General features: G+C 67.1%; 40 protein-coding genes. 27 read left to right on the top strand and 13 right to left on the bottom strand.

The genetic code is table 11. From position 1 onward, the window contains the following. On the top strand, window positions 1–399 hold a 399-nt coding region (locus NK1_RS30105), incomplete at its 5' end, for a transglycosylase SLT domain-containing protein (RefSeq protein WP_157104508.1). 104 nt (window positions 400–503) lie between these two features. After that, a complete protein-coding gene (locus tag NK1_RS30100; protein ID WP_063014190.1) occupies window positions 504–1,652 on the top strand; it encodes a cystathionine gamma-synthase in 1,149 nt (382 codons plus the stop codon). A gap of 197 nt (window positions 1,653–1,849) precedes the next feature. Here NK1_RS30100 and greA read toward each other — a convergent pair whose 3' ends face one another. Together greA and NK1_RS30090 are read right to left on the bottom strand one after the other, a co-directional pair. After that, the gene (gene greA / locus NK1_RS30095) at window positions 1,850–2,344 is read right to left on the bottom strand and encodes a transcription elongation factor GreA (RefSeq protein WP_039780623.1); all 495 of its coding nucleotides are present in this window, start codon (window positions 2,342–2,344) and stop codon (window positions 1,850–1,852) included. Between the two features lie 276 nt (window positions 2,345–2,620). After that, the gene (locus NK1_RS30090) at window positions 2,621–3,118 is read right to left on the bottom strand and encodes a DUF4307 domain-containing protein (protein WP_063014188.1); all 498 of its coding nucleotides are present in this window, start codon (window positions 3,116–3,118) and stop codon (window positions 2,621–2,623) included. A 184-nt stretch (window positions 3,119–3,302) separates the two neighbouring features. Between NK1_RS30090 and mca the strand changes: the two genes are divergently transcribed. The 4 genes from mca (at window position 3,303) to NK1_RS30070 (ending at window position 11,362) form a co-directional block, all read left to right on the top strand. Next, entirely contained in the window at window positions 3,303–4,250 is a 948-nt protein-coding gene (mca, locus tag NK1_RS30085; protein WP_063014201.1) for a mycothiol conjugate amidase Mca, read from the top strand. Then, complete coding sequence (locus NK1_RS30080; protein WP_157104507.1) at window positions 4,247–4,564, top strand: hypothetical protein; 318 nt, start codon at window positions 4,247–4,249, stop codon at window positions 4,562–4,564. The genes mca and NK1_RS30080 overlap by 4 nt, the downstream gene beginning before the upstream one ends. A gap of 324 nt (window positions 4,565–4,888) precedes the next feature. After that, the gene (locus tag NK1_RS30075) at window positions 4,889–10,342 is read left to right on the top strand and encodes an ATP-binding protein (protein ID WP_063014184.1); all 5,454 of its coding nucleotides are present in this window, start codon (window positions 4,889–4,891) and stop codon (window positions 10,340–10,342) included. Window positions 10,343–10,450: 108 nt separating this feature from the next. Continuing rightward, on the top strand, window positions 10,451–11,362 hold the full coding sequence (locus NK1_RS30070) for an alpha/beta hydrolase (RefSeq protein WP_063014183.1): 912 nt from the start codon (window positions 10,451–10,453) through the stop codon (window positions 11,360–11,362). A 71-nt stretch (window positions 11,363–11,433) separates the two neighbouring features. Here NK1_RS30070 and NK1_RS34815 read toward each other — a convergent pair whose 3' ends face one another. Beyond that, window positions 11,434–11,598: a hypothetical protein gene (locus tag NK1_RS34815; RefSeq protein ID WP_157104506.1), complete on the bottom strand. Its 165-nt coding sequence runs from the start codon at window positions 11,596–11,598 to the stop codon at window positions 11,434–11,436. A 75-nt stretch (window positions 11,599–11,673) separates the two neighbouring features. On the opposite strand from NK1_RS34815, the gene NK1_RS30065 reads away from it, so the two are divergent. The 11 genes from NK1_RS30065 to NK1_RS30015 all read left to right on the top strand — a co-directional run bounded on the left by NK1_RS30065 (window position 11,674) and on the right by NK1_RS30015 (window position 17,365). Further along, window positions 11,674–11,985, top strand: coding sequence for a hypothetical protein (locus tag NK1_RS30065; protein WP_218023194.1), 312 nt, complete (start codon window positions 11,674–11,676; stop codon window positions 11,983–11,985). Between the two features lie 171 nt (window positions 11,986–12,156). Next, complete coding sequence (locus NK1_RS30060) at window positions 12,157–12,783, top strand: hypothetical protein (protein ID WP_063906147.1); 627 nt, start codon at window positions 12,157–12,159, stop codon at window positions 12,781–12,783. 5 nt (window positions 12,784–12,788) lie between these two features. Beyond that, window positions 12,789–13,901, top strand: coding sequence for an SRPBCC family protein (locus tag NK1_RS30055; RefSeq protein WP_063014199.1), 1,113 nt, complete (start codon window positions 12,789–12,791; stop codon window positions 13,899–13,901). Continuing rightward, on the top strand, window positions 13,898–14,311 hold the full coding sequence (gene gvpJ / locus NK1_RS30050) for a gas vesicle protein GvpJ (protein ID WP_063014169.1): 414 nt from the start codon (window positions 13,898–13,900) through the stop codon (window positions 14,309–14,311). The genes NK1_RS30055 and gvpJ overlap by 4 nt, the downstream gene beginning before the upstream one ends. Next, window positions 14,311–15,072 carry a GvpL/GvpF family gas vesicle protein gene (locus tag NK1_RS30045; protein ID WP_063014168.1) on the top strand — a complete coding sequence of 254 codons (762 nt, stop codon included), beginning with the start codon at window positions 14,311–14,313 and terminating at the stop codon, window positions 15,070–15,072. Before gvpJ ends, NK1_RS30045 begins: the two co-directional genes overlap by 1 nt. 3 nt (window positions 15,073–15,075) lie before the next feature. Beyond that, a complete protein-coding gene (locus NK1_RS30040; RefSeq protein ID WP_063014166.1) occupies window positions 15,076–15,303 on the top strand; it encodes a gas vesicle protein GvpG in 228 nt (75 codons plus the stop codon). A 24-nt stretch (window positions 15,304–15,327) separates the two neighbouring features. Continuing rightward, the gene (locus NK1_RS30035; RefSeq protein WP_174552766.1) at window positions 15,328–15,651 is read left to right on the top strand and encodes a gas vesicle protein GvpO; all 324 of its coding nucleotides are present in this window, start codon (window positions 15,328–15,330) and stop codon (window positions 15,649–15,651) included. Beyond that, complete coding sequence (locus NK1_RS30030) at window positions 15,648–16,043, top strand: gas vesicle protein (protein WP_063014164.1); 396 nt, start codon at window positions 15,648–15,650, stop codon at window positions 16,041–16,043. Before NK1_RS30035 ends, NK1_RS30030 begins: the two co-directional genes overlap by 4 nt. Continuing rightward, a complete protein-coding gene (locus NK1_RS30025; protein WP_063014162.1) occupies window positions 16,040–16,828 on the top strand; it encodes a GvpL/GvpF family gas vesicle protein in 789 nt (262 codons plus the stop codon). Before NK1_RS30030 ends, NK1_RS30025 begins: the two co-directional genes overlap by 4 nt. Beyond that, window positions 16,825–17,076 (top strand): gas vesicle protein, encoded by a 252-nt coding sequence (locus tag NK1_RS30020; RefSeq protein WP_439955966.1) that lies wholly within the window; start codon window positions 16,825–16,827, stop codon window positions 17,074–17,076. The genes NK1_RS30025 and NK1_RS30020 overlap by 4 nt, the downstream gene beginning before the upstream one ends. After that, a complete protein-coding gene (locus NK1_RS30015) occupies window positions 17,069–17,365 on the top strand; it encodes a gas vesicle protein K (RefSeq protein WP_063014158.1) in 297 nt (98 codons plus the stop codon). Before NK1_RS30020 ends, NK1_RS30015 begins: the two co-directional genes overlap by 8 nt. Window positions 17,366–17,386: 21 nt before the next feature. On the opposite strand, the gene NK1_RS30010 is transcribed toward NK1_RS30015, so the two are convergent. Further along, complete coding sequence (locus tag NK1_RS30010) at window positions 17,387–17,917, bottom strand: class IV adenylate cyclase (protein ID WP_063014156.1); 531 nt, start codon at window positions 17,915–17,917, stop codon at window positions 17,387–17,389. Between the two features lie 753 nt (window positions 17,918–18,670). After that, complete coding sequence (locus tag NK1_RS30005) at window positions 18,671–19,879, bottom strand: helix-turn-helix domain-containing protein (RefSeq protein ID WP_157104505.1); 1,209 nt, start codon at window positions 19,877–19,879, stop codon at window positions 18,671–18,673. Between the two features lie 150 nt (window positions 19,880–20,029). On the opposite strand from NK1_RS30005, the gene NK1_RS35210 reads away from it, so the two are divergent. Then, on the top strand, window positions 20,030–20,200 hold the full coding sequence (locus tag NK1_RS35210; protein ID WP_167354323.1) for a hypothetical protein: 171 nt from the start codon (window positions 20,030–20,032) through the stop codon (window positions 20,198–20,200). 1,273 nt (window positions 20,201–21,473) lie between these two features. Further along, window positions 21,474–23,552: a thioredoxin domain-containing protein gene (locus NK1_RS29995; RefSeq protein WP_063014151.1), complete on the top strand. Its 2,079-nt coding sequence runs from the start codon at window positions 21,474–21,476 to the stop codon at window positions 23,550–23,552. A 30-nt stretch (window positions 23,553–23,582) separates the two neighbouring features. Here the strand turns inward: NK1_RS29995 and NK1_RS29990 are convergent, their stop codons facing one another. Further along, window positions 23,583–25,094, bottom strand: coding sequence for an adenylate/guanylate cyclase domain-containing protein (locus NK1_RS29990; RefSeq protein ID WP_063014149.1), 1,512 nt, complete (start codon window positions 25,092–25,094; stop codon window positions 23,583–23,585). A 105-nt stretch (window positions 25,095–25,199) separates the two neighbouring features. Further along, complete coding sequence (gene trhA / locus NK1_RS29985; protein ID WP_063014196.1) at window positions 25,200–25,823, bottom strand: PAQR family membrane homeostasis protein TrhA; 624 nt, start codon at window positions 25,821–25,823, stop codon at window positions 25,200–25,202. A 304-nt stretch (window positions 25,824–26,127) separates the two neighbouring features. Here trhA and NK1_RS29980 point away from each other — a divergent pair, with 304 nt between their 5' ends. Continuing rightward, window positions 26,128–26,922, top strand: coding sequence for an isoprenyl transferase (locus NK1_RS29980; protein WP_051024970.1), 795 nt, complete (start codon window positions 26,128–26,130; stop codon window positions 26,920–26,922). Window positions 26,923–27,015: 93 nt separating this feature from the next. Continuing rightward, the gene (locus tag NK1_RS29975; RefSeq protein ID WP_063014147.1) at window positions 27,016–27,621 is read left to right on the top strand and encodes a hypothetical protein; all 606 of its coding nucleotides are present in this window, start codon (window positions 27,016–27,018) and stop codon (window positions 27,619–27,621) included. A gap of 28 nt (window positions 27,622–27,649) precedes the next feature. On the opposite strand, the gene coaA is transcribed toward NK1_RS29975, so the two are convergent. Next, on the bottom strand, window positions 27,650–28,582 hold the full coding sequence (gene coaA / locus NK1_RS29970; protein ID WP_036505031.1) for a type I pantothenate kinase: 933 nt from the start codon (window positions 28,580–28,582) through the stop codon (window positions 27,650–27,652). Window positions 28,583–28,846: 264 nt separating this feature from the next. On the opposite strand from coaA, the gene NK1_RS29965 reads away from it, so the two are divergent. Together NK1_RS29965 and glyA are read left to right on the top strand one after the other, a co-directional pair. Then, window positions 28,847–30,043 carry a hypothetical protein gene (locus NK1_RS29965; RefSeq protein WP_063014145.1) on the top strand — a complete coding sequence of 399 codons (1,197 nt, stop codon included), beginning with the start codon at window positions 28,847–28,849 and terminating at the stop codon, window positions 30,041–30,043. Window positions 30,044–30,507: 464 nt separating this feature from the next. Further along, window positions 30,508–31,806 carry a serine hydroxymethyltransferase gene (gene glyA / locus NK1_RS29960; protein WP_039780609.1) on the top strand — a complete coding sequence of 433 codons (1,299 nt, stop codon included), beginning with the start codon at window positions 30,508–30,510 and terminating at the stop codon, window positions 31,804–31,806. Between the two features lie 141 nt (window positions 31,807–31,947). Here glyA and NK1_RS29955 read toward each other — a convergent pair whose 3' ends face one another. Next, entirely contained in the window at window positions 31,948–32,220 is a 273-nt protein-coding gene (locus NK1_RS29955) for a hypothetical protein (protein ID WP_063014143.1), read from the bottom strand. Between the two features lie 302 nt (window positions 32,221–32,522). Between NK1_RS29955 and phoH2 the strand changes: the two genes are divergently transcribed. The 3 genes from phoH2 (at window position 32,523) to NK1_RS29940 (ending at window position 35,735) form a co-directional block, all read left to right on the top strand. Continuing rightward, complete coding sequence (phoH2, locus tag NK1_RS29950; protein ID WP_083904171.1) at window positions 32,523–33,902, top strand: RNA 5'-3' helicase PhoH2; 1,380 nt, start codon at window positions 32,523–32,525, stop codon at window positions 33,900–33,902. 255 nt (window positions 33,903–34,157) lie between these two features. After that, window positions 34,158–34,757 carry an LGFP repeat-containing protein gene (locus NK1_RS29945; protein WP_063014194.1) on the top strand — a complete coding sequence of 200 codons (600 nt, stop codon included), beginning with the start codon at window positions 34,158–34,160 and terminating at the stop codon, window positions 34,755–34,757. 120 nt (window positions 34,758–34,877) lie between these two features. After that, the gene (locus NK1_RS29940) at window positions 34,878–35,735 is read left to right on the top strand and encodes an acyl-ACP desaturase (protein WP_063014192.1); all 858 of its coding nucleotides are present in this window, start codon (window positions 34,878–34,880) and stop codon (window positions 35,733–35,735) included. Between the two features lie 73 nt (window positions 35,736–35,808). Here the strand turns inward: NK1_RS29940 and NK1_RS29935 are convergent, their stop codons facing one another. Then, window positions 35,809–36,252 carry a limonene-1,2-epoxide hydrolase family protein gene (locus NK1_RS29935; RefSeq protein WP_036505026.1) on the bottom strand — a complete coding sequence of 148 codons (444 nt, stop codon included), beginning with the start codon at window positions 36,250–36,252 and terminating at the stop codon, window positions 35,809–35,811. Window positions 36,253–36,332: 80 nt separating this feature from the next. Further along, window positions 36,333–37,046, bottom strand: coding sequence for a TetR/AcrR family transcriptional regulator (locus NK1_RS29930; protein ID WP_063014141.1), 714 nt, complete (start codon window positions 37,044–37,046; stop codon window positions 36,333–36,335). Window positions 37,047–37,142: 96 nt separating this feature from the next. On the opposite strand from NK1_RS29930, the gene NK1_RS29925 reads away from it, so the two are divergent. Then, entirely contained in the window at window positions 37,143–38,327 is a 1,185-nt protein-coding gene (locus tag NK1_RS29925) for an FAD-dependent monooxygenase (RefSeq protein ID WP_063014139.1), read from the top strand. A 61-nt stretch (window positions 38,328–38,388) separates the two neighbouring features. Here NK1_RS29925 and NK1_RS29920 read toward each other — a convergent pair whose 3' ends face one another. After that, window positions 38,389–39,795: a class II fumarate hydratase gene (locus NK1_RS29920; protein ID WP_063014137.1), complete on the bottom strand. Its 1,407-nt coding sequence runs from the start codon at window positions 39,793–39,795 to the stop codon at window positions 38,389–38,391. 153 nt (window positions 39,796–39,948) lie between these two features. Further along, a partial coding sequence (locus NK1_RS29915; RefSeq protein WP_063014135.1) for an IPT/TIG domain-containing protein occupies window positions 39,949–40,826 on the bottom strand: 878 nt, incomplete at its 5' end.

Here is a 40,826-nt window from a genome sequence, read left to right as displayed (position 1 = left end):
ATCCCGGCCCCGATGCCGGCTCCCGCTCCGGCACCCGCGCCGGTGCTGCCCCCGCCGCCCCCGCCGGCGCCGGTCTACCCGGACAACTTGGACGGGTGGATCCACAACGCTCTCGACATCATGGCCGCGCACGGTATCCCGGGCAGCTACGACGGCATCTACCGCAACATCATGCGGGAGTCCTCCGGTAACACCCAGGCCATCAACCTGTACGACTCCAATGCCGCCATGGGCATCCCGTCCAAGGGTCTGCTGCAGGTCATCGACCCGACCTTCGCGGCGTACCACGTCGACGGCACCTCCTGGGACATCTGGGACCCGGTCGCCAACATCGTGGCCGCCTGCAACTACGCAGCGCACCGCTACGGCTCCATGGACAACGTCGACTCCGCGTACTGAGCCGGAGATGTTCGTGCCGGGCGGGCATGACCCCGCTCACATCGATCCACGGCCGGGGGTTCCCGGCTCGAGCGCCGCGACGGCGCGGATCTAGGCTGGTCCGCATGACCGACGATCAGCTGGGGTTCTCCACACGAGCCGTGCACGCCGGATTCGATCCCGACCCGCAGACCGGTGCGGTGAACGTGCCGATCTACGCGAGTTCGACCTTCGCCCAGGACGGCGTGGGCGGGATGCGTGGCGGCTACGAGTACGCCCGCACCGGTAACCCGACCCGCGCTGCGCTGGAAGCGAATCTGGCCGCGCTGGAATCCGGGAGTTACGGGCGGGCATTCTCCTCGGGGATGGCGGCCACCGACTGTGTGCTGCGGGCGACGCTGCGCCCGGGTGATCACCTGGTGATTCCGAACGACGCCTACGGCGGGACGTTCCGGCTCATCGACAAGGTGTTCACGCAGTGGGGTATCGAATACTCGGTGGCACCGGTGTCGGATCCGGACGCGGTCGCAGAGGCCCTGCGTCCCAACACCAAACTGGTGTGGCTGGAGACGCCGACCAATCCGCTGCTCAACGTCGGCGATATCGCGGCGCTGGCCGATGTCGCGCACGGCGGTGGCGCGAAACTGGTGGTGGACAACACCTTCGCCTCGCCGTACCTGCAGCAGCCGCTGCTGCTCGGCGCCGATATCGTGCTGCATTCGACCACCAAATATCTGGGCGGGCACTCGGATGTGGTCGGCGGCGCGCTGATCACCGACGACGCCGAACTCGACGCGGCCTTCGCCTTCCTGCAGAACGGCGCCGGCGCGGTCCCCGGACCCACCGACGCCTTCCTCACTCTGCGCGGCATCAAAACCCTCGCGCTGCGGATGGATCGGCATTGCGACAACGCCGAGACCCTCGCCGCATTCCTCGCCGACCACTCGGCCATTTCCCAGGTGATCTATCCCGGTCTGCCGGAACACCCCGGAAATCCGGTGGCGCAGAAGCAGATGCGTCGTTTCGGCGGCATGATCTCGGTCCGGCTGCACGGCGGTAAGCAGGCCGCGCTCGACTTCTGCGCGCGGACGAAGATCTTCACGCTCGCCGAATCGCTCGGTGGAGTGGAATCGCTGATCGAACATCCCGGTGCGATGACCCATGCCTCGACCGAGGGCTCGGAACTGGAGGTGCCCGCGGACCTCGTGCGGCTGTCGGTCGGTATCGAGGACATCGGCGATCTGCTCGCCGACGTGGAGCGGGCGCTGGGCTGACCCGGCGGAACCGGCTCGAGCACACTGAAACACGAACGGCCGCACCGAATTCGGTGCGGCCGTTCGCGTCGGTGGAGCTATGTCAGGTGTTCGGCCGGGCTGCTGCCCACCCGGCCGGATCTGCCGAGGAACGCGCGCAGCGCAACCACGGCGGGCTCACCGATGCTGCTCGCGTCCATCGACGACACCTTCCCGCGTCAGCTGTGGTACGGCTCCGCGCTCACCAGGGTCACCTTCATCATGTTGCCGTTGGGCAGGCGGTATTCGCGCGTCTCGCCGACCTTCGCGTCGATCAGCGCGCCACCGAGCGGGGAACTCGGCGAGTAGGTCTCCAGGTCCGATTGGCCCAGGCCCTCTTCGCGGGTCGCGATCAGGAAGGTTTCGGTATCGGTCTCGTCGCCGTCGTAGTAGACCTTGACCACCGAGCCGGGCAGCGCCACACCGGATTTGGTCGGCGCGACGCCGACCTTGGCGTTGTTCAGCAGCTCTTGCAGCTGACGGATGCGGGCCTCCTGCTGACCCTGCTCCTCGCGCGCGGCGTGGTAGCCGCCGTTCTCCTTGAGGTCGCCTTCTTCGCGGCGTTCGTTGATCTCGGCCGCGATGACCGGACGGTTGGCAATGAGCGCGTCGAGTTCGCTCTTGAGCCTCTCATGCGACTCCGGTGTCAGCCAGGTCACTTGCGTCTCAGTCATCTCGATCACTCCCTAGTAGTTGTTCCCGGCGTGCCGGGGTCCGTGATACCCGTCGCACATGCGCGAGCAGGTGTCCGCGCACAGCAACAGTCGACGGCTAGAGCGATCCGGGGGGATGTTCCTCGAACCCCGACGGTGCCGCGGGCATTGTGTGCCCGGGACCCGGCAGCGCTGGCCGTCAATGCAGCAAACACGGCTCCGAGCGTTCGGAACCGTGTTCGCGCCATTCTAGCACGTATTGGATATGTGCAGGTAGAAGGCTTGAATGTGGGGGTGTCAGCCGGCCTTCAGATAGGCCGGAACCTGATCGCTGCACCCGTAGATATTGCCGTTGGCGGGCCGCGCGGTGGTCCGCACCGTGGTGGTGAGTTCGACGGTTCCGCTGTCCGAGCCCGGGATCAGCACCTCGCGGCGGCCGATCTCGCTCCCCTCGGAGTCCATGCCCCGTACCAGGCATACCACCGGTTGTTCCGGGTTCTTGCGGGTCAGCTTGAAGTGCACGGTCAGCGTGGAATCGTCGACGACGTCGTAGCCGAGTTGATCGGGCTCGATATCCTTGGGGCCGTACTGCCGATAACCCACATAGGCGACGATCAGCCCGAGTATCACCACCACGATGCCGAGTGCGATCGGAACCCAGCGGCGGTTGCGCGCGGGACCGGTTCCGTAACGATTCGACACCCGATCGCTGCCAGCTCCCGTCGCCCCGGTGGCGGCGTCGGCGGTGCGCCCGTCCGGATCGGTCCGGTCGGACTGCGGTGCCGCCTCGCTCATGATGTGGTTGCTCCCGTGGTCGATCAGGGGGTAGGTCGGAACAAAAGACCGTCGGATGGAACTATAGGGAATGCAGTTCGGACACCCGCGTGCCGCTCGGGCACGGCGGACGGCTATGAGGTGAAACGGTGAGCAACGAGGTGAACGAGAAGTGAGCGGCAGCTTCGATCGGCCGCTGCGCCTCATGGCGGTGCACGCCCACCCCGACGACGAGTCGAGCAAGGGCGCCGCCACCACCGCGAAATACGCCGCGGAGGGTACGGACGTGCTGGTCGTGAGCTTGACCGGCGGTGAGCGCGGCTCCATCCTCAACCCGGCGATGGACGTGCCGGGCATTCTCGACCGCATCGACGACGTCCGCCGCGAGGAGATGGCGGCCGCGGCGAAGGCGCTGGGTGTGCGGCACCGCTGGCTCGGATTCGTGGATTCCGGTCTGCCCGAAGGGGATCCGCTGCCGCCGGTGCCCGAGGGCAGCTTCGCGCTGGTGCCGCTCGAGGAGGCCACCGAGGCCCTGGTGCGGGTGGTGCGCGAATTCAGGCCGCACGTGATGACCACCTACGACGAGAACGGTGGCTATCCGCATCCGGATCACATCATGTGCCACAAGGTGTCGATGGCGGCCTTCGAGGCGGCCGGCGACCCCGAGCGCTTCCCCGACGCGGGCGAACCGTGGACGCCGCTGAAGCTCTACTACAACCACGGCTTCAGCCTGCAGCGCCTCGAGACCTTCGCCGACGAGTACGACCGGATCGATGAGCCGTTCCCGATGCGCGACTGGATGGAACGCATCCGCAAGGCCGCTCAGGAGCACGGCGATGTGATGTCGCGGGTCACCACCCAGATCGACTGCGGCAAATACTTCCCGCAGCGTGACGAGGCCCTGCGCGCCCATGCCACGCAGATCGACCCCAACGGCATGTTCTTCGCCATCCCGCTGGAGATGCAGCAGCGGTTGTGGCCGACGGAGGAATTCGAACTGGCCAGAACCCGGGTCCGCACCGCGATCCCGGAGACCGACCTGTTCGCCGGAATCCGGGACGCCGACGATCCGGCCTCGGTAGATCTGGCCGCGGAAGATCCGGCCGCCGACGATACGGTCGCCGACCGGGCTGTCGAGGGCACGGTTCGATGATGTCGACGTTCTTCGCGCAGACCGCGCTGCTGGCTCAGAACACCACCACGAACCCGACCGGTCCGGAATTCGGCAAGGCCTCGCCGCTGGGTCTGGTGATCATCCTCGTGCTGCTGGCCGGCACCGTGCTGTTGATCCGCTCGATGAACAAGCACATCAAGAGGCTGCCCGCCGATTTCTCCCGCGAACATCCGGAACCGGACCAGGCGGCCGACGAGGGCACCGAACCCGGTGTCGCCGGAGAAGGTGGCGATGCGGCCGACGGCGATTCGGGACCGTCCACCCCGCCGCCGGCCTCCGGTAAGGCTTCCTGAATCCGCTGATTCGCCGCGTCGTCGCCGATTCGCCGCCCAATCGCAATCCGGGTGCGGCGACGGTTTCGGGCAGCGCCCTCGATTGATGCTCTGATCTGCTTCGATGTTGTCCGGGTCATACGATCCGGCCATCTGTCGCGCATGTCTCGTTACCGCGCTTCGGCGGGAATCGGCCGGACCGCTCCTATGGGATCCCACACGATACGTGCGGGTAACCCTGCACGGCGTACACATTCGTGGAATAAAAGGTGCACACTACGCGGAGCCGCGATACCTCGAATTCTGCCCATGCACCGGGCCTACGCTGTGGAAAGGAGTCGGCGAGTGTTCAGCCGCATCGCCATCGTGAACCGGGGTGAGGCCGCAATGCGCCTCATCCACGCCGTCCGAGATTTGGCCGCGGCGACCGCGCGACAGATCGAAACCGTCGCTCTGTACACCGATGTCGACCGGAACGCGACGTTCGTGCGCGAGGCCGATATCGCCTACGACCTCGGACCGGCCTCCGCCCGCCCCTACCTGGATCTGAAGGCACTGGAAAAGGCGCTGGTGACGACCAAGGCCGACGCCGCCTGGGTCGGCTGGGGTTTCGTCGCCGAGGATCCCGCCTTCGCGGAACTGTGCGAGCAGATCGGCATCACCTTCATCGGTCCGAGCCCGGACGCCATGCGCAAACTCGGCGACAAGATCGGCGCGAAGCTGATCGCCGAGGAGGTCGGGGTGCCGGTGGCGCCCTGGAGCCGCGGCGCGGTCGAGACGCTGGACGCCGCGATCGCGGCCGCCGGTGACATCGGCTATCCGCTGATGCTGAAGGCGACCGCCGGTGGTGGTGGTCGCGGTATCCGCGTCATCACCAACGAAGCCGAACTCGTCGACGCCTACGAGCGCACCAGCCAGGAAGCGGCCCGCGCCTTCGGTAGCGGTGTCGTCTTCCTGGAGCGGCTGGTCACCGGTGCTCGCCACGTCGAGGTTCAGGTGATCGCCGACGGGCAGGGCACCGCGTGGGCGCTGGGCGTGCGCGACTGCTCGGTGCAGCGGCGCAATCAGAAGGTCATCGAGGAGTCCGCCTCGCCGGTGCTGCGGCCCGAGCAGGTCGCCGAGCTGAAGGCCTCGGCCGAGCGGCTCGCGGTGGCGGTCGGTTACCGCGGTGCGGCAACCGTCGAATTCCTCTACCACCCCGGCGACGAGCTGTTCGCCTTCCTGGAGGTCAACACCCGCCTGCAGGTCGAGCACCCGATCACCGAGTACACCACCGGGTTCGATCTGGTCCGGGCGCAGCTGCACGTGGCCTCCGGCGGACGGCTCGAGGGTGAGCCCCCGGCCGAACGCGGGCACGCCATCGAGGCCCGCCTCAACGCCGAGGATCCCGACCGCGACTTCGCTCCGGCGCCGGGCCGCATCGCCCTGCTGGATCTGCCGGCCGGACCGGGTATCCGCGTCGACACCGGTGTCAGCGAGGGCGACACCATCCCCGCCGACTTCGACTCGATGATCGCCAAGATCATCGCCTACGGCCGAGATCGCGAGGAGGCCCTGGGCCGGCTGCGCCGCGCGGTCGGCGAGACCCGCGTGATCATCGAGGGCGGCGCGACCAACAAGAGTTTCGTCCTGGACCTGCTCGACCAGCCCGAGGTCATCGACGCCAGTGCCGACACCGGCTGGATCGATCGCGTGCGCGGCGAGGGCCGGCTGGTGGCCCAGCGGCACACCGCGGTCGCTCTGGCCGCCGCGGCCATCGACGCCTACGAGGAAGAGGAGCGGGCCGAGCGGCATCGGCTGCTGTCCACCGCCGCCGGTGGCCGCCCGCAGGTGCAACACGAGAGCGGCCGTCCGCTGGATCTGAAGCTGCGTGGCGCGAGCTACCGCCTGCGGGTCGCCCGCGTCGGTGCGCACCGATTCCGGATCGGCATCGAGGCGGCCGGTGAGGTCGTCACCGCGGACGTCGATCTGGAGCGTTTTGACCGGCACACCGGTCAGATCGTGGTCAACGGCACCCGGTATCGGCTGGTCACGGGCACGCACGGCCCGACCCACGTGGTGGATGTCGACGGCGTGACGCATCGGGTGAGCCGTGACGAGGGCGGTGTGGTGCGCTCGCCGGCGCCCGCGCTGGTCGTCGCCAAGCCGCTCGAGGTCGGCGACGAGGTCGAGGCGGGTGCGCCCGTCCTGGTCCTCGAGTCCATGAAGATGGAGACCGTGCTGCGCTCGCCGTTCAAGGCGCGCCTCAAGGAATGCGGCGTCTCGGTCGGCTCGCAGGTCGAGGCCGGTGCGCCGCTGCTGCGGCTGGAACCGATCGCCGACGACGACCAGGCCGACGAATCCGCCGCGGCCGAATCGGTCGAGCTGGACCTGCCCGCCGCGCCCACCGAGGTGCTGGCGCAGGAGCGCACGGTTCGCGGCCAGGAGGATCTGCGCGGGCTGCTGCTCGGTTTCGACGTCGACCCGCACGACGGCGGACGTGTCCTGGCGGACTACATGGCCGCGCGCCGCGCCGCGATCGCGGACAACCGCCGCCCGCTCGCCGAGGAACTGGACCTGATCGAGGTCTTCACCGATCTCGCCGAGCTGAGCCAGTTCTGGGGTGAGGACGCCGGCCACGGCCACGTCCACAGCGCCCGCGAGTACTTCCACACCTATCTGCAGAGCCTCGACGTCGAGCGGGCCGGACTGCCGGAGTCCTACCGGGCCAAGCTGTCGAAGGCGCTGGCGCACTACGGCGTCACCGACCTGGAACGCACCCCGGAACTCGAGGCCGCGGTCTTCCGGATCTTCCTCGCCCAGCAGCGTCCGTCGGACACGGTCACCGTCGTCACCACCCTGCTGCGCGAATGGCTGGGCGAGCCGGTGCCGGATCGGGTGCTGCGGGAACCGGTGGGCCTGGCGTTGGAGCGGCTGGTGGCCGCCACCCAGGTGCGCTTCCCGGTGATCGCCGACATCACCCGTGGCGTGGTCTACGCCTGGTACGGCCAGCCGCTGCTGCGCCGCAACCGCGCTCGCGTGTACACCACGGTTCGCAAGCATCTGAGCCATCTGGACGCGCATCCGGATGCCGCCGACCGGACCGATCGCATCGCCGAAATGGTGCGCAGCACCGAACCGCTGGTGCGATTGCTGGCCCAGCGGCTGGTGCGGGGCAATCCGGACAACACCGTCATGCTCGAGGTGCTGACCCGGCGGTACTACGGCAACAAGGGCCTCACCGACGTTCGCACCCAGAACGTGGACGGCTGCACCTTCGTGGTCGCCGAACGCCGCGGTGTGAATCTGGTCTCCGCGGCCGTCAGTTTCGACGCGCTCGACACGGTACTGAGCGGGCTCACCGAACTGGCCGGTGGCGCCGCGTCCATCGAGGCCGATATCTACCTCGGCTGGGAGAACCAGCCGGAGGACTTCGACGCGATGGCCGCCGCCCTGCAGGAAGTGCTCGGCGCCCGGTCGCTGCCCAACCAGGTGAATCGGATCACGGCCACCGTCGCGGGCAGCAACGGCGCGGTGATGCACCACCACTTCACCTTCCGCCCGTCGGCGACCGGTCTGGCCGAGGAGCGGTTGATCCGCGGCCTGCACCCCTACATCGCCGAGCGGATGCAGATGCGCCGGCTGCGCAAATTCGATCTCACCCGGCTGCCGTCCTCCGACGAGGAGGTCTACCTGTTCCGTGGTGTGGCGAAGGAGAACCCCGCCGACGAGCGGCTGGTCGCCTTCGCGCAGGTCCGCGACCTGACCGCGCTGCGCGATCACGAGGGCCGGCTGCTGTCGCTGCCGACCGCCGAGAGCACGGTCGCGACCTGCGTCGACTCGATCCGCCGGGCACAGTCGCGGCGGCCCTCGGCCAAGCGCTTCCACACCAACCGGATCGTGCTCTACATCTGGCCGCCGCTGGATGTGTCCCGGGCCGAACTGGACACCATCGTCGGTCGCGTGGAACCGGCCACCGCGGGCGCCGGGCTGGAGGAGATCCTGCTCATCGCCCGTCAGCCCGACGCGCAGACCGGTGAGCTGGTCAAGATCGTCGTGCGCATCCGGTTCGATGCCACCGGCGGCACCGAGGTGACCGTCGGCGAGCGCACCGACGATCCGGTCGAACCGCTCGACGAGTACCGCCAGAAGGTCCTGCGGGCAGCCAGTCGCGGCACCGTCTATCCGTACGAATTGACCGGTCTGCTCGGCACTTTCGCCGAATACGACCTCGACGCCGAACACGCCCTCGTCCCGGTCGACCGGCCCAAGGGCCGCAACACCGCGGCGATGGTCGCCGGTGTGGTGACCACGCCGACCGACCGGCATCCGGACGGCATCACCCGTGTGGTGCTGCTCGGCGATCCGACCAAGTCGCTGGGCGCGCTGTCGGAGCCGGAATGCCGCCGGGTGATCGCCGCGCTGGATCTGGCCGAGCAGATGCAGGTGCCGCTGGAGTGGTACGCGCTGTCCTCCGGCGCCCGGATTTCGATGAAGTCCGGTACGGAGAACATGGACTGGGTGGCGGCGGCGCTCAAGCGCATCGTCGAATTCACCCAGGACGGCGGCGAGATCAACATCGTGGTCTCCGGTATCAACGTCGGCGCGCAGCCGTACTGGAACGCCGAGGCGACGATGCTCATGCACACCAAGGGCATCCTGGTGATGACCCCGGATTCGGCGATGGTGCTGACCGGTAAGCAGGCGCTGGACTTCTCCGGTGGTGTGTCGGCCGAGGACAACTTCGGCATCGGCGGCTACGACCGCGTGATGGGGCCGAACGGTCAGGCGCAGTACTGGGCGCCGAATCTGGCCGGCGCTCGCGATGTGCTGATGTCGCACTACGACCACACCTACATCGCCCCCGGGGAGCAGGGCCCGCGCCGCGCGCAGACCACCGACCCGATCGACCGCGATGTGTGCACCTTCCCGCACACCGTGCCCGACAGCGATTTCACGACCGTCGGGGAGATCTTCTCCGCGACCGCGAATCCGGATCGCAAGAAGCCCTTCGATATTCGCACCGTGATGCGGGCGCTGGCGGATCAGGACCACGCCGTGCTGGAGCGCTGGGCGGGTATGGCCGACGCGGAGACCGCCGTCGTCCAGGACGCGCATCTGGGTGGTATTCCGGTCTGCCTGCTGGGCATCGAATCGCGGGGAGTGCCGCGGCGCGGCTTCCCGTCCACCGACGGACCCGACACCTACACCGCGGGCACGCTGTTCCCGCGGTCGTCGAAGAAGGCGGCTCGCGCGATCAACGCGGCCAGCGGTAACCGCCCGCTGGTGGTGCTGGCGAATCTGTCCGGTTTCGACGGCTCGCCGGAGTCGATGCGCAAACTGCAGCTCGAATACGGTGCCGAAATCGGCCGCGCGATCGTGAACTTCCGCGGGCCCATCGTGTTCTGCGTGATCTCGCGCTACCACGGCGGTGCGTTCGTGGTGTTCTCGAAGGCGCTGAACCCGAATATGACCGTGCTCGCGCTCGAGGGTTCGTTCGCCTCGGTGCTCGGTGGCGCCCCGGCCGCGGCCGTGGTGTTCGCCGGGGACGTCAACACCCGCACCGCCTCGGATTCGCGGGTGCGCGAACTGGAGTCGCGGGTCGCGAACGCGTCGGGTACCGAGCGTGCGGAGCTGTCCGCCGAACTCGACGAGGTCCGCTCGCAGGTGCGCGCCGAGAAGCTGGGTGAGGTCGCCGCCGAGTTCGACCGGGTGCACAACATCCACCGCGCCGTCGAGGTCGGCTCGGTGGACGCGGTGATCAGCGCCCGGGAGCTGCGGCCGCGGATCATCGAGGCGATCGAGGCGCGTCTCGGCTGATGTCATGCCCGTGACCGGCCGCTCACGGCCGGTCACGGGTTCGGCCGCATCGCGATGATCATGATGGGGTAGTCCCTTGTCGTGACGGTAATCACGCGAGTTCTCGTAATGGTGTGTGCGGTCGTCGCCGGGGGCGCTTTCGCGGCGGGTTCGGCCGCGGCGGCCCCGGCGGCGCATGTGGTGGACGAACATCCGCTGGGGCCGGCGGCGGTCGAGATGAATGTGTATTCGCCATCGATGGACCGGGTGATCACGAATCGGGTGATCCGCGCGGCCGGCGGCGGACCGGCGCCCACGCTCTATCTGCTCACCGGCATCGGTGGCGGTGTCGACAACATCTCCTGGTGGGACGACACCGATGTGCGGGCGTTCTTCGCCGACAAGCATGTCAATGTGGTGATGCCGGTCGGCGGACCCAACAGTATGTACACCGACTGGATCTCCGACGATCCCGTGATGGGACGCAATCGCTGGCAGAGCTACCTCACCCAGGAACTGCCCGACGTCGTCGACGCCCAGCTGGGAACCACCGGCCGCAATGCGATCGCCGGGGTGTCGATGAGCGCGGCGTCGGCGGTGGACCTCGCGATCCAGGCGCCGGAGCGCTTCGGCGCGGTGGCCTCCTACAGCGGGTGTCCGTGGTCGAACGATCCGGCCGGGATCGCGATGGTGAGTGCACAGGTGGTGCGGGGCGGCGGTAATCCGGGCAATATGTGGGGCCTGCCGGGCACCGAGGCATGGCCCGCGCACGACGCGCTCGCGCGGGCCGGTGCGCTGGCCGGGAAGGCCATATATCTGTCGGCGGCGTCCGGCATTCCGGGCGGTGTCGACCGGGGGTTGCCGTTCCCACCGGTGGAGGCAGTCGCGAGTGCGTGCACCGGTGCCTTCGCCGGTCGGCTCGGACAACTCGGCATTCCGGCGGTGTACGTGGACCGGCCCGAAGGTTCCCACACGTGGGGGCTGTTCGAGGCCGATCTGCACGATTCCTGGCCTGTGCTGGCCGGGGGTATCGGCGCCTGAAAGAACGCAGCTGCCCGCGTTCGAGTTCGATTCGGCTACGGACGACGAAAGATCAACGGCGCGAGTTGCTTTCAGACCGCGGCCGGCCGGAACCGCCGGTGGCAGATCTCGCAATCACAGTCGAAATAGCCGAGCCCGGCATTGCCGTGGGCGCCACGTCGTTCGGCTTCTTCCAGATCCGCGAACCAGGGCCGCCGCCGCATCGGTACCGGTCGAATCTGCGCGCTGTCGTCCATTGCCACCGAGTACCCATTTCGGACAGTGTGTACGGTCACGGTTTCGGCGCGATGGGTGTGGTGATACTGGAGGGGATGGCGAGCAGAGATCCCGAACCGATCCGGGAAGCGCGGACGCCGACGGCGCGCGCCGGTTGGTCGGCCGCCGACCGCGCGGCCTACCGCCGGTTCGTGCGCACCCAGCACCCCGACGTCGGCGGCGACCCGGTCGCGTTCCAGGAGGGATTGGCTCGCTACAAGGCCGCCCGCCGGGCCGGTGGCCCTGCGTCCGGTTTCGACCCGACGGACCGATTCGACGGGCCGGTGCGATTCGTCGCCACACCGCGCGGTTGGCGCCGGGCGGTGCGAGTGCTGCGCCCACGCCGGCGTACCCGGCGACTGCACTGATCGATATGCCGGAAGTCCCTCCGACTAATGGCCCACAGTGGAGATAGCTGGGTATACGCTGATACAAGGCCATCTGTGACGTGGCTTACTCCAAACATCGGGGTCTCATCGCTCGACCCATCCCGCGGCAGTGCGGCCGTGCAGGCGTGTCGAGCAAACGAGGAGAAGGCCATGAAAGGTGGCACAAGCATTGCGGTAGGGGTGGGCATAGGTTATTTGCTGGGCCGAACACGCAAGATGCGGTTCGCGCTGGGGGTGGCGGGGGCGATGATGGCGAAACGGTCGTCCGATATTCCTGGTGAGTTGCTCGAGCGGGGGACGGCGCTGCTCAAATCGTCGGCGGACCTGACCCAACTCACCGACACCGTCCGCGACGAATTGCTGGGCGCGGCTCGATCCGCCGCGGTGACCGCCGCGAGCAACCAGCTCGAGTCGCTGAACAGCAGGCTGCAGCAGGGTTCCTCCCTGCTGTCGGGCGACTCCCTGTTGTCGGACAAGGACCGCGACCGAGCATCGGAATCGGAAGCGGAGGCGGACGACGAGGACGAGGCCGCCCGGGACGCGGGCGCGGCGTCCTCCGACGACGATCTCGAGGACGTCGATTCCGGCGAGGAGGAGGAAGAAGAAGACCGGAAGCCGGCCGCCCCGCGGGCACGCAAGCCCGCAACCAAGCGCGCGCGGAAGACGACCTCCGGGACTACGGCTCGCAAATCCGCGGGACGCAAACCTGTTTCGGTCAGCCGACGCCGTAGCCGCTCCGATTCCGACGAACCACCTGTGCGTCGCACGAGGAGGTGAGTGCGATGGCGAAAACGGCTCAGGCGGCCGGCCCGCTCCAGCAGTCGGTGCAGAACCTCGCGGGGACGCTGGCCGAACGCGCGGTGGAAGGGCTTTCGAACCGGGTCTCGAAAACGGCCGGCCGGTTGAACGACTATGCGGGTGGCGAAGGAAATCTGATCGGGGCGGTGACCGGTGTGGACAAGCTGGCCGGCGGCGCATCGCCGCTGAAGGCCGTCATGAGCGGAGGTATGAGCAAACTCAAGCACTCGGCCGGGCAGACGTTCGAATCGGTCAAGAATTCGCTGACCGGGGGCGGCGGCAAAGGTGGCGGCGGAAAGAAGCTGAAGCTGACCAATATCGTCGAGGAGATCGACGTCGGTGTGCCGATCGATCTGGCCTACGACCAGTGGACGCAATTCGCCGACTTCCCGAAATTCACCAAGAAGCTCGAGCAGGTAGAGCAGGTCTCCGACGAGAAGCTCAGCTGGACCGGCAAGGTGTTCTGGTCGAGGCGAACGTGGGAATCCACGATCATCGAACAGATTCCGTTCGAGCGGATCGTGTGGCGTTCCAAGGGCGCCAAGGGTTATATCGACGGTGCCGTCGGCTTCTACGAAATCACTCCGAACCTCACGCGGATTCTGGTGGTGCTCGAGTACCACCCGCAGGGCGTGTTCGAGAAGACCGCCAATATGTGGCGTGCCGCGGGTCGCCGATGCCGGTTGGAGCTCAAGCACTTTCAGCGCCATGTCATGACCGATGCGGTCCTGCACGGTGACGACATCGTCGGCTGGCACGGCGAAATCCGCGACGGCGAGGTCGTGGAAGACGACGAGACGGCGCGCCAGCGCGAAGAGGAAGAGAACGCCGCGGAGGAAGACCGCGCCGAGGAAGACCACGGCGAGGAAGAAGCCGACGAGGAAGAAGCCGACGAGGACAGCGCCGACGAGGAAGCGTTCGACGACGAAGAACCGGATGAGGCAGAAGAAGACGAGGAAGACGAGGACGACGAGCAGGACGAGGATCAGCGCGATTCCGACGAGGAGGAAGAACCCGAGCCACCTCGCCGCCGAACGGCCGCCCGCAAGAGCTCGGTCACTCGCCGCCCACGTGTGAGCGGAGGAGCAAGAAGATGACGATCGAACCCGCGGGAGGCGGGGGCGGAGGCGGAGCCGGCACCATGGCCCGGCCGAACTCGTCCAGCCTGGCCGATGTAATCGACACCATCCTCGACAAAGGCCTGGTGATCGACGCGTTCGCCCGGGTGTCGCTGGTGGGCATCGAATTGGTGACGATCGACGCGCGCGTCGTGGTCGCCAGTGTCGACACATATCTGCGGTTCGCCGACGCGGTGAACCGGCTCGAGATCTCGACCAGTGAGCCGAAGGGGATCACCGACATCGTCGGCGACGTCACCGAGGGCGCGGCGGAGCACAAGACGAAGGGCGCACTCGACGCGGCGGGCAAGAAGGTCGCGGACTTCCTCGGCGATGTGCAGGACAAGCGGCAGACGGTGCACCGCCCCTCCAAGCGGGAGGAGCGGTGATGGCTGCCGAGGCAACAGCCGTATACGTCTACGGCATCGTGCCCGCCGACGTGGAGCCGCAGCCCCACGCCACCGGAGTCGGCGATCCGCCGGGCGAAGTCACGGTCGTGCGGCACGGCGACATCGCCGCGCTGGTCAGTCCGCTCGCCTCCGATCGGCCCCTGGGCACACCCCAGGACCTCACCGCCCACGAGAAACTTCTCGACGGGTCCGCGGCAGTGGCCCCCGTGCTGCCGTTGCGGTTCGGCGCGGTCATGACCGACACCGATGCGGTGGAAAATGAACTGCTCGAGGCGAACGAAGACGAATTCCACGCGGCACTGGTGGAACTCGAGGGACGGGTGCAGTTCGTCGTCAGAGGGCGTTACGTCGAGGATGCGATCCTGCGCGAACTGCTCGACGAGAATGCCGACGCCGCCCGCCTGCGAGACGAGATCCGCGGGAAATCGGAGGATGCGACCCGCAACGAGCGAATCATGCTGGGCGAGATGATCAATCAGGCCATCGAGACGAAGCGAGCCGAGGACACCCGCACAGTGGCTTCCGAACTCGAGAAACTCGGGGCGATGGTCAACCAGCGAGACCCCACCCACGAAGAGGATGCCGTTCACCTCGCGGCGCTGGTCGAAACGGCCCGGCAGGACGAACTGGAGGAGTTGCTGCGCCGGCTCATGTCGGAATGGGACGGCCGGGTCGAGTTGAGTCTGCTCGGACCGATGGCGGCCTACGACTTCGTGACGAAGCGAGCACCGGAGGGGTGAGGCATGGGTCTGATCTCATCGATACTCCTGCTCCCCGCCGCGCCGGTTCGTGGCGTGATCTGGCTGAGTGAATTGATCCAGGAGCAGGTCGAACAGCAGATGCACGATCCCGTGCGGTTGCGGCGCGAGCTCGAGGACATCGACCGTGCCGCGGCCGTCGGCGAGATATCCGCGGAGGAGGCCGCGCAAGCGCAACAAGAGATCCTGAATCGGATGACCGGTCCGAGGTAGGTCCGACCGGAAGAAGTGACTCCCGTGGCCCGCGACACCATTCACGACGATGCTCAGGCATCGGACGAACAACCGCCCCTGACCGCGGCGCAGGCCGCGGGAGTGGCGGTCGAATGCCTCGCGGAACTGACGTCGAACCCCCTCCAGGGCGTGACGAGCGTGGAGCCGACCGACGACGGCTGGCTGGTGGAGATCGAGGTGCTCGAGGATCGCCGCATCCCCTCCTCGGCCGACATCATGGCGCTCTATCAGGTCGAGATCGATTTCGACGAGAACCTGCTGGCCTATCGCAGAACCAAGCGCTACATCCGGGGTAGCACCGACATCGGCACGAGGGGACAGCAATGACGGTGGTCGGAGGAGACTCGTACGCGCCCCAGCCCTACGGGGGCGGGGGTGGGGGCGGGCACTCCACCAATCTCGCCGACATCCTGGAGCGAGTCCTCGACAAGGGCTTGGTGATCGCGGGCGATATCCAGGTCAATCTTCTCGACATCGAACTGCTCACCATCAAGTTGCGGTTGGTGGTCGCGTCTCTGGAGACGGCCAAGGCGGTGGGCATCGACTGGTGGGAGACCGATCCCTGGCTCAGCAGCAAGGCTCGCACGCTGGAGAAGCAGGACAGCGACCTGGAAATCGAGAACCGGGAACTGCGCGAGCGGATCGCCCAACTGGAGGCGGCGAACGAACGCCGGCAACCCATCGAGCGTGGGCGCGAGTCGAGGAAAGAGCGATCGTGACAGGTCGTTGCCTGGTCTGGCTGTACGCGGTTACGCCCCACAGCGACGAGGAGGCGGAGACCGCCGCGCCGACCGGAGTCGCCGGGGAGCCGGTGCGGACGATCGTCTCCGGCAATCTCACCGCCTTCGTCGGCTCCGTGCCGCTGGACGTGTTCGGCGAGGAGCCGCTGCGCCGGAACTTCGAGGATCTGGACTGGCTGGAGGCGACGGCACGGGCCCACGACGCGGTGGTCTCGGCGGTCGTAGGTCGGGGCCAGGCCGTTCCGTTGCGGCTGGCGACTGTCTTCCGCGACGACGACCGGGTGCGGGAGTCGCTCGACGAACGGCGAGCGGATTTCGTCGCTGCGCTGGAACTGGTGAGCGGACGCACCGAGTGGGGAGTGCGCGCGTACGGTGACCGCGCCACCCTCACCGCCGCTGTCGCCGAGGCGAAGGCCGAAGCCGGCACGATGACGCCGGGCGCGGCGTATCTGGCCCGGCGGCGCGCGCAATTGTCCGCGCAGGAGACCGTCGAACGCGATGCGGCCGAGCGGGCCGCACAGGTGCACGAGCGGCTGCTGCGCCGGGCCGCGGCCGGACGATGTCAGCCGCTGACCGATCCGGCGGTGAGCGGCCGACGCGACTGGATGGTGCTCAACGGCACCTACCTCGTCGACGACGACCGGACCGAGGACTTCACCGCGACCGTGACGGCGCTCGGCGCCGAGTTCCCCGGCATCAGATTAGAGCTCACCGGTCCGTGGCCCCCGTATTCGTTCGCGGGCGTGCAGCGCGAGCCGTCATGACGAGAGTCGACATGACGCGCGCCGGCACGTCACCGCCCGATCGCACCGTCGACACCGAGCGACGTGTCGCGCTGGTCGACCTCCTGGACCGGGTGTTGGCCGGCGGTGTGATCATCACCGGCGACATCAAACTCGCCATCGCCGATGTGGATCTGGTGCAGATCTCGCTGCGCGCCCTCATCTCCTCGATCAGCACGCTGTTCCCGCCGGCCCTGCCCGAGTCACCCGACAAGCACGGCGATGACTGAATTCAGCGGTATCCCACCGCGTATCGACACCGATCCGGAATCGGTGGAGCGCGGCCTGGTCACCCTCGTCCTCACCCTGGTGGAGCTGCTGCGCCAACTGATGGAGCGCCAAGCACTGCGCCGTGTCGACGCCGGCGACCTCACCGACACCCAGGTCGAACGCATCGGAACCACCCTGATGCTGCTCGAACAACGCATGGAGGAATTGCGCGAACACTTCGGCCTCACCCCGGAAGACCTCAACATCGACCTGGGGCCCCTCGGACCGCTGCTACCCCCGCCCGAGTAGTGGTGCGGACCGGAGGGTCATTCAGAAGCGAAGTTCGGGAATCGTATTCAGGTCGATTCCGTGGCGGGCGTAGATCTTGATCGTGTTCTCGCCGGTGAGGTCGGCCTCCGCGTAGCCGAGCAGTTCGGCGATACGGATCACGTCCTCCGTCGTCGCTGCTTCGATCTCCAGATACGGAGGAATCAGGGGCCACGTATCTATTTCGAGCTGGGCGCCTTCGAGAGTGAAGCTCGCGCGCTTGGTCTCTTGGTACGACTTGGGCACGAAGCCCATCAGCTTCAGCAGTTCGTTGGTGGCGGTGAAGTCACTGACTGTCACCTCTACCTCATGAGTGCCGTCGATGGAATCGTCGGTGATCTGCTTAATGGCGAGCGTGATGCCGTTTCCGTTGTCGCGCAGTCTGATCCACTTGGATTCATCGCCGGGGGTGATGTCGTAAACGTAGCGCCGCATGAACCGTTCGCCGAGCTTGCTTCCCCCTTTGTCGAGGATGCGACGTTCGGCGGTCCGAGGATCTATCCCGAGAATCTTGGCCTCGTGCTCGATAGGCACTGTGCGTCTCCAAACATGTTGTGTGGCAGTGATGTTATCTCGCACTCCCGCCGGTGAGTCCGGTCATACTGATGTCACGCAAGGTGCGGATCTCGCGGCGTAGTGGGCTGCTCAGTGCCCGCAGCCATGGACTACACCCCACGGCGCGGGATACGACTCGATCACAACAGCAGGTGGCGAGTCGGATGGAACCGGAGGACTCTGTGGCGCGTCTACGTAGGTGTGCGGGTCGGAAATGATTCCGCCGCTGCAGGAATGATCAATGGGGGGGCTTCAATGAAGAGCAGAAAAGTCACTTCGTTGTAGGTCTGGTCGCGGCGGCTCTGGCTGCGCCGGGACTCTCGCCGACCTCCGCCAGTGCGGCGCCGGGAGACGCCGCCTGCCATGTGGAGGCGAATAATCCACACCACTCGAAGGGTTCGCCCGGCTGGATCGTGGGCAAAGGGCGAATCTCCTGTACCGCCGCCATCGACTCCCTGGAGGTATTCGTGCAGCTCGAGAAGAAGGTAAACGGTGGCTGGGTGGTTGTCGGAGAGACGCGTGGCAATACTCGGGGACGGTTTCCAACCCCTGTGGCTGAGCGAGGAGTACGGCAGTGAGTGTGCACGGCAGCTGGATGAACTCGTCATCGGGTTGTGCGATCTCGCGGTGAAGTAGGATGCCGAGGGCCGGTGGGTCGGGATTCATCTCGAGGCCTGGGCACCGAACGGTGATGGATGGCAATCGCAATCCGGTGGACATGTGCTCGGCGCCTCATGCAGCGTGTACGTACGCGCATAGCAGCTCGCGCTCCTCGGCTGCCGCCTGTGAGTCCGGAAAGTGTTTCGCCAGAAGCGCATCCAGTTGGTTGAGCCGCTTCCGGACCCATGAAAAATGATGCTCGATCGGCTGTTCCAGAACCGGCGCAACTGCGGCCAAGCTGGCGTCGAGGTCGCCCAGTCGGGCGCTGGACATGGCGAGATAAATCGTTGTCAGCATCTCGTCACCGGGTGAACGCTGATTTTTCCACGCGCGCAGGGCTTCTTCCGATGCTTTGACCGAACGCTTCAAGGTCTTGGCATCGTCGGCCCACATGAGCGAAAACCCGTGATAGTAAATCTGTTTCGCAGGCGTGAAAGTGAAGAGACCTGGTATCTCATCGCTGTTGGCCCCGTGATCGCGCGCCCGGTCGGCTTGTACGAGCAATTCTGCGGCCCGCTCTGAATCGCCGAGGTTGGCTAACGATGCTGCCAGGCTGCACAGCAGCCGTGGCTCACTGGTGCCGGTCGACGCGCTGACATAGCGCAAGCCGTACTCCGCGGCGTCGCGGGCCAATTCGAAATCACGCGTAAAGCGGTGCGCGAGCGCCTGGGTTCCCCGTGACCACGCGCGGAGTTGGTCGTGGTTGGCTCGGTCACCGAGCTGGAAGGCCGCTTCGGCGTGGAGCTTGGCATGGGAGTGCTGTCCGAGGTCGAGGGTCAGATATGCCAGCACACCGCACACGCGCCCAAGCGCTACGTAGAGGTCGCGAATCGTGTTCGGGCTGTACGCCCCCACTCGCAGCCGTCGCGTCAACTCGGCCCGCAACGCAAGGGCGCGATCGAGGGTGCGGTCGTAGGACTCCAAGCGTGCCTGTGTAGCGATATCCACGATGCGCTGGCCGATGTCATCGAGGGAGGCTCCGTCCGGCGCGACCAGCAGCGCTTCTGACCCGCGCCGAGCATCCTCGAGCATCCTCATCGTGTCGGCCGCTCGGGCCCGTTCGATCTGGTCGGCGTTCCAAGCCGTGACCACTTCGCCGTGTGCATCGAGCGCCAAGTCAGCTTGCTCGGCCCATGCACGATTGCCGGGCCAGCGCCGGCCTGCCTCGATGGAAGCGATCCACGAATGATCGCAGAACAGCGCCGCAGCCAGCTCGCGTTGGATCTGTCTCCGCATAAGGCGGTAGCGGCGCACCGCTCGCCCGACTCGGTTCGCGTTCATATCTGGCAATCGTGCACTGGTCATCTCATCCCCGCTGGTGACAGATCACGGATGCGCGCTTTGTCACCACGGTATCGCTACCGCGAGCCGGTTGCGACTGGTGATCTGAGCCGGACGGTTTCAAGGACCAGGGGAGTAGGGGATTCAGCAATGTACGGGGTGATGAATCACGATCGCGTGCCGGTGATGACGATCGGCTACGCGCACATCATCATGCAGGTGCATATCGACTGTGCACTATGTGTTTGTCCGGTCAAGCAGCAGGCGAAGCAGCGTCTGATCGAAGCGAAGCGTCTTGTCCCGGATAGCGCGCGGCAGTGACCGCCGAGGGGTGGGGATTCGTTGCAGCCATTGGTATTCCGCTCGCTGTGATTGTGCTCGCGGTGGTCTGGCCCGAGCGGGTCGCCAAAGACATTGCGCGGGACAACTCGGTGCAGGGAATTCTGAATCGCGTTGAGCGAGAGAAGGAACAGGGTGCGCGGCAGGCGAATTATCTGGGTCAAGCCTACGGCGGACTTGGATCGGCTGTTACGCGATCGCGAGCGTCTAGACATGGCGCGGTTCCACCGAGTGAACGCCCTGTGGCGTGAGCCCTGTGGCGTCGCATTCCCGGACGGATTGTCGTTGGCTCGGGTTCATTCGATCCTGCCCGAGTACCACGCCTTATGGTGTGCGGTAAGTGAGCAGGCCAGGGTGCTCGGCCTGAAGATGATCGGTGACGTGTTGCACTCCGAGAACGGAGACGGCTCGATCACCCGGAAGAGCGACCCAGACCTTGGCTTCCCGCATCACTGACGCCAGATGCCGGAGAGCGGAAACCCGTCGTTTCCTGGGAGCCTATGCTTCCGGCCGCTGGTGTCGTTTGTCCGCAATTCGATTGCACGGCAGTGCTCAGACGTGTGATGATCGGGATCACTCGTACGGTGCGACGAAGGGGAGGCAGCTTGTGGAACGTGCCACGGTCTACCGCTGGAACGTTCGTAACGGCACCGGAGTGCTGACTCGACCGGACGGCTCACTCGCGTGGTTCCACTTGTCAACTGTGGACCAGGAAGATGTTCTCGCACTGCGGGAGGGCGATCAGGTCGATGTCGAGATCGAGAATATTCCTCAGGGGGACTACGAATGTCGAGCTGTATCCGTGCGACGGCATATAGAATAAGCTTCGCATTGGCGGCGCTATTCGCTTGCGCCGCAGCGGTTCTCGTATCAGCGCCGCAGGTTGTGGCAAATCCCGGAGCTGTGCCGGGCGTCTATCACTATCACCCGAATGACACTCGCTATCGCTATGGCGGACAGCACGGGAGTTTCACGGGTGATGCAATTTACGCCGCCCAGGACCCTGCGGGTGGTAATCGTTTGATTTGGTCGCTGCGCCTGTCACCTTCTGTGCAGGAAATCGTGCAAGGGCCGATGTCGTGCGGTGCCTCCGTGCTCGGCAAAGCCGGCTACCACGATTTTCACCCGTCGATCCCAGCGGATTATCGGTGGCATTCGAGCTGATGGAGTGATCATTCCGTCGCGCACGACCGTGCGTTGCTCCTGGCGAGCTCATCACCCGGCTCCCGGGGCGGAAGGGTCGTAGGGTGAACGTATGAACCGGTTAGGTAGCGCCACTTCTCCCTACCTTCGCCAGCACGCGGACAACCCCGTCGACTGGTGGGAGTGGGGGGAGGGGGCGCTGGCGGAGGCGCGAGCGCGGGATATCCCAATTCTGCTGTCCGTCGGTTACGCCTCGTGTCACTGGTGTCATGTGATGGCGCATGAATCGTTCTCCGATCCGGGCACCGCCGAGCTGATGAACGCGCATTTCGTCTGTGTGAAGGTCGATCGTGAGGAACGGCCCGATATCGACGCGGTGTACATGTCCGCGACCGTCGCGATGACCGGGCAGGGCGGCTGGCCTATGACGTGTTTCCTCACGCCGGCCGGGGAGCCGTTCTACTGCGGCACCTACTACCCGAAGTCGCCGCGCGGCGGTATGCCGTCGTTCACTCAGTTGCTGACCGCGGTCGCCGACACCTGGACCAATCGCCGCGACGAGGTCGACCAGGCCGCCGGTCAGGTGGCGCAGGCGCTGCGGGACCAGGGTGCCGGACTGCCCGCGAGTGAGCTGACCGTCACTCCCGAGCTGCTCGCGCACGCGGTCGCCGCGGTGCTGCGCGATGTCGACGAGCGCTATGCCGGATTCGGTGGGGCGCCGAAGTTCCCGCCGTCGGCGCTGCTGGAGGGTCTGTTGCGCCATTACGAGCGCACCGGGGAAGATGCTGCGCGACAGGCGGTTTCGGCGACCTGCGCGGCCATGGCCCGCGGCGGTATCTACGATCAGCTGCGCGGCGGCTTCGCCCGCTACTCGGTCGACGCCGCTTGGGTGGTGCCGCATTTCGAGAAGATGCTCTACGACAATGCCCAGTTGCTGCGTGCGTACGCGCATCTGGCGCGGCTGGAGGCGAGCGGCGCTCCGGACTCGGGTGACCCATTGCCGCAACGGATCACCGAGGAAACCGCGGCCTTCCTGCTTACCGATCTGCTGACCGCCGAGGGCGGGTTCGCCTCGGCCTTCGACGCCGACACCCACGTGGAGCCGGGTGCGCCCGGTATCGAAGGCGCCACCTACGTGTGGACGCCGCAGCAGCTCACGGACGCACTGGGGCCTGAGGACGGTCCTTGGGCCGCAGCGAAATTCGGTGTGACGGCCGAGGGCACGTTCGAACACGGCACCTCCGTGCTCACCCGATACACCGACCCCGGCATCGGTCCGGGGGACGACCCCGCCGACGCCCGCCGCTTCGACGACATCCGGCAGCGGCTGCGCGCGGTACGGGACCGGCGGCCGCAACCCGAGCGCGACGACAAGGTGGTCACCGCCTGGAACGGTATCGCGATCACCGCCCTCGCCGAGGCCGGTGCCGCCCACGACCGGCCGGAATGGATCGACGCCGCGGTCCGATGCGCGCGGTACCTGCTGGACCGGCATCTCGTCGACGGCCGTCTGGTGCGCGCCTCACTGGGCGGCGCGGCCGGTAGCGCGCCCGGTGTGCTCGAGGACTACGCGTGGCTGGCGACCGGACTGCTGGCCCTGCACCAGGCCACCGGCGAACTGTCCTGGCTCGAACGCGCGCAGCAGCTGATCGATACCGCCGCAACCCTTTTCGAGGATCCGGCGCAACCCGGTAATTGGTTCGACACGGCCGCCGATGCCGAGCAACTCGTCGCCCGGCCGCGCGATCCGCTCGACGGGGCGACCCCGGCCGGGGCGTCCACCTTCGCCGAAACCCTGCTCACCGCCTCTGCCCTGAGCGCCCCGGACCGCGCGGCCCGCTACCGCGCGCTGGCCGATGCCACCCTGAATGCCGGTGCCATAGTCCTGGCGCGCGCGCCACGCTCCGGCGGGCAGTGGCTCAGCGTCGCCGAGGCGGCGCTGGCCGGGCCGATCCAGATCGCGATCTCGCAATCGTCCGACACCGCTGCGACGGCCGAATTGCTGCGCACCGCACGCCGTTTCGCCCCCGGCGGCGCGGTGGTCGTTGCAGGGCAATCCGATTCGGTCCCATTGCTGGCGGACCGTCCCGCTCGGGGCGGCGCACCTGCGGCCTATGTCTGCCGCGGGAGCGTGTGCGATCTACCGGTATCCGAACCGCGAGAGGTGCGCTCCGCGCTCGTCGGCCCCTGACACCGCGATGGTCGCTGCCGAGAGCCGCCCTCACTCCTCGACCGGAGCGTTCGCGCCCAATCCGACCGGCTTCCTATCGGTCCAGCACGCCGTCGGCTCCCGCCGGCCCCGCAGCTGGATCTTGTCGTAGAGCACCCAGCGCGACCGTTCGGATTCGGTCGCGGCGTCGATCACGGCCTGGCTGGCCAGGATCCGGCGGGGGACCTCCTTGGCCTCGGTGGTGAGCCGGGAAGCCTCGTTGACCGCATCGCCGATCACGGTGAATTCCAGCCGGGTGTCGGTACCCACGTCTCCGGCGAAGACGCTGCCGCGCGCCACGCCGATGCCGATATCGAATTCGCCGCCGAGGGCCACCTCGTCGCGGATGCGCCGCGCGGCGCGCAGGGCGGGAGTGGCGTTGTCGCCCAGGGCGATCGGCGCGCCGAAGATGCACAGTGCGGCGTCGCCCTCGAATTTGTTGACCAGCCCGCCGTTGTCCTCGGTCGCCGAGACGACCACGGCCAGCAGCCGGTTCAGCTGGTCGACGAATTCCCGCGGCGCGAGTTCGGTGGACATCTCCACCGACCCGGTCACATCGACGAACAGCGCGGTTACCACCCGCACGTCGCCGGTCAGGTCGACGCCGCCGGCCAGCGCGCGTTCGGCCACCTCGTTGCCCACGTGGCGGCCGAAGACGTCGCGCATGCGTTCGCGTTCGGACAGATTCTCGGCCAGCTCGTTCACCGACAGTTCCAGGCGCCCGATCTCACTGGCGCTGGTGATCGGCACGCGCGCGGAGAGTTCGCCGCGCGCGATCCGGTCCAGCGCGCGCCGCAGCGTCCCCAGCGGCGCCGCCACCGATCGGGCCAGGGTGGCGGTGGTCAGCGCCCCGACCAGCAGGCCGACGAGCGACATGTACAGCGCGGTCCGTACCCGGTCGGTGGCGTCGGCCACCGGATCGCCGAGGACCGTGATCAACATCAGCAGCGGCATCGCCCCGGCCACCGCCCAGGAGATGACCAGCCGGTTGAGCACGGTGGCACTCCAGTGCGAGGTACCGCCGAGCACCCGCGCGATCACCGGAATCGTCGGCCGGATGAGCCGGTCCACCACCAGGAACGTGAAGCCCGCCGATTCCAGCCCGCCCAGGAAGAACATCGCGCCGATCGCCCACAGGGCCCGAGTGGGCACCACCTGGGCGAACAGCGCCGTGGCGATCGCGACGCCCGGTATCCAGATGGCCAGCGCCCGGACGGTGATCGCGATGGGCAGTTTCAGCAGCCGCTCGGCTTCGGGCCGGGTGGGCCGGCGGGTCTGGTCGATCCAGCTGAAGTAGTACACCCGGTCGCGCACCGCCAGCACGATGCCGGCCAGTGCGCCGATCACCGGATAGATCGCGGTCTGGGCGAGCGCGCCGAGCCAGTCCTCGCCGAGGTTGCCGAGAAATCCGCTCAGCCACAATTCGACGACGATGACGGCGAGGCCGCCGAGGTTGCAGACCATCACCACCGTCGAAAGGCCCCAGCGCGCACGCAGGGCCCAGAGCACGAGTCGACTGGTCATAGCCCCTGGCAGTGGTGTGGTTCGGTGTTACCGGTTTCGGACGTACAGCACGAACGAGCATAGAACCCGCGCATGTGGCCGTGGCAGGTTACCGGTGATCTTGCCCTACGAGAATACGACCAACCAGATCGCGACGTAATGGCACAGGGCCGCGAGAACCGTTGCCGCATGGAAGAATTCGTGGTGCCCGAAGACTTCCGGCCACGGATTCGGCCATTTGACGGCGTACAGGATCGCCCCGACGCTGTAGGCGATGCCGCCGATCAACAGCAGCACCATCGGCGTGACGCCCACGTTGTGGGTCAGTGTCGCCGCGACCGGCACGATGGCCCAGCCCAGCAGCAGGTACAGCGGCACCCCGACCCAGCGCGGCGCGGTCGGCCACAGCACTTTCAGCGCCATCCCGGCCACGGCGCCGGCCCAGACCACGCTCAGCAGGGTGATCCCGGTGCGGCCGGGCAGTCCCAGCAGGGCGAACGGGGTGTAGCTGCCGGCGATGAACAGGAAGATCATCGAATGGTCGGCGCGCTTCATGCGGGTCCGGGTGCGTGTGGACTGCCAGGTCACCCGGTGGTAGATCGCGCTGATGCCGAAGATGCCGCAGACGGTCACGCCGTAGACCAGCGTCGACCAGCCCGCGGTGGCGGACACCGTCGCCGCGGCCGCGACCAGCACGGCCACGGCCACCGCCGCGACGCCGACCGCGTAGGTATGGATCCAGCCGCGCATCCGCGGTTTGACGGCCAGGGTGCGCAGCCCCTCCTCGGCCAGATGCTCGAGCGCGGACACCTCCCCGGAGACCGGATTTGCCGAGCTCACCGATTCGGTCACTGGTTCCCTCCTGAGTAACCTACGGTTGCGTAGGTTAGTTCTCCCGTCACTGTACCGGCAGTAGGGTCCGCGTGCCGGACACCGCCGCGATAGGGTCGATCGGAACCGGGGAACTGATTCGTGGTGTCCGCTGCCATCCCTGCGCAGCAGAAATTGGCGGAGAACTCGGGCGGCACGCGAGAGGTGGATAAGGTTGGCAGCCGTGAAGCTTGCTAGTCGGGTGCTCAGCGGTAAGGTGCGCAACCTGCCCTATCGCATCTACGAGGCGCAGCTGTCGAAACAGCTGGCAGGCAAACAGCATCCGCGTCACGTCGCGGTCGTCTGTGACGGAAATCGCCGCTGGGCGCGGGAGAACGGCTTCACCGACGTCACCCACGGCCACCGGGTCGGTGCGCTGAAGATCGCCGAACTGGTCGGCTGGTGCCAGGCCGAGGGCATCGAGATGGTGACGGTGTATCTGCTCTCGACCGAGAATCTCAGCCGCTCGGCCGACGAACTGGAAACCCTGTTCGAGGTGATCACCGATGTGGTCGAGGAACTGTCCGCGCCGGAGAACAACTGGGGTGTGCGCATCGTCGGGTCGCTGAAGGGCCTGCCCGAGGACGTCGCGCGCCGCATGGAGAAGGCGGCCGACGAAACGCACGGTCGCGGGGGTGTGCACGTGAACGTGGCCATCGGCTACGGCGGCCGGCAGGAGATCGCCGACGCGGTGCGCTCGCTGGTCCGGCAGGAGATCGCGGCCGGGGAGACCGGTGAGGACCTGGTGCAGTCGATCACGGTCAACGCCATCGGCCAGCATCTCTACACCTCGGGCCAGCCCGATCCGGATCTGGTCATCCGCACCTCGGGGGAGCAGCGGCTCTCGGGTTTCCTGCTGTGGCAGAGCGCCTACTCCGAGATCTGGTTCACCGAGGCCTACTGGCCGGAGTTCCGCCGCGTCGACTTCCTGCGCGCACTGCGCGACTACGCCGCACGCCATCGCCGTTACGGAGTGTGAGCCGGCGGGCCGCAGATAACGGCCCGGCGCAGGATGTATTGCATTGCAAGATCATCCCCCGATCCGGCGTCGCGCTCGCGTACCGTCGCGAACATGAGCGAGATGCGGGGTGGACCGGGCGGTACGACGGAGGTGGCCGGAACGCCGCTGCCCTACGTCACCTATGCCGAATTCGGCCGGCGATTCGTGGCCTATGCCGCCTCGGAACAGCGGATTGCCACTGTTTTCGCCCAATTGGCGGGCAGCGCATTCGATTTCGGCCCGATCGGGGTCGGCCCGGCGCATCTGGCGAAGGCCTCGGCGCAGGTGCAGCTCGGTGATCCGGTACTGGAACGCTCGGTCGGCGAGGTCGTCGGTTTCGAGCTCGCCATCCCGCTCGATATCGGGCTGCTGCTGGATCTCGCCGTCGATCGCCACCGCTTCGATGTCACCGGCTTCGTCCACGTCCACCTGACGGTTCGTACCGCGGCGCCGCTGCGGATCATCATCGACATCGCCGAACCGCGTCCCGGCGATGTGCGGATCGATGTGGCCACCGCGACCCGGCGCGGCCAGCTGCTGCGGGTGCTGGCCAGTGTCGATCACGAGATCCGCCGGTTCGTCGCCCGCTATGTGGCCGACGAGATCCGCAAACCGCATATCGCGGCCGTGCGCGATATCGATGTCGCCGCCCGGCTCGACGCGGCCTGGCCGGCCTGATTTCGAACCGAATCGCAAGCGAGCCGGATCAGAGTTTGCGCAGCCGGATTCGGTTGATGCTGTGGTCGGAGTCCTTGCGCAGCACCAGGGTTGCGCGCGGCCGGGTCGGCAGGATGTTCTCCACCAGATTCGGCCGGTTGGTGGCGTTCCAGATCTCCTGGGCGGCGATGGTGGCCTCGGAATCGCTGAATTTCGCGTAGTGGTGGAAATGCGACTGCGGGTCCGCGAACGCCGTTTTCCGCAGGGAGAGAAAACGATCCACGTACCACCGCTCGATGTTCTCGATGCGCGCGTCGACGTAGATCGAGAAGTCGAACAGGTCCGAGACCATCAGTCGCGGCCCGGTCTGCAGGACGTTGAGCCCCTCCATGATGAGGATGTCGGGCTGGCGCACGCAGTGGAACTGGTCCGGCAGGATGTCGTAGGCGATATGCGAATACATCGGCGCGCACACCTCGGGCGCACCGGATTTCACCTCGGTGACGAAACGCAGCAGCTTGCGGCGGTTGTAGCTCTCCGGAAAACCCTTGCGATGCATGATGCCGCGCCGGGTGAGCTCGACTGTGGGATAGAGGAATCCGTCGGTGGTCACCAGGTCGACGCGCGGGTGGTGATCCCAGCGTGCGAGCAGTGCCTGCAAGACGCGGGCGGTGGTCGATTTACCGACCGCCACGCTGCCCGCGATGCCGATGACGAACGGCACCTGATGGTCGGGGTGGGTTTCGCCCAGGAAGGTCGCGGTGGCTGCGAACAGGCGCTGGCGGGCGGCGACCTGGAGATGGATCAACCGGGCCAGCGGCAGATAGACCTCGGCGACTTCTTCGAGATCGATCTGCTCGCCGAGACCACGCAGGCCGATCAGTTCTTCCTCGGTGAGGATCAGGGGAGTCGATTTACGCAGGGTGCGCCATTGTTTGCGATCGAATTCGACATACGGACTCGGCTCGCTCATCCGGCCCACCTACGCACACTCCCGGTCCGGAGACCCCGCGCCGGGCGGGCGTGCCACCGCCCGCAACGACGTCACCGATGAACCTGTGCCGTGCCCGGCGCGGCGAAATGCGCTCGACAGTCCTCGCATAGGCGAATTCTCCTCGGGGTGGGCACCGCGCCGAACGCGGGGTGTTATTACTCGCCGGTAACCCCCGGTGACATTTCTCTCTCCACCGCCGGATTTCGGTCGCCGACGAGGCCGGGAAGAGGGAAGCGGCTATCGTCGGATGTCATGCACGCGCATCCGCTCGTCACCGAATATCTGCGCCTGGGACTGGCATTCGATCGCTTGGAACCCGGCTTCGTCGACGCCTACACCGGCGATCCCGCGCTGCGCCGGGCCGTGGAGTCGGCGCCCGCGCCGCAGCCGCGTGAGCTGGCGGACCGGGCGGCGGCCCTGCGCAAGGAACTGCCCGAGGCCGGGCTGAACGAGCAGCGCACCGAATTCCTGGAGGCGCACCTGCGGGCGCTGGAGTGCTCGGGACGCAAGTTCGCCGGCGACGACATCTCCTTCATCGACGAGGTGCGGTCCTATTTCGACGTCGACATCGAACTCGGTGACGTCGAGGACTACCGGGACGCGCATCGGCAACTCGACGAGGTGCTGGCCGGTGAGGGCCCGCTGCTGGACCGGATGACCGCGCATCGGCGTGCCGACGAGATTCCGCCGCACCGCCTCACCGAATGTGTGCAGGCGTTCTCGGGCGCATTGCGCGAGCTGGTGCGCGAACGGTATCCGCTGCCGGATCACGAGCAGGTCGAATATGAGATCGTCGGTGACAAACCGTGGTCGGGATTCAATTACTACCTCGGTAATTTCCGGTCGCGGGTCGCGATCAATTCCGATCTCAAACAACATATGGCGCAGCTGCCGGCCCTGATCGCGCACGAGGCGTATCCGGGCCACCACACCGAACACTGCCGCAAAGAGGCGGGGCTGGTCGCGGCGGGGCAGGACGAACAGACGCTGTTCGTGGTGAACACGCCGCAATGCCTGATGGCCGAGGGGCTGGCGGATCTGGCACTGAAATCTATTGTCGGGCCGGACTGGGGAATCTGGGCGCAGGAAATCTATGCCGACCTCGGTCTGCGATTCGACGGCGAACGCGCACAACGGCTCTCGAATGCCTCGGCGAAACTGCTCGCGGTTCGCCAGGATGCCGCGCTATTGCTGCACGATCGCGGTCGCAGCGCCGACGAGGTCGCCGAATTCCTGCAGCGCTGGAGTCTGACCACCCCGGAACGCGCGCGGCAGTCCCTGCGCTTTCTGTCCTCGCCGCTGTGGCGGGCCTACATCAGCACCTACGTGGAGGGGTATCGCCTGCTGGGCGGATGGCTGGACCGCGCGGCCGACGCCGACGATCGGGTGGCGCGCTTCGGCCGGCTGCTGGACGAGCCGCTGACCCCGGCGGCGCTGCGCAGACAATAGCGACAGTGATCGGCATCGCACTATCCGATTCAGGGCTATCGATCTATTCGCCGGAATTCCGATTCCGAGTACCGACCGGATCCGCGCCCCGACTCGCGAATCCGGCCGAAGGGTATCGGCGTTACTACGCGCCCCAGCCGGCACAACCGGCGTTGCCGCCGGAGGAGATGGTGCAGGCGGACTTCAGGATCGCGAAAAGCATGTCCTGAATCGAGTTACCGGTACCCGCGGTGAAAAACAGCATGTGAACCCCTGATTGATCGAATGAGTCGATGACGCTGTCACAGTCGTCGACAGCCCGGCGAATGTTACGCCTTTTTTACGAAGCGGGCAGCCCCGGATTATGGGGGCGCAACCGCCGGTGTGCAGTCGCTATGACGTGTCGGCGGGTATCGAGGCCGCCGCGTCCGGTGTGCTTGCGGGCCACGACGGAGCGGCCGGGGGCCACCACCTAGACTGTGCGCGTGACCCAGACGACCGCCCCCTCTGTCAACACCCAGTCGCTCGCCGATCTCGATCCCGAGCTCGCCGCCGCGATGGCGGGCGAACTCGCCCGTGAGCGCGACACCCTCGAGATGATCGCCTCCGAGAACTTCGTGCCGCGCGCGGTGCTGCAGGCGCAGGGCAGCGTGCTGACCAACAAATACGCCGAGGGTTATCCCGGTCGCCGCTACTACGGCGGTTGTGAGCACGTCGACGTGGTGGAGAACCTCGCGCGCGAGCGGGTCAAGGAGTTGTTCGGCGCCGAATTCGCGAACGTGCAGCCGCATTCGGGCGCGCAGGCCAACGCCGCGGTGCTGATGTCGCTGATGAATCCGGGCGAGAAGCTGCTCGGCCTGGATCTGGCGCACGGCGGTCACCTCACCCACGGCATGCGGCTCAACTTCTCCGGCAAGCTCTACGAGGTGCACGCCTACGGGGTGAGCAAGGAAGACCACCGCGTCGACATGGACGAGCTGCGCAAGCAGGCGCGCGAGGTCCGGCCGAAGGTGATCGTGGCCGGCTGGTCGGCCTACCCGCGCCACCTGGACTTCGCGGCGTTCCGCGAGATCGCCGACGAGGTGGGCGCCTACCTCTGGGTCGACATGGCGCATTTCGCCGGTCTGGTCGCCGCCGGTCTGCACCCCTCGCCGGTGCCGCACGCCGATGTCGTGTCCTCGACCGTGCACAAGACCCTCGGCGGTCCGCGTTCGGGTCTGATCCTGGCCAAGCAGGAATACGCGAAGAAGCTCAACAGCGCCGTGTTCCCGGGCCAGCAGGGCGGTCCGCTCATGCACGTGATCGCCGCGAAGGCCGCCGCCTTCAAGATCGCCGGCACCGAGGAGTTCAAGCAGCGTCAGGAGCGCACCCTGTCCGGTGCCAAGATCCTGGCCGAGCGCCTGACGGCCGCCGATGTCGCCGGTAACGGCGTCACCGTGCTGACCGGCGGCACCGATGTGCACCTGGTGCTCGTGGATCTGCGCAACTCGCAGATGGACGGCCAGCAGGGTGAGGATCTGCTGCACGAGGTCGGAATCACGGTGAACCGCAACGCCGTTCCGTTCGACCCGCGTCCGCCGATGGTCACCTCCGGTCTGCGCATCGGCACCGCCGCGCTGGCCACCCGCGGCTTCGGCGACACCGAATTCGCCGAGGTGTCCGACATCATCGCCACCGCGCTGGCGGGCAACGCCGACCTCGCGGCGTTGCGCGCGCGAGTGTCCAAGCTGGCCCAGGACTTCCCGCTCTACGACGGCCTCGAGGACTGGAAGCTGCTCGGCTGAGCCGGATCGCAGCGCGATCGACCCCGGCAGCCGGCCAGGCCGCCGGGGTCGATCTGTGAGTCGCCCTGTGCGCGTGTGCCTTTCGCCTCGCGACGGCGCGGCGCGGGTGCCCGTGGCGTGCGCCGGAAGGTCTGGGAGCCGTCAGTCGCGGGTGCTCAGGTATTCGATGTACAACGGCCGCAACGCCTCGGCGATCTTGCCCTCACCGGAGTGCACGTAGTCGTCGAGCATCGGCAGCACGTATTTGATGTCCGCCTCGCTCTCGCCGATGTTTCCGGTGGCGGCCTCCGCCGCCGGAATCTGCTCCAGCAGCCGCCACAGGAACTTGACGTCGCCGTGCCGGACGGCGTACTTGACCGCGCGGTCGTGCAGTTCCTTCGACGACAGCTTCTCCAGCTCTGCCACATCGCTCATGTAGCGACTCTAGCGGGTTCCGCCGAGTGGCCGGGCAACTCCGTAGCTGACCGATAGCTACCGGTTGGCGTTCACTACCTATTCATCGACACGCTCGTCATCTCGGCAGCCGGAATCGCGAAATCGCAGTACCGTCGAAGTGCGAGCCGCGTCGTTGTGGCTCGTCCGGGAGGTTCTGATCGTGGCTGAGCAACTCAGTACGAGAGGGCCGGTACCCGGCCCTCGGGTCGTGTGACCCCAGGGCGGACCGGCCCAGCGAGAACGTCCGTGCGGGTATGGCACGGACAACAAAGGAGCCCACCGTGACTGATGCACGCTCCGTCATCGCTCCCTCGAAAGCCCGCTCCGACAAGAGCGGAGGCTCCGGAAAGGGAGCCGGCACCTCGCCCCGCAAATCCTTCGTGATCGACACCTCCGTGTTGTTGTCCGACCCCTGGGCCATGACGCGTTTCGGTGAACATCACGTGGTGTTACCGCTGGTGGTCATCAGCGAACTGGAGGCCAAACGGCACCATCACGAACTCGGCTGGTTCGCTCGCGAAGCCCTGCGCAATCTCGACGACCTGCGTTTGGAATTCGGCCGGTTGGACCTACGCGTCCCGATCGGGACCGAGGGCGGCACGCTGCAGGTGGAGTTGAATCACACCGACCCGGAGGTGCTTCCGGTCGGGTTCCGCACCGATACCAACGATTCCCGCATCCTCGCCTGTGCGCTCAACCTCGCCGCCGAGGGACAGCGAGTAGTGCTGGTGTCCAAGGACATTCCGCTGCGGGTGAAGGCGGGCGCGGTGGGCCTGCCCGCCGAGGAATACCACGCCCAGGACGTGGTGATCTCCGGCTGGACCGGGATGGCCGAACTCGAGGTCGGCGCCGACTGCGTCGACCGGCTCTACGCCGATTCGGTCATCGATCTGGACGAGGCCCGGGACCTGCCCTGCCACACCGGGATTCGGCTACTCGGCGCCAACGGCAGCGCGCTGGCGCGGGTGACCGCGGACAAGCGGGTGCAGCTGGTCCGCGGCGATCGGGAGGCCTTCGGGCTGCACGGCCGCTCGGCCGAACAGCGCATCGCCCTCGATCTGCTGCTGGACGAGAGTGTGGGCATCGTCTCGCTGGGAGGTAAGGCCGGCACCGGCAAGTCGGCGCTGGCGCTCACCGCGGGCCTGGAAGCGGTGCTGGAACGGCGTTCTCAGCGCAAGGTGGTGGTCTTCCGGCCGCTGTACGCGGTGGGCGGCCAGGAGCTGGGTTATCTGCCGGGCAGTGAGAGCGAGAAGATGGGCCCGTGGGCCCAGGCGGTCTTCGACACTCTCGACGGCCTGGCGAGCCCGGAGGTGATGGAGGAGGTGCTCTCCCGCGGCATGCTGGAGGTCCTGCCGCTCACCCACATTCGCGGCCGGTCGCTGCACGATTCGTTCGTGATCGTGGACGAGGCGCAGTCGCTGGAACGCAATGTGCTGCTCACGGTGCTCAGCCGGCTGGGCAGCGGGTCGCGGGTGGTGCTCACCCACGACGTCGCCCAGCGCGACAACCTGCGGGTCGGCCGCCACGACGGTGTCGCGGCGGTCATCGAAAAGCTCAAGGGCCACCCGCTTTTCGCCCACGTCACCCTGACCCGCAGCGAGCGCTCGCCGATCGCCGCGCTGGTCACCGAGATGCTGGAGGAGTACGGACCGAACGCCTGAGGCGGCCGGCCGAGCGAAACCCCGAGGCGGTAGCGGACATGTTCCGCTACCGCCTCGGCGGCAAAAGGTGTGTCCCAGCAAACATTCGGAATATGGTTCATCTCACACGGTGGTGGGTATATTTCCGCAAGAACCCTGCTCGACGTGGTTGTCGGTGTTTCAGATAGGTTCGCCGGACCATTGCCGGGCGCTGGCCTGTTGGTGGGTGGTGCCGCAGCCGCGGCGCTGCCGGCCGCACCTTCCGAGAGGATGAACATGCACCACTTCGCTCGACGTTCCGCCGCCGTCGTGATGGCCTTCGCCGGGACGGCGCTGCTGTTCACCGCCGCCTGCAGCAACGACGACAACGACAACAGCAGCTCGGGGACCACCACCCACGCCGGCATGACCGAGACCACCGGTGCGATGGCCACGGAAACCACCGGCACGATGGCTCCGGGAACCACGTCGCCGGGCGAGACGTCGCCGGGCAATCCCGCGGCCTCGGAAACCAAGATCGCGACCCAGAACGGTCAGGAGATCGCGGTCTCCGGCCACATCCTCACCAAGTACACCGAGATGGGCGCGGTGCAGAGCCCGCTCGGTGAGCCCACCGGCGCCTCGGTCGAGGGCCCCAACGGCGGTTCCTGTCAGGAGTTCACCGGCGGTGCGATCTGCTGGAGCCAGCAGACCGACGCCCACGTGGTGTGGGGCGATATCCGCACCGCCTGGGAGGGCAACGGCGGCGTGAACGGCAAGCTCGGCTATCCGACCAGCGACGAGAAGGACAACCCGGCCGGTAAGGAGAGCGACTTCACCGGCGGCACGATCACCTGGAATTCCGCCGACCGGCAGACGACGGTGACCACCAAGTAGGACGACGCGCGCGGCGCGGCGCCGAGACATCCTCACGGTCTCGCGGCCGCGCCGCTGTGTATCGCACGGCGTCCGCGCGTAATTCCCCCGCTCGGCCCGAACAGTCGGTACCTTGTCGTGGTGCAAACTCAGTTGACCGATCGTGAGCTGCTGGAATCGCTCGCGGATGCGGTGGAAGACAATCTCCGGCGCCACACCGAGCTGGCGCAGGTCTGGCAGCCGCACGAGTACGTGCCTTTCAGTGACGGACGCAATTTCGGCTTCCTCGGCGGCGTCGACTGGGAGCCGGAACAGGCCGCCCTGGGTGAGGTTGCCACGGTTGCGCTCACGGTGAGCGTGCTGATCGCCGACAATTTGCCGTCCTACCATCGCGAGCTCGGCAAGCACCTGCGGACGGGTCCGTGGTGGCGCTGGGTCGGCCGCTGGACGGCCGAGGAGAACCGCCACGAAATCCTCATCCGCAACTATCTGATGGTGACGCGGGCGGTGGATCCGGTGGAACTCGAGCGTGCGCGGATGGAGCATATGACCACCGGCTTCCGCCGGCCGCCGCTGCACCTGCTGGATGTGCTGGCACTGTGTGCCTTCGAGGAGTCCGCCTCCGCGGTGCGGCATCGCAATATCGCCGCGCTGCAGGAGAATTCGATGGTGACCGCGATCGCGGACCGGATCGCGCTCGACGACGAGTTGCAGTCGTTGTTCTTCGGCAATCTGGTCGCCGCGGCCCTGGAGCAGGTGCCGGATCAGGCCATGCGGGCGATCGCCGATCGGATCGCCGAGTTCCGGGTTCCCGAACTCACCCTGCGCGACGGCCGCAACAGCACCGAGGTCCTGGCCGAGGCCGGCATCTACGAACCGGAGCGCACCGGAGAACTCGTCTTCACGCCCCTGCTGGAACGCTGGAACATCTTCTCGCGCACCGACTTCGGCACCGCCGGTGAGGCGGCGCGGGCAGAGATCGACCACCTGCGCGGCTGAGGTCGCGACGGTCGTGGTGTGCGGGTGCGCGCACCACGACCGGCAGCGCCGGGCGCTGCTCGGCTGCGCGTGATCAGCGCCGGCGGACCAGGTTCCAGATCCCCGCCGCCGTGCCGCGCAGGAAGTTCTCCCAGCTGAAGTGGTCGTGCCACAGGGTGATGCGGCCGTCGACGAGTTCGAACGTGCCGCAGACCCAGAACCCGATTTCCAGCGGGCCCATGCGCAGGTAGTCGGTGCGTTCGGTCAGGACCGTTTCACCTTCGACCGCGGGGGCGCCATCGGTTTCCGCGGCGATGTGGTGCATATCGGCGCGGAAACCGAACGCGTCGCGACTCAGCCCGCGCAGCACCGCGCCGACACGATGGATGCCGCGGATATCGGGCAGCGACGTGTTCTTCCAGACGATGTCGGGATCCAGCAGATCCAGCGCCTCGTTCACCGCGCTCATTTCCATCGCGGCGAAGAACTCGCGCACCGTGGTCACGGCGTTCTGTTGTAGCTCCGGTAATTCGGCCATAGTCCGACTGTAGGCGTGCGGGGGCGCGGACGGGGGATGATCGCGGTCGTTTCGGCTCGTCGTCGGGTGCTCGACGCGTTTCAGTCCCGCCGCCGGGCGATCAGGGCGGCCACACCGTCGAGAATGCGCTCGATGCCGTAGCTCAGGGCCGCGTTGCGATCGTCCCCGGACGTGTCGGAGAAGGCCGCCACGACCTCGGGATAGCGGTCGGCGTGGGCGGCCAGGACCTCGCCGACCTGGCGGGCTATTTCGCTCTCGGCCTGTTCGGGGCCTCTTCCGGTCGTCTGCTGGACGAGGCTGCGGAGGTGGCCGTTGAGCAGCACCACGGTGTCGAGGCGCTCGGAACCGCGGAGGCCGGTGCCGGCCAGCGGCGCCAATAGTGCCTCCATCCAGCCCAATTCGTTCGGGCCCATCGGCCGCGGACCGATGGTGAGATCGACCGTCCACGGATGATCTCGATAGCGTTCGTACAACGTGTGCGCCCACTGCCGTAGCGCTTCGCGCCAGGGTTCGGGATCCGAATCGGCGACCGTTACCTGCGGCGGCTGCCCCATCCCGTAGTCCAGCATCAACGCTGTGAGCTCGGCCTTTCCCGGTACGTAGCGATACAGCGCCATCTTGGCGCAGCCCAGCCGCTCGGCCAGCCGCTGCATCGACACGGCGGCTATCCCGTCGGCATCGGCCAGGGCGATGGCCTCGGTGACGATGCGTTCCAGCGTCAGCGACGGCTTGGGGCCGCGCCGGGGGCGCTGCGAATTCCCCCACAGCAGTTCGTGGGCAGTCGGTCCGGTCATGACGCCATCCTCTCCGAATTCCGGCTTGACGGGAAACTGCGTCCAGCATACGCTAATTAGCGTCCGGCAGACACAGTTACTGATCGAGGGGTCATCATGCGGAATACGACAGTTCTCATCTCCGGTGCGAGCATCGCCGGCCCGGCGCTGGCCTACTGGCTGCAGCGCTACGGCTTCGCCGTCACCGTCGTCGAGCGGGCGCCCGAATTGCGGGCCGGCGGCCAAGCCGTCGACTTCAAGGGGGAGACCCACCGCACGGTGCTCGAGCGGATGGGCGTGTGGGAGGAGATCCACCGCCGGCAGACCGGCAAGACCGATATGATCCTCACCGACGCCGAGGGCGGTGAATTGGCCGTCATATCAGGCGATTTCACCGGCGGTGATGTGGAGATCCTGCGCGGCGACCTGGCCGAGATCTTCTACGAGCGCACCGCGCACAGCTGTGAATACGTGTTCGGCGACTCCGTCACCGCGCTGCGTGAGACCGCCGCCGGCGTCGAGGTCGAATTCGAGAACGCCCCCGCGCGGACCTTCGATCTGGTGGTCGGTTGTGACGGCATCCACTCCCGGGTGCGCGCGCTGGCCTTCGGCCCCGAGGCCGACTACGTCAAACATCTGGGCTACTACTACTGCACCGCGGGTGCGGCCGGCTGGGGGCACGACCCGAACGGGCCGCGGCAGCGTAACCGGTCCGAGGCCTACAACGAACCCGGACGGCTCGCGGTCCGCGGCGGGAACAAGGCCGCGCACATGTACATGTTCGCCGCCCGAGCACTCACCTACGACCGGCACGACGAGGCGGCGCAGCGCCGCGTCCTGGCCGAAGCCTTCGCCGGTGCCGGCGGGCCGGTGCCCGCCATGATGGCCGAACTGTCCGGACTCGACTCGTTCTACCTGGATTCGCTGGGCCAGGTGGGGATGAAGAAGGGCTACACCAAGGGCCGGGTCGCGCTGGTCGGTGACTCCGCCTACGGAAATACCCTGGGCGGCTTCGGAACCGGGCTGGCCGTGGTCGGCGCCTACGTGCTGGCGGGCGAGCTGGCGCTGGCCGACGGCGACCATACGGCCGCCTTCGCCCGATACAACGACCTGATGAAGCGCTACGCCAAGATCGCGGGCAACAGCAACGCGGGCCGCTTCCTCGCCCCGCGCACCGCCCGCGGTATCCGGATGCGCAACTGGTTCCTCGGCTCGCGGATGTTCGACCTGATGCTGAAATACAGCGACAACGCCGCCAACGACATCGATCTGCGTGACTATCCGGCGCTGGTGGCGGCCTGAGCCTCGAGTCCGGATCCGGCCTGCCGGCGAGTCGCGGTGGCCGGATCCGGAGATCGTGCGATCAGTCCTGGTCCTCGACCTTCGTCATCGACAGCACGTCCAACCGGCGATCCAGCTCTTCCTCCGACAGCTTCTCGCCGATCAAGCCGCGGTCGACGACCGTCTCCCGAATCGTCTTGTTCTCGCGCAGTGCCTGTTTCGCCACAGCGGCCGCTTCCTCGTAGCCGATGGCCGAGTTCAGCGGGGTGACGATCGACGGCGAGGACTCCGCGAGCCGGCGCAGCCGTTCGATATCGGCGGTGAGGCCGGCGACGCACTTGTCGGCGAAGAGGCGAGACACATTGGCCAGCAATCGAATCGATTCGAGGACGTTGCGGGCCATCATCGGGATGTAGACGTTCAGTTCGAAGGCGCCGTTGCCGCCGCCCCACGCCACCGCGGCATCGTTGCCGATCACCTGGGCGGCGACCTGCGTCACCGCTTCCGGGAGAACGGGATTCACCTTGCCGGGCATGATCGAGGAGCCCGGCTGCAGATCCGGCAGCTGGATCTCCGCGAGCCCGGTGAGCGGTCCCGAACCCATCCAGCGAATATCGTTGGCGATCTTGGTGAGGCTGATGGCGATGGTCCGCAGCGAACCGGAGATCTCGACCAAGCCGTCGCGCGCGGCCTGGGCCTCGAAATGGTTGCGAGCCTCGGCCAATTCGTCCAATCCGGTCGTCTTGCGCAGTTCCGCAACGACTTTCGCGCCGAAGCCGGTGGGCGCGTTGAGTCCGGTGCCGACCGCGGTGCCGCCGATGGGCAGCTCACCCAGCCGCGGCAGCGCGGCGACCAGGCGTTCCGTACCTGCCTCGACCTGCCGGGTGTAGCCGCTGAACTCCTGGCCGAGGGTCACCGGGACGGCGTCCATCAGGTGGGTGCGGCCGGACTTCACCACCGTCCGCCATTCGGTGGCCTTGTCCAGCAGCCGCAGCCGCAGATGATCCAGCGCCGGCAGCAGCTCCTTCACCACGGCCTCGGTGGCGGCCAGATGCGTCGCGGTGGGGAAGGTGTCGTTGGACGACTGGGACATGTTCACGTCGTCGTTCGGGTGCACGGTGACGCCCCGGGCGGCGGCCAGGCTCGCGATCACCTCGTTGGCGTTCATATTCGAGCTCGTGCCGGAGCCGGTCTGGAAGACGTCGATGGGGAACTGGTCGTCGTGGCGGCCCTCGGCGATCTCGTTCGCGGCGGCGATGATCGCCTCGGCCTTCACACCGTCGAGCAGCCCCAGATCCCGGTTCACCGCCGCACACGCGGCCTTGAGCAGGCCGAGGGCGCGGATCTGAGCGCGTTCGAGGCCGCGGCCGCTGATCGGGAAGTTCTCCACCGCCCGCTGCGTCTGCGCCCGCCACAACGCGTTCACCGGAACGCGGACCTCGCCCATGGTGTCGTGTTCGATGCGGTACTGCGTCTGGTCGTCGGTCATAACTCGACACTAAGCCGGTTGAACGATGCAGTGGGCTGCCACGCCTGAGGCTTTTCGCACAGGAATCGGCGGAATACCGGCGGCTCGGCCGGGGCGCGACGCGGCAAGGCCGCCGGCAGGCGCTGCCCGCCGACGGCTCTGCCGCCCTCGCTGTCAGAGGTAGATGTAGGCGATGCCGTTGCTGGTCCCTCCCGGGGTCGTGGCGGTGATCTGCACGGTCCCCGTCGTTCCCGCGGGTGCGACGGCGGTGATCTGAATGGCGGAGTCGACGGTGAACGAGGTGGCCGGTGTGCCACCGAAATCCACTGCGGTCGTGCCGGTCAGATCCGTTCCCGCGAGAACGACAGTGGTTCCACCGGCGGCCGGGCCGACGTTGGGTACCGCCGCGACCAGGGTCGGTAGGGCGATGTAGGTGTAGGCGATGCCGTTACTGGTGCCTCCCGCGGTTGTGGTCGTGATCTGCACGGTCCCGGCTGTTCCCGCCGGTGCGACGGCGGTGATCTGGGTGGCGGAGTCGACGGTGAACGAGGTGGCTGGTGTGCCACCGAAGCTCACCCCGGTTGCACCGGTCAGATCCGTCCCGGTGAGCACGACGGTGGTTCCGCCGGTGACCGGGCCGACGTTGGGTACCGCCACGGCCAGGGTGGGCAGGGCGACATACGTGTAGGCGACGCCGTTACTGGTACCGCCCGCGGTTGTGGTCGTGATCTGCACGGTCCCGGCCGTCCCTGCCGGGGCTACGGCGGTGATCTGGGTGGCGGAGTCGACGGTGAACGAGGTGGCCGGTGTGCCACCGAAGCTCACCGCGGTCGCCCCCGACAGATCCGTCCCGGTCAATACCACCGTGGTTCCGCCGGTCACCGGCCCTACGTTGGGTACCGCCACGATCAACGTCGGTACCGCGATGTAGGTGTAGGCGACGCCGTTGCTGGTTCCGCCTGCGGTCGTGGCGGTGATCTGCACGGTCCCCGCTGTTCCCGCGGGTGCGACGGCGGTGATCTGGGTGGCGGAGTCGACGGTGAACGAGGTGG

This window comes from Nocardia kruczakiae NBRC 101016, assembly GCF_001612965.1.
Classification (GTDB): domain Bacteria; phylum Actinomycetota; class Actinomycetes; order Mycobacteriales; family Mycobacteriaceae; genus Nocardia; species Nocardia kruczakiae.
The sequence above is the reverse complement of the archived record's forward strand: the minus strand, read 5'-3'. Positions and strand labels throughout refer to the sequence as shown.

Bases quoted from the DNA above. Each gene is read 5' to 3' on its own strand.
- NK1_RS35210 (WP_167354323.1), top strand. From the start codon at position 20,030: ATGTACGGGGTGATGAATCACGATCGCGTGCCGGTGATGACGATCGGC.
- NK1_RS29975 (WP_063014147.1), top strand. From the start codon at position 27,016: ATGAGCGAGATGCGGGGTGGACCGGGCGGTACGACGGAGGTGGCCGGA.
- NK1_RS29965 (WP_063014145.1), top strand. From the start codon at position 28,847: ATGCACGCGCATCCGCTCGTCACCGAATATCTGCGCCTGGGACTGGCA.
- NK1_RS30015 (WP_063014158.1), top strand. From the start codon at position 17,069: ATGACTGAATTCAGCGGTATCCCACCGCGTATCGACACCGATCCGGAA.
- NK1_RS30080 (WP_157104507.1), top strand. From the start codon at position 4,247: ATGATGTCGACGTTCTTCGCGCAGACCGCGCTGCTGGCTCAGAACACC.
- NK1_RS29925 (WP_063014139.1), top strand. From the start codon at position 37,143: ATGCGGAATACGACAGTTCTCATCTCCGGTGCGAGCATCGCCGGCCCG.
- NK1_RS29955 (WP_063014143.1), bottom strand. From the start codon at position 32,220: ATGAGCGATGTGGCAGAGCTGGAGAAGCTGTCGTCGAAGGAACTGCAC.
- NK1_RS30055 (WP_063014199.1), top strand. From the start codon at position 12,789: ATGGCGAAAACGGCTCAGGCGGCCGGCCCGCTCCAGCAGTCGGTGCAG.
- NK1_RS29935 (WP_036505026.1), bottom strand. From the start codon at position 36,252: ATGGCCGAATTACCGGAGCTACAACAGAACGCCGTGACCACGGTGCGC.
- NK1_RS30040 (WP_063014166.1), top strand. From the start codon at position 15,076: ATGGGTCTGATCTCATCGATACTCCTGCTCCCCGCCGCGCCGGTTCGT.
- NK1_RS30005 (WP_157104505.1), bottom strand. From the start codon at position 19,879: ATGAACGCGAACCGAGTCGGGCGAGCGGTGCGCCGCTACCGCCTTATG.
- NK1_RS29945 (WP_063014194.1), top strand. From the start codon at position 34,158: ATGCACCACTTCGCTCGACGTTCCGCCGCCGTCGTGATGGCCTTCGCC.
- NK1_RS30065 (WP_218023194.1), top strand. From the start codon at position 11,674: ATGGCGAGCAGAGATCCCGAACCGATCCGGGAAGCGCGGACGCCGACG.
- NK1_RS29920 (WP_063014137.1), bottom strand. From the start codon at position 39,795: ATGACCGACGACCAGACGCAGTACCGCATCGAACACGACACCATGGGC.
- NK1_RS30020 (WP_439955966.1), top strand. From the start codon at position 16,825: ATGACGAGAGTCGACATGACGCGCGCCGGCACGTCACCGCCCGATCGC.
- NK1_RS29990 (WP_063014149.1), bottom strand. From the start codon at position 25,094: ATGACCAGTCGACTCGTGCTCTGGGCCCTGCGTGCGCGCTGGGGCCTT.
- NK1_RS34815 (WP_157104506.1), bottom strand. From the start codon at position 11,598: ATGGACGACAGCGCGCAGATTCGACCGGTACCGATGCGGCGGCGGCCC.
- NK1_RS30070 (WP_063014183.1), top strand. From the start codon at position 10,451: ATGGTGTGTGCGGTCGTCGCCGGGGGCGCTTTCGCGGCGGGTTCGGCC.
- mca (WP_063014201.1), top strand. From the start codon at position 3,303: ATGGCGGTGCACGCCCACCCCGACGACGAGTCGAGCAAGGGCGCCGCC.
- NK1_RS30030 (WP_063014164.1), top strand. From the start codon at position 15,648: ATGACGGTGGTCGGAGGAGACTCGTACGCGCCCCAGCCCTACGGGGGC.
- NK1_RS30090 (WP_063014188.1), bottom strand. From the start codon at position 3,118: ATGAGCGAGGCGGCACCGCAGTCCGACCGGACCGATCCGGACGGGCGC.
- greA (WP_039780623.1), bottom strand. From the start codon at position 2,344: ATGACTGAGACGCAAGTGACCTGGCTGACACCGGAGTCGCATGAGAGG.
- NK1_RS29995 (WP_063014151.1), top strand. From the start codon at position 21,474: ATGAACCGGTTAGGTAGCGCCACTTCTCCCTACCTTCGCCAGCACGCG.
- gvpJ (WP_063014169.1), top strand. From the start codon at position 13,898: ATGACGATCGAACCCGCGGGAGGCGGGGGCGGAGGCGGAGCCGGCACC.
- NK1_RS30045 (WP_063014168.1), top strand. From the start codon at position 14,311: ATGGCTGCCGAGGCAACAGCCGTATACGTCTACGGCATCGTGCCCGCC.
- NK1_RS30100 (WP_063014190.1), top strand. From the start codon at position 504: ATGACCGACGATCAGCTGGGGTTCTCCACACGAGCCGTGCACGCCGGA.
- NK1_RS29930 (WP_063014141.1), bottom strand. From the start codon at position 37,046: ATGACCGGACCGACTGCCCACGAACTGCTGTGGGGGAATTCGCAGCGC.
- trhA (WP_063014196.1), bottom strand. From the start codon at position 25,823: ATGCGCGGCTGGATCCATACCTACGCGGTCGGCGTCGCGGCGGTGGCC.
- NK1_RS30060 (WP_063906147.1), top strand. From the start codon at position 12,157: ATGAAAGGTGGCACAAGCATTGCGGTAGGGGTGGGCATAGGTTATTTG.